This is a genomic window from Nitrobacter sp. MLSD-S21 (genome assembly GCF_058809865.1).
Map to the genome: position 1 here is coordinate 110,377 of NZ_JBXASZ010000008.1, position 48,121 is coordinate 158,497.

Annotated in this window: 36 protein-coding genes and 13 pseudogenes (1 of these 49 cut by a window edge); 27 read left to right on the forward strand and 22 right to left on the reverse strand. The window is 61.8% G+C overall.

All coding sequences use genetic code 11. From position 1 onward, the window contains the following. The 5 genes and pseudogenes from AC1RT6_RS18225 to AC1RT6_RS18245 all read left to right on the forward strand — a co-directional run. A pseudogene (locus AC1RT6_RS18225) lies at positions 1-73 on the forward strand (MBL fold metallo-hydrolase) (it extends 809 nt beyond the left edge of the window). After that, positions 52-2,607 (forward strand): vitamin K epoxide reductase family protein, encoded by a 2,556-nt coding sequence (locus AC1RT6_RS18230; protein WP_472791841.1) that lies wholly within the window; start codon positions 52-54, stop codon positions 2,605-2,607. The pseudogene AC1RT6_RS18225 and the gene AC1RT6_RS18230 overlap by 22 nt, the downstream one beginning before the upstream one ends. Before the next feature lie 2 nt (positions 2,608-2,609). Further along, the gene (locus AC1RT6_RS18235; protein WP_472791840.1) at positions 2,610-2,741 is read left to right on the forward strand and encodes a hypothetical protein; all 132 of its coding nucleotides are present in this window, start codon (positions 2,610-2,612) and stop codon (positions 2,739-2,741) included. Continuing rightward, positions 2,738-3,487: pseudogene (locus tag AC1RT6_RS18240) on the forward strand (SDR family oxidoreductase). The gene AC1RT6_RS18235 and the pseudogene AC1RT6_RS18240 overlap by 4 nt, the downstream one beginning before the upstream one ends. Further along, positions 3,457-5,227: pseudogene (locus tag AC1RT6_RS18245) on the forward strand (glycoside hydrolase family 15 protein). Before AC1RT6_RS18240 ends, AC1RT6_RS18245 begins: the two co-directional pseudogenes overlap by 31 nt. A gap of 98 nt (positions 5,228-5,325) precedes the next feature. On the opposite strand, the gene petA reads toward AC1RT6_RS18245, so the two are convergent. The 3 genes from petA to AC1RT6_RS18260 all read right to left on the reverse strand — a co-directional run bounded on the left by petA (position 5,326) and on the right by AC1RT6_RS18260 (position 7,062). Further along, on the reverse strand, positions 5,326-5,853 hold the full coding sequence (gene petA, locus AC1RT6_RS18250) for a ubiquinol-cytochrome c reductase iron-sulfur subunit (RefSeq protein WP_472791958.1): 528 nt from the start codon (positions 5,851-5,853) through the stop codon (positions 5,326-5,328). A gap of 511 nt (positions 5,854-6,364) precedes the next feature. Further along, the gene (locus tag AC1RT6_RS18255) at positions 6,365-6,718 is read right to left on the reverse strand and encodes a methyltransferase family protein (protein ID WP_472791839.1); all 354 of its coding nucleotides are present in this window, start codon (positions 6,716-6,718) and stop codon (positions 6,365-6,367) included. Beyond that, positions 6,661-7,062, reverse strand: coding sequence for a hypothetical protein (locus AC1RT6_RS18260; protein ID WP_472791838.1), 402 nt, complete (start codon positions 7,060-7,062; stop codon positions 6,661-6,663). Before AC1RT6_RS18260 ends, AC1RT6_RS18255 begins: the two co-directional genes overlap by 58 nt. 676 nt (positions 7,063-7,738) lie before the next feature. On the opposite strand from AC1RT6_RS18260, the gene AC1RT6_RS18265 reads away from it, so the two are divergent. The 6 genes from AC1RT6_RS18265 (at position 7,739) to AC1RT6_RS18290 (ending at position 11,832) form a co-directional block, all read left to right on the forward strand. Continuing rightward, positions 7,739-7,963 carry a hypothetical protein gene (locus AC1RT6_RS18265; protein ID WP_472791837.1) on the forward strand — a complete coding sequence of 75 codons (225 nt, stop codon included), beginning with the start codon at positions 7,739-7,741 and terminating at the stop codon, positions 7,961-7,963. A 574-nt stretch (positions 7,964-8,537) separates the two neighbouring features. Further along, complete coding sequence (locus AC1RT6_RS18270; protein ID WP_472791836.1) at positions 8,538-9,260, forward strand: cytochrome c family protein; 723 nt, start codon at positions 8,538-8,540, stop codon at positions 9,258-9,260. Between the two features lie 505 nt (positions 9,261-9,765). Beyond that, positions 9,766-10,215, forward strand: a complete 450-nt coding sequence (locus AC1RT6_RS18275) for a DUF411 domain-containing protein (protein WP_472791835.1) — start codon at positions 9,766-9,768, stop codon at positions 10,213-10,215. A gap of 91 nt (positions 10,216-10,306) precedes the next feature. After that, complete coding sequence (locus AC1RT6_RS18280; protein WP_472791834.1) at positions 10,307-10,807, forward strand: redoxin domain-containing protein; 501 nt, start codon at positions 10,307-10,309, stop codon at positions 10,805-10,807. A 39-nt stretch (positions 10,808-10,846) separates the two neighbouring features. Continuing rightward, a complete protein-coding gene (locus AC1RT6_RS18285; RefSeq protein ID WP_472791833.1) occupies positions 10,847-11,440 on the forward strand; it encodes a TlpA family protein disulfide reductase in 594 nt (197 codons plus the stop codon). A gap of 17 nt (positions 11,441-11,457) precedes the next feature. Next, positions 11,458-11,832, forward strand: a complete 375-nt coding sequence (locus tag AC1RT6_RS18290; protein ID WP_472791832.1) for a c-type cytochrome — start codon at positions 11,458-11,460, stop codon at positions 11,830-11,832. Positions 11,833-11,916: 84 nt separating this feature from the next. On the opposite strand, the gene AC1RT6_RS18295 is transcribed toward AC1RT6_RS18290, so the two are convergent. From AC1RT6_RS18295 to AC1RT6_RS18315, 5 genes and pseudogenes are all read right to left on the reverse strand, one after another. Continuing rightward, the gene (locus tag AC1RT6_RS18295) at positions 11,917-12,300 is read right to left on the reverse strand and encodes a rhodanese-like domain-containing protein (protein WP_472791831.1); all 384 of its coding nucleotides are present in this window, start codon (positions 12,298-12,300) and stop codon (positions 11,917-11,919) included. A 15-nt stretch (positions 12,301-12,315) separates the two neighbouring features. After that, on the reverse strand, positions 12,316-13,224 hold the full coding sequence (locus tag AC1RT6_RS18300) for an MBL fold metallo-hydrolase (protein ID WP_472791830.1): 909 nt from the start codon (positions 13,222-13,224) through the stop codon (positions 12,316-12,318). A gap of 17 nt (positions 13,225-13,241) precedes the next feature. Beyond that, positions 13,242-14,042: a sulfite exporter TauE/SafE family protein gene (locus AC1RT6_RS18305; protein ID WP_472791829.1), complete on the reverse strand. Its 801-nt coding sequence runs from the start codon at positions 14,040-14,042 to the stop codon at positions 13,242-13,244. Then, positions 14,042-14,496, reverse strand: a pseudogene (locus AC1RT6_RS18310) (DUF6691 family protein). Before AC1RT6_RS18310 ends, AC1RT6_RS18305 begins: the two are co-directional and overlap by 1 nt. A gap of 4 nt (positions 14,497-14,500) precedes the next feature. Then, on the reverse strand, positions 14,501-14,926 hold the full coding sequence (locus tag AC1RT6_RS18315) for a YeeE/YedE family protein (RefSeq protein ID WP_472791957.1): 426 nt from the start codon (positions 14,924-14,926) through the stop codon (positions 14,501-14,503). A gap of 288 nt (positions 14,927-15,214) precedes the next feature. Between AC1RT6_RS18315 and AC1RT6_RS18320 the strand changes: the two genes are divergently transcribed. The 6 genes and pseudogenes from AC1RT6_RS18320 (at position 15,215) to AC1RT6_RS18345 (ending at position 21,199) form a co-directional block, all read left to right on the forward strand. Beyond that, entirely contained in the window at positions 15,215-15,661 is a 447-nt protein-coding gene (locus AC1RT6_RS18320) for a hypothetical protein (RefSeq protein WP_472791828.1), read from the forward strand. A 784-nt stretch (positions 15,662-16,445) separates the two neighbouring features. Then, positions 16,446-18,299, forward strand: a pseudogene (locus tag AC1RT6_RS18325) (helicase-like domain-containing protein); the annotation flags it as partial. A 1-nt stretch (position 18,300) separates the two neighbouring features. Further along, positions 18,301-18,549, forward strand: a pseudogene (locus tag AC1RT6_RS18330) (hypothetical protein); the annotation flags it as partial. Between the two features lie 338 nt (positions 18,550-18,887). Then, positions 18,888-19,811 (forward strand): annotated as a pseudogene (locus AC1RT6_RS18335) (ArdC family protein). 629 nt (positions 19,812-20,440) lie between these two features. After that, positions 20,441-20,755 (forward strand): DUF736 domain-containing protein, encoded by a 315-nt coding sequence (locus AC1RT6_RS18340; RefSeq protein WP_472791827.1) that lies wholly within the window; start codon positions 20,441-20,443, stop codon positions 20,753-20,755. A gap of 66 nt (positions 20,756-20,821) precedes the next feature. After that, positions 20,822-21,199 carry a DUF4326 domain-containing protein gene (locus tag AC1RT6_RS18345; protein WP_472791826.1) on the forward strand — a complete coding sequence of 126 codons (378 nt, stop codon included), beginning with the start codon at positions 20,822-20,824 and terminating at the stop codon, positions 21,197-21,199. Between the two features lie 147 nt (positions 21,200-21,346). On the opposite strand, the gene AC1RT6_RS18350 is transcribed toward AC1RT6_RS18345, so the two are convergent. The 3 genes and pseudogenes from AC1RT6_RS18350 to AC1RT6_RS18360 all read right to left on the reverse strand — a co-directional run. After that, complete coding sequence (locus AC1RT6_RS18350) at positions 21,347-23,686, reverse strand: S8 family peptidase (protein ID WP_472791825.1); 2,340 nt, start codon at positions 23,684-23,686, stop codon at positions 21,347-21,349. Positions 23,687-23,693: 7 nt separating this feature from the next. Continuing rightward, positions 23,694-24,683: an AAA family ATPase gene (locus AC1RT6_RS18355; RefSeq protein WP_493029573.1), complete on the reverse strand. Its 990-nt coding sequence runs from the start codon at positions 24,681-24,683 to the stop codon at positions 23,694-23,696. A 111-nt stretch (positions 24,684-24,794) separates the two neighbouring features. Continuing rightward, positions 24,795-24,916: pseudogene (locus AC1RT6_RS18360) on the reverse strand (helix-turn-helix domain-containing protein); the annotation flags it as partial. Between the two features lies 1 nt (position 24,917). On the opposite strand from AC1RT6_RS18360, the pseudogene AC1RT6_RS18365 reads away from it, so the two are divergent. Together AC1RT6_RS18365 and AC1RT6_RS18370 are read left to right on the forward strand one after the other, a co-directional pair. Beyond that, positions 24,918-25,049, forward strand: a pseudogene (locus AC1RT6_RS18365) (integrase); the annotation flags it as partial. Further along, a pseudogene (locus AC1RT6_RS18370) lies at positions 25,031-25,270 on the forward strand (plasmid partitioning protein RepA); the annotation flags it as partial. The pseudogenes AC1RT6_RS18365 and AC1RT6_RS18370, both read left to right, overlap by 19 nt. Here the strand turns inward: AC1RT6_RS18370 and AC1RT6_RS18375 are convergent. The 9 genes and pseudogenes from AC1RT6_RS18375 to AC1RT6_RS18415 form a co-directional block, all read right to left on the reverse strand. Then, positions 25,160-25,996: an efflux RND transporter periplasmic adaptor subunit gene (locus tag AC1RT6_RS18375; RefSeq protein WP_472791823.1), complete on the reverse strand. Its 837-nt coding sequence runs from the start codon at positions 25,994-25,996 to the stop codon at positions 25,160-25,162. The pseudogene AC1RT6_RS18370 and the gene AC1RT6_RS18375 sit on opposite strands and share 111 nt — an antisense overlap. Positions 25,997-26,325: 329 nt before the next feature. After that, positions 26,326-26,775 (reverse strand): hypothetical protein, encoded by a 450-nt coding sequence (locus tag AC1RT6_RS18380; RefSeq protein WP_472791822.1) that lies wholly within the window; start codon positions 26,773-26,775, stop codon positions 26,326-26,328. A 117-nt stretch (positions 26,776-26,892) separates the two neighbouring features. Then, positions 26,893-27,285, reverse strand: a complete 393-nt coding sequence (locus tag AC1RT6_RS18385) for a hypothetical protein (protein ID WP_472791821.1) — start codon at positions 27,283-27,285, stop codon at positions 26,893-26,895. Between the two features lie 123 nt (positions 27,286-27,408). Next, positions 27,409-28,352: pseudogene (locus AC1RT6_RS18390) on the reverse strand (HoxN/HupN/NixA family nickel/cobalt transporter). A 55-nt stretch (positions 28,353-28,407) separates the two neighbouring features. After that, positions 28,408-28,674: pseudogene (locus AC1RT6_RS18395) on the reverse strand (metal/formaldehyde-sensitive transcriptional repressor); the annotation flags it as partial. Positions 28,675-28,934: 260 nt separating this feature from the next. Then, positions 28,935-29,758: pseudogene (locus tag AC1RT6_RS18400) on the reverse strand (IS5 family transposase). A 745-nt stretch (positions 29,759-30,503) separates the two neighbouring features. Then, positions 30,504-33,794, reverse strand: a complete 3,291-nt coding sequence (locus AC1RT6_RS18405) for an efflux RND transporter permease subunit (RefSeq protein WP_472791820.1) — start codon at positions 33,792-33,794, stop codon at positions 30,504-30,506. Positions 33,795-33,815: 21 nt separating this feature from the next. Next, positions 33,816-35,093, reverse strand: a complete 1,278-nt coding sequence (locus AC1RT6_RS18410; RefSeq protein ID WP_493029582.1) for an efflux RND transporter periplasmic adaptor subunit — start codon at positions 35,091-35,093, stop codon at positions 33,816-33,818. A gap of 754 nt (positions 35,094-35,847) precedes the next feature. Further along, a complete protein-coding gene (locus tag AC1RT6_RS18415) occupies positions 35,848-36,111 on the reverse strand; it encodes a hypothetical protein (RefSeq protein ID WP_472791819.1) in 264 nt (87 codons plus the stop codon). 270 nt (positions 36,112-36,381) lie between these two features. Here AC1RT6_RS18415 and AC1RT6_RS18420 point away from each other — a divergent pair, with 270 nt between their 5' ends. From AC1RT6_RS18420 to AC1RT6_RS18430, 3 genes are all read left to right on the forward strand, one after another. Beyond that, positions 36,382-36,849: a SprB repeat-containing protein gene (locus tag AC1RT6_RS18420; RefSeq protein WP_472791818.1), complete on the forward strand. Its 468-nt coding sequence runs from the start codon at positions 36,382-36,384 to the stop codon at positions 36,847-36,849. A 441-nt stretch (positions 36,850-37,290) separates the two neighbouring features. Then, the gene (locus AC1RT6_RS18425; RefSeq protein ID WP_472791951.1) at positions 37,291-37,494 is read left to right on the forward strand and encodes a hypothetical protein; all 204 of its coding nucleotides are present in this window, start codon (positions 37,291-37,293) and stop codon (positions 37,492-37,494) included. Positions 37,495-37,722: 228 nt separating this feature from the next. Then, positions 37,723-38,622: a cation diffusion facilitator family transporter gene (locus AC1RT6_RS18430; RefSeq protein ID WP_472791950.1), complete on the forward strand. Its 900-nt coding sequence runs from the start codon at positions 37,723-37,725 to the stop codon at positions 38,620-38,622. A 175-nt stretch (positions 38,623-38,797) separates the two neighbouring features. Here AC1RT6_RS18430 and AC1RT6_RS18435 read toward each other — a convergent pair whose 3' ends face one another. Next, positions 38,798-38,989 carry a hypothetical protein gene (locus tag AC1RT6_RS18435; RefSeq protein ID WP_472791949.1) on the reverse strand — a complete coding sequence of 64 codons (192 nt, stop codon included), beginning with the start codon at positions 38,987-38,989 and terminating at the stop codon, positions 38,798-38,800. Between the two features lie 251 nt (positions 38,990-39,240). Next, the gene (locus AC1RT6_RS18440; protein ID WP_472791948.1) at positions 39,241-39,540 is read right to left on the reverse strand and encodes a hypothetical protein; all 300 of its coding nucleotides are present in this window, start codon (positions 39,538-39,540) and stop codon (positions 39,241-39,243) included. Between the two features lie 12 nt (positions 39,541-39,552). Between AC1RT6_RS18440 and AC1RT6_RS18445 the strand changes: the two genes are divergently transcribed. From AC1RT6_RS18445 to AC1RT6_RS18465, 5 genes are all read left to right on the forward strand, one after another. Continuing rightward, on the forward strand, positions 39,553-39,927 hold the full coding sequence (locus AC1RT6_RS18445) for a DNA polymerase Y subunit UmuC family protein (RefSeq protein WP_472791947.1): 375 nt from the start codon (positions 39,553-39,555) through the stop codon (positions 39,925-39,927). Between the two features lie 203 nt (positions 39,928-40,130). Beyond that, a complete protein-coding gene (locus AC1RT6_RS18450; RefSeq protein WP_472791946.1) occupies positions 40,131-40,313 on the forward strand; it encodes a hypothetical protein in 183 nt (60 codons plus the stop codon). A 218-nt stretch (positions 40,314-40,531) separates the two neighbouring features. Beyond that, a complete protein-coding gene (locus tag AC1RT6_RS18455; protein WP_493029574.1) occupies positions 40,532-41,449 on the forward strand; it encodes a DUF3991 and toprim domain-containing protein in 918 nt (305 codons plus the stop codon). A gap of 257 nt (positions 41,450-41,706) precedes the next feature. Continuing rightward, positions 41,707-42,852: a DUF1419 domain-containing protein gene (locus AC1RT6_RS18460; protein WP_472791944.1), complete on the forward strand. Its 1,146-nt coding sequence runs from the start codon at positions 41,707-41,709 to the stop codon at positions 42,850-42,852. A gap of 157 nt (positions 42,853-43,009) precedes the next feature. Next, entirely contained in the window at positions 43,010-48,043 is a 5,034-nt protein-coding gene (locus AC1RT6_RS18465; RefSeq protein ID WP_493029575.1) for a helicase-like domain-containing protein, read from the forward strand. Positions 48,044-48,121 lie beyond the last annotated feature (78 nt).

The window sequence follows — 48,121 nt, forward strand, 5'->3', positions numbered from 1 at the left end:
CTTATGCCTGGGAATTAACGATGCAGGGAAAATTTCTCGCGGGAGATCCGAATGGCTCAACGTGACGTGGTGATTATCACCGGCAGCAGCGGCTTTATTGGCTCCGCCCTGATAAACAGTTTCGCGGGCCAATTTTCGTTGGTCGGCTTCGATCGGATGGCGTCTCACGCGCCGCCGCCTGCTGCGGAATGCGTGTGCATCGACCTCACCTCGGAACCCGGTGCCAAAGGCGCATTCGAGCGCATCCGAATTGCGTACGGAAACCGCATTGCCTCTGTGATCCATCTCGCCGCTTATTACGATCTCTCGGGCGAACCAAGCCCGCTGTACGAACAGATCACTGTGCGCGGCACCGAACGGCTCTTGCAACACCTCCAAGAATTCCAGGTCGAACAATTCATTTTCACCAGTACGATGCTAGTCCATGCGCCGGTCGAGCCGGGGCAACGCATTAATGAGGATTCGCCGATTGATCCGAAATGGCCTTATCCATTGTCGAAGGTCGAAACCGAGTCGCTAATCCGAAAGCAACACGGCGAGATCCCTATTGTTCTGCTTCGTCTCGCCGGCGTGTACGACGACAGATGTCGCAATGCATTTTTGTCGCAGCAGATCGCGCGAATTTATGAACGGCAAATTCTGAGTCACCTCTATCCCGGCGACCTCAAGCGCGGTCAGGCATTCGTGCACCTCGACGATGTAGGCGAGGCGCTTTTCCGCATCATAGAGAAGCGAAACGAATTGCCTCCTGAGCTCTCATTGCTAGTCGGGGAGCCGGAGACGCTGAGCTACGACGAAGTACAACGCACCAGCGGCCGCCTGTTGCATGGTGAGGAATGGGAAACGCACGAAATCCCGAAGGCTGCGGCGAAAACGGGAGCATGGATTCAAGGCGATCTTTTGCAGGAAGAGCCGTTCATCAAGCCATGGATGGTGGATTTTGCGGACGATCACTACGAGCTCGACCTCACTCGGGCGCGAACCTTGGTGGGGTGGGAACCCAAACACTTGCTGCGGGCCACACTGCCCGTCATCATCGATGCCCTAAAGTCAGATCCGGTCGCCTGGTACCGCGACAACAAGCTCAATCCGGCGCTTGTCGCGGGAGAAGCAGCTTCCCCTCCGGAGCACAAGCAGGCCGGCGATTCCCGACAAAGGACCGAGGAGATGCTGGCGGAAAAGCGGATGCTGCGCGGGCACGACGAATTGATGCTTGCCGAACATCGGCAGACCGCCTGGACGCATTTCGCGAACATCGCTCTCGGAGCTTGGCTAGCCACCAGCCCGACAATTTTCGGATTGTTCGAACCTGCTTTCTTCAGCGAAGCGATCCTTCGGGTCACGGCGGAGCGGGGACTTCCCTCGCCGGAATGGCGGAACTGGGCGCTCGGCTGGAGCGACGTCGGCGCGGGCGCGCTGATCATGCTCTTCGGCCTGCTCTCGCTTTCGCGCCGGACCAGCTGGGCTCAATGGGCCAACACGTCCGTCGGGTTGTGGCTGCTGTTCGCACCCCTGCTGTTTTGGGCGCCAAGTGCGGCCTCTTATGCAAACGATACGCTCGTTGGCGCGCTTGTGATTATATTCGCCGTTCTCGTGCCCATGATGCCGGGCATGAGCATGGAGGGAATGATGGGCGGGCCGGATATACCGCCGGGATGGACCTATTGTCCATCGACGTGGGCGCAACGCCTCCCCATCATCGTTATGGGGGCAGTGGGATTTCTGATCGCGCGCTATCTCGCGGCCTATCAGATGGGCCACGTTGACTCAGTTTGGGATCCGTTCTTCGGCGGCACCGGTGACCGCAACGGGACCGAGACGATCATCACCTCGGACGTTTCGAAAGCTTGGCCGATCCCGGACGGCGGCCTCGGTGCCGTCGCCTACATGCTGGAAATCCTGATGGGCGCCATGGGCGACAAGCGCCGCTGGCGGACCATGCCGTGGATGGTGACATTCTTCGGGATCCTGGTCGTGCCGCTGGGCGTAGTGAGCATCTACTTCATCATCATCCAACCGATCGCAATCGGGACCTGGTGCACGCTGTGTCTTCTGGCCGCGCTCGCGATGCTAATCATGATCCCGTTCGCACTCGACGAACTCGTGGCCATGGGCCAGTTCCTGGTCTGGAGCCGGCGCGCCGGCAAGTCCCTATTGCGCATGTTCTTCATGGGAGGAGCTCTCGTCGAGGGCGGGAAGGAAGACAAGGGCGTCGAGATGGATTCGTTCCGATCCGCCCTAACGGCGATGCTGCCAGGCGTGACGCTGCCGTGGACGCTTGTCGTCAGTGTCGTTATGGGCATCTGGCTGATGTTCACGCGCCTGACGTTCGGCACTATCCCGCCGATGGCGGACAGCGATCATCTCGTCGGTGCGCTAATAGTGACGACGGCGGTGATCGCGATGGCGGAGGTTGGGCGACCGCTGCGTTTTGTGAACGTGCTGTTCGGCGCTTGGCTGGTGCTTGCTGCCTGGTTCCTCGATGGCGCGTCGCCCACGGCGCGCTGGTCGGACGCCGCTATCGGGATTGTCTTGATCGGCCTGAGCCTGCCGCGTGGCACCCGCAGCCGGGATCATTACGCGGGCTGGGATCGGTTCGTGGTCTGATCATGGAAGATGCGCTCGCCTTTGATGCCCGCGTTCTTTTGCAAGGACAGAAAGGTCTGATCACCGGCGCGAGTTCTGGTATTGGTGAAGCCATCGCCCGGCGATTCGCCGCTGGGGCGCAGCAGTCGGCGTGAACTATCGCTCCGGTACCGATGCGGCACGGAAAGTTGTCGAAGAGATCCGGGCGACGGGCGCCGAAGCCATACCGCTACAGGCGGATGTGGCGAGCGAGCCGGAAGTGCAGTCTATGTTCCGCATCTTCCATGACGCCTTCGGCCATATTGACATTCTAGTCGCGAATCCTGGAATTCAGATGGACGCCGGCCGCAAGCAATATGACCCTCGAACAATGGCGGCGCGTGATCGATGTGAACCTGACCGGACAGTTTCTCTGCGCGCGGGAGGCGATCCGCTGCTTCTCGGAACAAGAGGCGAGTCCTTATTCCAGGCCGTTGGCAAGATCGTCTGCATGAGCTCGGTGCATCAGGTCATTCCTTGGAAGGGCCACGTCAACCATGCGGCCTCGAAAGGCGGAGTCATGTTGATGATGAAGAGCTTGGCGTAGGAGGTTGCGTAGAAGCGCATCCGCGTCAATGCCATTGCTCCCGGCGCGATCAAAACGCCGATCAATCGTGCCGCCTGGGATACGCCGGAGGCGGAGAGCAAGCTTCTGCGGCTCATTCCCTATGGACGCATTGGAGAGCCGGCGGATGTCGCTGAGGTAGCCCGGACTGGCGTCCGATCAATCCGACTACGTCACCGGAACGACGCTTGTGGTGGATGGAGGCATGACGCTTTATCCGGCCTTCCCGGAAGGCGGATAGCGGTCGGATCTCGCCGGGAGCATGCATGGGCGGTCGTATCGAAGATTATGCGCTGATCGGCGATTGCCGGAGCGCGGCGCTCGTCGGGCGCGACGGCTCGATCGATTGGTTGTGTTGGCCACGGTTCGATTCACAGGCTTGCTTCGCTGCGCTGCTTGGTACGCCCGACCACGGCCGCTGGCTGATCGAGCCCGCAAGCGGCAAGATCGCGACGCGGCGGCGCTATCGCGGCAAGACGTTCATCCTTGAGACCGATTTCGCGAATGGCGCCGTGACGTTGATTGATTTCATGTCCATGGACGGGGAACGCCAGGATCTGATCCGCGTGGTTGTGGGAAGAAGCGGCCGGGTCGCAATGCGATCGGAGCTGGTCATCCGGTTCGGCTACGGCCACGTGATTCCCTGGGTGAATCGGCTGGAAGACGGAACCCTGCGCGCCATCGCAGGACCGGCCCACTGGCGCTGCGGACGACCGCACCTCTTCGCGGAGAGGATTTCAAAACAATTTCCGAATTCACGGTCAGCGACGGCGAGACAGTCCCGTTTGTGTTGAGCTACGCCGCGTCACACCTCCCATTGCCGAAGCCGATTGATACTGATGCGACACTCGCCAAGACTGAGGCGTTCTGGACAGAGTGGGCAGAGCGCTGTCGTTATGAAGGTCCCTGGGCCGACGCGGTCGTCCGCTCGCATCTCGTTCTCAAGGCGTTGACCTATGAGCCGACCGGGGGCATCGTCGCGGCGCCTACGACCTCGTTGCCTGAGCTGCCGGGTGGCCCGCGCAACTGGGATTACCGCTTTTTCTGGTTACGCGACTCCACATTTTCCCTCCTCTCGCTGATGAACGCCGGTTACTTCGATGAGGCGCGGGCTTGGCGCGATTGGCTGCTGCGCGCAGTGCCGGCAGCCCGAGCCGCACCAGATCATATACGGGCTCGCCGGCGAACGTGACCTGACGGAACGGGAGCTCGCCTGGCTACCGGGCTACTAACGCTCGCTGCCGGTGCACATCGGCAATGCGGCGCATCGCCAGCTTCAGCTGGCGTGTATGGTGAGGTCATGGATACCTTCCATCATGCCCGGCGGGGCGGATTGGAACACAGCGAAGCGGTTGGGGGCTACAGCGCGCGCTCGTTTCGCATCTGGAGACGATTTGGCAGCGGCCCGACGAAGGCATCTGGGAAATGCGCAGCGGGAGCCGCCACTTCACGCACTCCAAAGTCATGGCCTGGGTGGCGTTCGACCGCGCCATTCGCAGCGCCGAGCAGTTTCACCTCGAAGCCCCGCTGGAGCGCTGGCGCGCCATACGTAGCCAAATTCACGAGGAGGTTTGTCGAAGAGGATTCAAGGCTAAAATTGGCTCTTTGTGCTACGGCGGGAAAACCCTGGACGCCAGTCTGCTCCTGATCCCTCTCGTCGGGTTTCTTCCCGCCGGTGACCCGCGGAGCCACTGTCGAGACCTTCGAGCGCCAGCTCATGGTCGATGGCTTTGTCCTTCGCTATGATTCTTCGGCTACAGAGGATGGATTGTCACCCGGCGAAGGAGCGTTTCTCGCTTGCAGTTTTTGGCTCGCCGACAATTTAGTCCTGCTTGGGCGCCATGACGATGCCCAAAGACTTTTCGAGCGCTTGCTTGAAGTGCGCAACGATGTCGGTCTCTTGGCCGAAGAATACGATCCGCGTCATCGGCGTCAGTTGGGCAACTTCCCGCACGTGTTCAGTCACGTGGCGCTCGCCGATACCGCTCGGAACTGACAGAAGCAACGAAGCCGGCGCGACAGCGCTCAGCACGATGACGCAACTCGGCTCCCGAACCGAGGCCGTTGATAGCAAATCCCTTTTGGTGAAAAGGTCGGGAAGAGATCCTGCCAGGCGCGTCCATCATTCGGACTCATCAGCCGATTCGGATCTTTGTCTCCGAGAGAAACTCGTACGGCGGCAAATACAAATTGGCTGGCGCCGGCCCGCGGCGTACCCGACCCGCTGTATCATATTGCGAGCCATGGCAGGGGCAGAACCAACCGCCATAGTCGCCTTGATGAGGAAGCGGAATGCAGCCGAGGTGGGTGCAAATACCAATAACCACGAGCCATTGATCACGCCCCTCCTTTACCCGCGCCTGATCGGACTCCGGGTCGATTAGATTGTGCCAGTTGATGGAACGTGCGTCGTCGATCTCCTTCTTGGTGCGGTGGCTGATGAAGATCGGTTTGCTGCGCCAGAACACCTTGATCACTTGGCCTTCGGCGATCGGGGCGAGATCGACATCGATGGGGGCGCCGGCGGCGATGGTCGAGGCGTCGGGATTCATCTGTGAGATCAAGGGCACCGCCGCCGCGGTGACGCCCACCGCACCGACGGCACCCGTGGCAATATAAAGGAAGTCGCGTCTATTGGTATGCGTCCAGGAAACCGCTGTCATTTTGCGCACCCGCTCTTTGTTCTTCGCTACCGCGGGCCAGCTCCCAATTGTTCGCTTGCGATGCTGTCGATCCGCGCCCTGATTTTTGGCGATAGACGGCGGCCGCCCATCTGTTTGGCCGGGCCCTTCTCGTTTCCCGCAGTCTGCTTCGCCGTACAGTTTCATGCAGAAGGGGAGAGCGCACTTGATGGCGCAAGGCAGCAGCAAGACGAGTCTCGGCGCGAGGCCAGCCGCGACTAGCCAGCCCCAGTTGAGTGCAACGCCACCGGTTATGAACGACAATTGCAAGCACCATCCACACACGCCGGTCACTGGGATAATAGCGCTCGGCCTGCAGCAGCTCGCGTAGCAACGATTTCTACTCCTGCTTGCGTTCGGCAGTCGACGAAGTGATCCCAGTCATCATCTACCTCCACTCGCGCGCAGCACTGAGATGGCAGCCGGACTCCGCCGTACGGTGATTCGCCCTAAGATCGGGCATGCCAACGTTGGTTATGTAGTCACGGCAAAGCTAACTAATCGACAGCGCGACAATCCGTCCAGGCCGCTTTCCCGTCGCACAACATGAAATAGTCCGCGCTCGCGCTCTGCGCATGTCGCGCCAACGAGGTAAGAACATCGGCACCCGCTGCATGTATTTTCGGTATGCCTCACCGAACTGCTTGATCAGCCGCGCCTCCTCGCGCCGCGCGAGGCGCACATAGGTCAGGACGATCACTGGTGCGAGCGAGAGTGTCAGAATGGTCGGCCAATGCACAAGCTGGCCAAAGATAACTAGAAATATCCCGGTGTATTGGGGATGACGAACTATGCCGCAGAGACCGCCGGTCTGAAGGCGGTCGCCGTAAAATAGATTCTGGTCCATCCCTTGATGACGAGAAGCAGCCCTATGACGATGGACACTGAGCCGATTGCCATCTCGACGACCGCACCGACCGGCCCATAGCCCAGCAGCGTGGCCCAGAGGTGACCGGTTGAATGCACGAGCGGAATGTTGAGAGGCAGCGCTGACGTCAAAAGATAGATGGTGAGCGGAAATCCATACATCTCCGCGTACGGGGCAATGATGAAGGCCTGCAACAGTCCCGCGCCAGTCCATTCGCGCCAGCTCGCGGGAGCGAGGAAATGATAGAACGCCCACGAAGCGATCACGATCATCAACAGGGCGTAGGGCCATAACCCGAGCCATTCCTGGAAGCCAGTTTCCATTTTAACCCGATCCCACGCTCGGTATTTTTCGATTCATTATTGCGGCGGACCACATCCAAGCAAGCTCTGGTGCGCGCCATTCTCAGATGAGTTGTAGCAATAACAACCAACTCTGCGGCGGCGAGATGACGATGGCCGTCGGGCGGAGGATACCCGACGGCCGGGCGCGTAATCTCGGTGGGGCATACCGAACTGAGTTTACGCGCCGAGAGGTGGACCGAAATCCTGCCGGCCGCCAGCTTCGTTAATTGCCGAGTGCGGCCGGTCCCGTGGTGCCTCGGCAATTCACGCCGTCGGCTTCGTATTCCGCCCGTCGCCCTGACCCATCTTTCCGGATGCAAAGATGCAGGGCGCACATTGCCACGCATGGAGGCGAAGCGAAAAGAATGGGGAGCACTCCCGCAGCGACGAGCCAACTCCAACCCGATCAACGAAACGGCTCTCAAGACCAACCACGGCCAGCGGTTGCGCCAAAGCGAATTGCCGCGGCTGCAAGTGGCTGACTCCGCTATTCGAGAAGCTCCTAATGATAATTTCGTCAGCTGCCCTTCGTGGGTTACATGTTCACGGACACGTGAAAATCGGCGCGACTCCTATACGGTCGCTGCGGGGAAGCGCAAACGTTGACGTTCAGCTTCAGGTAAGCGCGCCAATCGAGAGCGCTTTCAGCCGCGACATGATCGTCGCGCGCAATGAAGTGTCCGGCATCCTCGATCGGAACGTCAGCCATGGAGGCACGTGTGCGGCGCAGATAATCGATGAGCTTTTAGCGTCGCCGAGGCGTCAGTGGTTCGCCCGGATCGTAAGTGTGCCGCTGCATATGGACGGCCATCAACGCTTCATGCACGAGATCCTCGGTTTCGTCGGCTTTGCGGCCGGCACGCACCAGCTGCTCCTGTAGTAGGCCCGCAATGCCCCGGCTAACGCTCCAAGCAGCACCCGGTGCGCCGTAGCGTCGCCCTTGAGCCGGCAATCATCAGCGCTCTAAGTTCAGCCTGCTCATTCATTTGCCTCAACGTTACTTCGCAGGCAGGGCACTCCCGGTTGCACGTTCACGGCTACGTGAACGGCGCCGAATAATTTAAATTAGGGTACCGATAAGGACGCTTGCTCGTAGGCGCCTTCAGTTTCCGCTCGCATCCCGCACGATCGTTCACGTAGCCGTGAACGTGTAACCGGCGTGGCCTCTCCCTCGAACTGACGTTGTGAGACACCGCCAAAGGAGGCTGCCTCGTTAGCTGTGTGCAAGATGATCCGCAGATTAAGTCCCTTGGTCCTTTCGTCGTTCTTGCTCGTATCAGCTGCGGCGGAGAGTTATGCCGGAACCACTTCAAGAGATACTCGCTTGGAAGCTCGAAAGACACGGCCTGCAGGTCAAGCGGTGCCTACGGCGACCGGATGATCCACTGGCACATCACCGATCATCAGGTCTCAGGACTGATGGCCGTCATTCGTATTGCGTGAGCGGGAATCAGATGAAGATAATCTCACAATTCTTTGGACTTGCCGCCGCCGTGATTTTCGTCTCGGCGGCTCTTAGTGCGGCGCATGCGGGCGGCGATCCTCGACGCGGCGCTAAGATCTATGGTGCTTGCGCCGCCTGCCATTCGCTTGAACCCAATATGAATCTGACCGGGCCGAGCCTTGCCGGTCTGTGGGGCAAGAAGGCGGCTTCGGTACCGGACTTCCCTAGATATTCGAGCGCTCTCAAGGCGAAGGATTTTGTCTGGGACGAGAACACGCTTTATGCCTGGCTCGCGGATCCGAGCGCATTCGTTCGCGGCACCTACATGACGTTTCGTGGAATCCGTGACGACAAGGCGCGAGGCGATGTCATCGCGTTTCTAAAAATCGCTTTGGTGCCAGACGGGGCCAAGACGGTCGTTGCGCAGGGATTGGTTCCCGCCGAAGAAGCGCGCGGTCAGGCGCCCGAACCGCTCAAAATTGCCGCACCCGATGAGCGGGTCACGGCGATACGGCACTGCAAGAACACCTTCTTCGTGACAACGGCGGACGGAAAGGAACGGCCTTTCTGGGAGATGAACCTGCGCCTCAAAGTGGATTCCAGCGCGACCGGTCCGCTGGGCGGCAAGCCCGTGCTCTTACCAGCGGGCATGCAAGGAGACCGCGCTTCGCTCGTCTTCTCCACGGTCGCCGAGATCGGAAATTTGATTAAGCAAACGTGCCCGGAGCAATAGGTCAAAACAGAAGGCCGCGTTAATTCGCCGCAAGCCCAACGAAAGGATAACTGCCAATGTCTTTTGTGCGACGACGCAGTGTTCATCGCCGCTCGTTCCTGGTCACGACGGTGGGTCTGGTAGGGGCTCTATCGTTTGCTCGCCGGGCTCAAGCAAGCGAGTTGGCTGCAACACGTTCTCAGCCAGAAGCATCCTTGGGACAAAGAGGCGCCCCATCTTTGAATCTCAAAACGATTGGCCCGATGCACGAAGTGGTATCGATCCGATCATCGAACAACGGATATCGCCTGACGATGGCTTCCGGCGCAACGGTCTCGCTCTCGGAATTCAATCTGCATTTCAAAACCGATTCAAGCGAACGCGGACCCGTTAAAGGCCGGCCGGTGTTGCTGCGGACCGGCATGCAAGGCGACAGAGCAACGATCATTTTTTCCGATCCGTCTGAGATTGGTCCAGCGATGAGCACGTGACAAATGGAACTCACCTATTCAAGTGGAGAATGCACATGAACCGCAGGACGATGATGATCTCGACGGCTTTGCTCACGCTCACAGCGCTGAGTGATCGGGCATTCGCCGACAGCAAACCCGCCGCCACTCTCTACCGGAATCCGAACTGCGATTGCTGCCTGGAATACGCCAAATATCTCCGCAGCAACGGCTTCGACGTGACGGTGGATGCGAAGCAAGATCTCGCTTTGATCAGAAAGCAGATGCACATTTCTGAAAAATACGAAGGCTGCCACGTGATGGTCATCGGCCATTATGCGGTCGAAGGACACGTTCCGGTCCACACGCTCAACAAGCTGCTTACCGAAAAACCGAACATCATCGGCATCTCCTTGCCGGGCATGCCAACGGGCACGCCGGGCATGATAGGTCCGAAAGTGGGACCGTTCACGATTTATGAGATCGCAAGCGGATCTGTTCCGGAGAAGGTCTTTGCAGTCGAATAGGGGCCGGGCGGCATGATGCCGATGCGAGAGTTCAACTATGACGAGTGCCGAACCGGTCGTCGCAAGACCTAGTTCCGTTGTTGGCGAAGCGATGCCGTGGACGCGTCGGTTGATCCTCGTCGTCCCTCTGATTGGGTTCCTGGGCCTCGCGCTCGCGCTTGCCTGGGGCATGTCGCGCAATCCGACGGCGATCCCGTCTGCGCTGATCGGGAAGGCCGTGCCACAGTTCAGCCTGCCGCCGGTCAAGGGACGCACACTGGGACTGTCGAGCGCCGACCTCAACGGCCAAGTCTCGCTCATAAATGTTTTTGCCTCGTGGTGCGTCGCATGCCGCGAGGAACACCCGGTATTGATGCAAATGAAAGCCGATAACGTCGTGCCCATTCGCGGTCTCAACTACAAAGACCTGCCTGATAACGCGGCGCGCTGGCTCAACACGATGGGCGATCCCTACACTCGCACGGGCGCCGATATGAATGGCCGCGTGGCGATCGATTGGGGGTGTCTACGGCGTGCCCGAGACCTTCGTGGTCACCAAGGACGGCCGCATTGCGTACAAGCAAATCTGCGCGGTGATGCCGGGAGCTCTTGATGAAAAAATTCTCCCGTTGATCCGAAAGCTGCAACGTCAATGACACGAACAAAAGAACAAATTTCCCGACGCATCCGGTGCCGGATCGCCATAATCGCGGCGATTGCTGCGGTTTCGACGACGGCCGCTGCGAAGCCTCTGGCAGAGAAGATCATTCTGCGTGACAAGCCGAAGCCCGTTCAAGCGTTCCAGTTTGCGGACGGAGAAGGAAAGTCGCGCGGCCTCTCGGATTCCCGCGGCAAATCCGTTCTCCTCAACATCTGGGCGACCTGTGCGTCCCGTGCCGCAAGGAGATGCCCGGCGCTCGACCATCTGCAGGCCGCCTTGGGCGGGCCCAATTTCCAGGTGGTGCCGCTGTCGGTCGACCGCGGCGGAGCGGATGTGGTGCGCAACTTCTTCGCCGAGATCGGGATCAAGAAGCTTGAAATATATCTCGACGCTTCGGAAGTCGCGACGCGCAAGCTGAGCGTCGTCGGGCTTCCGACCACGCTCATTATCGATCGCGAGGGTCGTGAAATCGGCCGGCTCATCGGACCCGCGGGAGTGGGACGAGCCCGCAAATATAGAGTTCGTCGCCCGATGAGCGGGAAGCAGGCCACCGCCGCCGAAGTGCCGCAGGTCACATTGCAATAGCCCGGGCGGCAGACGATTTGCCGCCGCTCGATCCTCACGTCGTCAACTTCGGCCGCGAGGTTTACCAGCAGTATTGCGCCTCGTGTCATGGCGCCAAAGCAGAGGGGACACCGAACTGGCAAAAGCGTGACGAGCGTGGAGAACTCCCCGCCCCTCCGCACAATGCGGAAGGGCACACGTGGCGGCACTCAGATGCAATGCTCTACGACATGATCAGCAAAGGTCTGCGCGATCCGTTCAACAAGACCACACGGTTGACCATGCCTGCCTTCGCCGACGTGCTCTCGCCCGAGCAAATCCGTGCCGTCATCACGTATCTGAAGACGCTTTGGACTCCGGAACAACGCCAATTTCAAGCAGAGGAAACTATGCAGGATTATGGGTACTGCTGAATGAACGCAGTCCTGCAACCTAAACGCATCTCTTTGTCTCGCATAAAGGTCAAAAATGCGGCAGGACACGATCGGTGTAGAGGCTCACGGCTCGGTAGGACAGCCGGCTTGCTGAAGTGCTGGAAACCCACCGGCGACATGGGCAACATTGGTGATGCCCATATTTTTCAGCGTCTTTGCACCAAGAACCGAGCGGTTGCCGGACCCGCAATAGAGCACCAGCTTCTTGTTACCGCCCAACTGAGGCTTGTGTGTGGGGCTCGTTGGGTCGATCTGGAACTCCAGGAGACCGCGCGGGACGTGCACGGCGCCCTTCAGCTTCCCCGTCTTCTGCAATTCGTCGCCCTCGCGCACGTCGACAAACACCACGCCCGGATCGTCAACGAGCTTCAGGGCATCCTTGCCCGAGAGGGTCTCCACCTCCCGGCTGGCTTCCGCCACCAGGTCCTTCGCGCTCTTTTTCTCCATCGGTATCCTCCTGGTTCAGTCCCAAGGCGCCCCTTCCAGAGCGTCTAACGGGATCTTGAGATAGCGCTTGCCATTGTTCTCAGGTTCGGGAAGTCGGCCACCCCGGATGTTTACTTGCAGTGAATGCAGGATCAGCTTGGGCATAGGCAGCTCGCGGTCCCGTGCTTCGCGGAGCGCAACGAACTCCTCCTCATTCCTTACCTCCGTAAGATGGCTGTTCTCTGCCCTCTGCTGGGCTACGGTGCTTTCCCAAGCGGGCTTCCTGCCGCCGGGGCAGTAATCATGGCCGGTGAACAGGCGCGTCTCGTCAGGCAATGTCATGATATGCTCTATGCTCTTCCAGAGCGCGCGAGCGCTGCCGCCCGGGAAATCGGCGCGTGCCGTTCCGCCGTCTGGCATGAAGATGGTATCGTGGATGAAGGCAGCGTCGCCGACCAGGTAGGCTATGGACGCCAGGGTGTGGCCGGGGGTGAACAGCACCTCCACGTCCATGTTGCCGATCTTGAACCGCTCGCCATCAGTGAAGCGCCGGTCCCATTGCGATCCGTCCGCCGGGCAGCAGTCCAAAACGTTGTAGATGCCCTGCCAGAGCTTCTGGACCTCGACGACCTTTTCACCGATCGCGGTCGGCACGTCTGTCCTGTCCTTCAAATAGCCAGCTGCTGAGAAGTGGTCCGCATGAGGATGGGTGTCGAGGATCCATTGAAGCCTAAAGCCCTGATCATCGACATAGCTCAGCAAGGCATCGGCAGAGTGCGTCGCCGTTGCGCCGGACTTCGGGTCGAAATCGAGCACCGGATCGATGATCGCGCAGCTCTTGGTTTCGGGGTCGGCGACAACGTACTGAACGCTCGAAGTGTGGTTCTCGAAGAACCCTTTGACGAGGGGCCGTCCCGAAAGCCTCGGTAACGCTCGATCAGCCATTTTTTCCGTGCTCCTCCTCACGCGGTAAGCGCGATGACGCCGCGCGATACGATGTAAAGACCGACGGCGATCACCAAGATTGCATAAACGCGGCCCAAGGCTTCCTTCCGCCCCGCCAGCGCATTGCCGAGCGAAACGCCTGCAACTCCGCCCACGATACCACCCAATACGAAGAGCGCCGCGAGAGGCCAATTGACGAGTCCTGAGATCGCGTAGCTCGCCGCCGTCGCCGCGCCGAAGGTCGCAACGGCCACCAGGGATGTGCCTATCGCGAAGATCAAAGGCATGTCCGTCGCGAGAATGAGGCCGGGAACGATGAGGAATCCGCCGCCGATCCCGAAGAACCCCGAGAAGAGGCCGACGCTGAAACCAATTCCGAGCAGCAAGGGCAGTAGCTCTCGGGCCGTTTCGTTGGACAGGCGAACATCCGGATCCTCGGTTGCTTGCCGTTCCCGAAGCATGAGCACCCCGACGATAACCATGACAATTCCAAACAGGGCGAGGAGCTTCTCACCGTCGAGTGCCTTCGCCGCCGTTGAGCCGGCTGCAGCGCCAAGCACGCCAGCCCCGGCGAACACCGCTGCGCAGCGCCACTTTACGTGTCCGGCCCGCCAGTGAGAGCCAAGATTGCTGAGCGCACTCACCGAGACCGCCAGGGCACTCGTGCCAATGGCGACATGAGGGGAGGACACCCCGACGACGTAAACAAGGAGGGGCACCGCGAGGATCGAGCCACCACCGCCGACAAGCCCGAGGACAAGTCCGACAATCGAGCCCGAGCATGCCGCAAGAAGGCTCGTCGTTGAATCCGGCATCATCACTCGACCGACCGCGTTTCGCGCCGGAAGGTGGATTGGGGCCAGTCGTCCGGCACGAACCGGAAAAGCACCATCCCACCAGCATGGCGGCCACGAAGATGAAAGGTTTCGGCAAAGCGAGCGGCAGTAATGTCAGTGCTGGCCCAGGACAAAGGCCAGCCAAACCCCAGCCGAGGCCGAATATGGCCGCACCACTTAGAAGACGGGGATCGAGGTCACGCCTGGTCGGGATCTCAAGCCGGGGCGCGAGAACTGGCCGGCCCCGCTGTCTCGCCACGGCATAGCCGAGGGCCGACACTGCGACAGCCGCACCCATAACCAAGGCGAGCGACGGGTCCCAGGAACCGAAGATATCGAGAAAGGCCAGCACCTTCGCAGGGTTCACCATCTGCGAAATGACGAGGCCGAGGCCAAAAAGGAGTCCCGCCACGAAAGACGAGAGAATGAGGGCCACTGTCTCACGCTCCTATCAGGTGCCGGGTGATGAATACGGTGGCCATGGCGGTCGCGATGAAAGCGAGCGTGGCGGCAATGGAACGCGGCGAGGCGCGCCCTATCCCGCAGACCCCATGGCCGCTCGTGCAACCGGCGCCGAGGCGCGTGCCGAACCCGACAAGGAGACCGGCAATGACAAGCAGCCCGGGCGAGGCGTCGATCTCGACGGCGGGCCAAGCGCCGCCGGCCGCCACGAACAGAAGCGGGGCAAGCAGCATCCCGGACAGAAAAGCCACGCGCCAGCCGACCTCGCTCCTCGAGGGCTGAAGCATCTCGCCAAGAACCCCGCTGATCCCGGCGATACGACCGTTCATAATCAAAAACCACGCAGCCGCTCCGCCAATGAGAGCGCCGCCAATAAGGGACGAAACCGGGGTGAAAACGCTCATTGGGCTCTTCATTTCTGGTGCGCGATCGCCGTCCGCCTTCTGCGGTCGGTAGAACAACTCGTGCAGCATCGCGATAGCTTTCGACACGTGGTCGACGGTCCGGTACCAGAGCATCGGGCCCTCGCCTGTAGGCGATGATCTTGTGGTCGAGTAAGTCACCTTCGCTTCGCTCCGCACTCTGCTCCAATTCTTGCACCTTTAGCCAGGAACAGCCCACGGTCTGCTGCCGTTAGTTTTGCTAATCAGCGAAGCTCTATCGGGTTCCCACACGCAATCAAGGAGCGCACAATGATACTCGGCACCGCAGAACGTGTGACGCGCAGCACTGCTGATGCGGTTAACCGCGCTATCCAAACTGACATCCGCGACAGCATTCGGTGGCATGCAGAGCATCCTGAAGAGATCCCCTCTCGGCTTCGCGAGTTGGATGCCGAATGGGACGTCGAGCGGACGCTTGAGGCGAACGCCTCGGCGCTAGCCTTCACAGGTGTCGTGCTGGGCGCCACGCTGGACCGGCGCTGGATCGCTCTGCCAGCGATCGTCACAGCTTTCCTGTTCCAGCATGCAGTCCAGGGATGGTGTCCGCCGCTCCCGATCCTACGCCGGATGGGTTTCCGCACCGCCCGCGAGATCGACACCGAACGTACGGCGCTTAAGGCTTTGCGCGGCGATTTTGACCGCATAGAGGGCTCCGAGGATAAGGCGATGATGGCCTTAACAGCGGCGCGAACATGAGAGGCAGAGCCGACATCTTAGGGGAGGAGTGTTGTGGGACGGCCGGCGATATATCGCGTCGGTGACACTGACGTTCGCGACGGCAAAGGCACTGCCGGGCGTTGTCCAGATCGCTGAGATGGGAGGAGGGCGTCAAAGCCGTCAGAAAAAGAGTTGGAAGGACCTCAAGGTGTTGGACGCCTTGAAGACGGAAGAGGCTGACATCCCGCAGTCCTACGTCCCGGCATTCAATGCAGCGGCGGCGCCGGCTTCAATTGACTTAAGGCATCGCCTAACAGCTTGCTCTCATGCCAACCCCGCAGAAACGGCTTCTTGCCGTCCCCACTACCAGCGATCAGATGGAAGCCAGCAGAGTACAGCGACGCCATGGTAGCGCCGAGGCCGGCCGCGCAAGGCCCGCCTTTGCCAAAGCGGCCTCAATGCTAGGCGGCGCCTAAGGCTCAACGTGGCCGCGCCGGCAGGCAATCATACGCGAGGCCATTTCTCCCGCATGCCTTGGCCTCCGCGGCGCAACCGAGCGCGACGAGCGCATCGGCGGTGACGCCAGCGGCATCCTTTGGTCCAAGGGTGGTCATTGGCGCGCATTGCATGTGCCATTTCTCGAGCTCTTAACGCTCCCAGTGTAGCAACGGCTCGCGGTGGTCAGTGGACCGCGGTGCAGGTCGGCTCGCGGCCAGAACCGAACGCAAGCTGTGGGGATGATCCGGGCGACATGCACCTGCCGGCACATGCGAGCGGCCGGTGATATTACCGCTAGTCTCGAATCGCCAAATCAGGGCCTTGCGCCATCTTCCGTGATCCGAGCGACGGCTGCTGGCAGATGGCTGACGCCTATCTCTCCGGAGCGGTCCGCTCGAAGCTTGTGGCGGCTGAAGCTGTCGCCGCCCTCGACCCCGCCTATGCGCGCAACGTCACGGCGTTGCAGCGCGTGCAGCCCGCCGACCTGCGGCCATCCGACATCACCGCGCGGCTCGGCGCACCGTGGATTCCCGCCGCCGGCATCGTCGCCTTCGTTCACGAGACGATGGGCGTGGAGATCAAGATCCATCACGTGCCGGAGTTAGCGTTATGGACTGTCGAGGCCCGGCAGCACGGCTGGATGGCCGCGGGCACGTCGGAATGGGGCACCGTGCGGCGGCACGCCGGCCAGCTTCTGTCGGATGCGCTCAATTCCTTGGTGCCGCAGATCTTCGACACCATCAAGGACGGCCAAGCCGAGCGCCGCGTCCTCAACGTGGTCGACACCGAGGCGGCGAAGGAGAAGCTGCAAAAGATCAAGACCGCCTTCCAGAACTGGATCTGGTCCGATCCTGACCGGACCGATCGCCTGGCGCGGGTCTATAACGACCGCTTCAACAACATCGTGCCCCGCGCCTTCGACGGCTCGCATCTGAAACTGCCCGGCGCCTCGGGCGCCTTTGTCCTGTACGGACACCAGAAGCGCGGGATCTGGCGTATCATCGCTTCGGGCGCGACCTACCTCGCCCATGCCGTCGGCGCCGGCAAGACCATGACGATGGCGGCCGCTATCATGGAGCAGCGCCGGCTCGGCCTAATCGCCAAGGCGATGCTCGTCGTGCCCGGTCATTGTCTCGCGCAGGCCGCGCGCGAATTCCTGGCGCTCTATCCGGGCGCCCGCATCCTCGTCGCCGACGAGACCAACTTTACCAAGGACAAGCGGATCGCTTCCTGTCGCGCGCGGCGACCGCCAGCTGGGACGCGATCATCATCACGCACTCGGCGTTCCGTCTCATCGGCGTTCCGTCGGCGTTCGAACAGCAGATGATCCAGGACGAGCTGGAGCTTTATGAGACGTTGCTGACCAAGGTCGAAAGCGACGACCGTGTCTCGCGCAAGCGGCTCGAACGGCTGAAGGAGGGATTGAAGGAGCGGCTAAGCGCTCGCCACTCGCAAGGACGACCTCCTGACCATCTCGGAGATCGGTGTCGACCAGATCATCGTCGACGAGGCGCAGGAGTTCAGAAAACTCTCCTTCGCCACCAACATGCCGACGTTGAAGGGCGTCGATCCCAACGGTTCGCAGCGCGCCTGGGACCTTTATGTAAAGGCCCGCTTCATCGAGACGAAGAACCCGGGCCGCGCACTCGTCCTCGCCTCCGGCACGCCGATCACCAACACGCTCGGCGAGATGTTCTCGGTCCAACGCTACCTCGGCTACGCGGCGCTTCTGGATCGCGGCCTGCACGAGTTCGACGCCTGGGCCTCGACCTTCGGCGACGTCTCGACCGAGCTCGAGCTCCAGCCCAACGGCAAGTACAAGCCGGTCACGCGGTTCGCGACCTTCGTCAACGTCCCTGAATTGATCGCCATGTTCCGGTCGTTCGCCGACGTGGTGATGCCGGAGGACCTGCGCGAGAACGTCAAAATCCCGGCGATCTCGACCGGCAAGCGGCAGATCCTGACCGCGAAGCCGCCGCCCGCCTTCAAGCGCTACCAGCTCGTGCTCGATGCGCGGATCAAGGCGATCGAGGTGCGCGATCGGCCGCCGGAGCCCGGCGACGACATCCTGCTTTCCGTCATCACCGACGACCGCCATGCCGCGATCGACCTGCGTCTGGTCGATCCGGACAACGACAACGAGCCGGCCAACAAGCTGAACCTGCTCGTCGCCAAAGCCCGCCAATGACACGCGCGACGAGGACCTCGACGGACCCGTCGGGTTCGAATCCGCGGCCCAGCGCAAGCGCGAATTCGCCGCAGAGGTCGCCGTTCAGGCGCACGCACTGCGCATGGCGGCCGAAGGCGCCGCCGCAGCCTACGAGCACGTCGTCGGCGAGAGCTGGAAGCCGTTCGAACGCCAGCCCGAACAACCCGGCGAGACCGTCAGCCGCAAGGCGGTCGAGGTTCAGATGGCGGCGTTCGGTTGACGCCGCCGGCGGGGCTTCGGCCCCGCCTCTCGCTCGCGATCCGATATCGGCCGGTCCTTCGGGACCGGCCCTTTTTCATGTCGCACGGCGCGCCGGCAAAAGAGAGCAAACAGAAATGACTCGGAATGGAGCGCCGTCGCGGCCCGTACCGGCTTTCGGTCGATGCTCCGGCCGGCGCGGCAGCGCAACGGCTTTGCCCGTCCTCCACCGCGTTCCGATCCGGCACCTCTGCTGTCACCCCGACCACCAGCGTCACCGGATGCGCGGCCCCGCCGGCCTTCGCAGCGGACCGCCGTGACGGGCCGCGATGGGCGCGGCCTCCTACGGAGGTTAGGATCATGATAGGTAAGGAAACCAAACCCCGCGCCGACGTCTATGCGCGCATCACCGATCGCATCGTCGCGGATCTTGAGCGCGGCGTGCGCCCGTGGGTCAAGCCCTGGAATGGGACCAACGCGGCTGGACGCATCACGCGCCCGTTGCGCCACAACGGCATGCCCTATCAGGGCATCAATGTCGTGCTGCTTTGGTCGGAAGCCGTCGCGCGGCTTCACGTCGCCGATCTGGATGACGTTCAAGCAGTCGCTCGAACTTGGTGGCCACATCCGCAAAGGCGAGAGCGGAACGATGGTGGTCTACGCCAACAAGATCACCAGAACCGAGACGGACGAGCATGGCGACGAAGTCGAACGGGCCGTTCCGTTCCTGCGCGCCTACACGGTGTTTTGCGTCGACCAGATCGACGACTTGCCGGATCACTATTACGGACGCCCGCAGGAGACCATCGCGCCGGCGCAGCGCATCGCGCATGTCGACGCGTTCTTCGCCAACACCGGCGCAACGATCCGGCATGGCGGCGACAAGGCGTTCTTCGCGCCGGCGCTCGACATCATTCAGATGCCGCCGTTTGAGAGCTTCCGTGACGCAGAAAGTTACGCCGCCACGCTGGCGCATGAATGTGTGCATTGGACGGCGCCGGCGCATCGCGTCAATCGCGACCTCAGCCGCTACGCGAAGGATCGCAGCGAACGCGCGCGTGAAGAACTGATCGCCGAGCTTGGCGCGTGTTCCTCAGTGCGGATCTCGGTATCGTGCCCGAACTCGAGCCGAGGCCGGACCATGCCAGCTACCTCGCATCGTGGCTCGAAGTCCTCGCCAACGACAAGCGTTTCATCTTCTCGGCAGCCGCGCACGCGCAGCGCGCGGTAACCTATCTTCATGATCTTCAGCCCAAGCCGGCCGAGATCGATCAAGCGGCATGAGGCCCAGCCACCCGCGGCTCAGAAAGACGAAGGCCTCGCCTCGCGGCGGGGCCTTTCTTGCGTGCGTCATTGTGCATCGTAGCCGGCGACCGGGATGGCCGTGCCGCCCATCGTCTGAGCAAGCCAAATCGGCAAGATGAAGCGGGCGACGCCCCTGCGTGTCCGAGATGCTGGCCTACTCCTGGGAGAGCCTTCCGGCAGCGGCGGAAGACGGGTGTACCACGATGCGATGGCCCGGATCGTGGCCGAAGCCGATGGCCGGAGAAATGCCTACATTGCGTGTGCGAGTCCCTTGCATCAACCGTGCCTTTGCCATTGTCGAGCGGTGCGGTGCCTGTCGCTGACTTGTCTCCTCATCGTTCGGCCTGGCGCGCCCAGTGCGTCCTCGATTTGGCATGTCTAACCGCAGGCCGTCGTCGCTGCGCTCCGCCTCGATCCCAAGACCGCAACGGCCGCTCGGCTTTCTTCCCCTGTTCGCTGCGCGCCCATTCCTCGCGAGACAAGAAAGCCTTGCCTTGGCCGCCCTCTACTGCGTGGCGGCCCTTCGGGTGCGGTCCGATCGCCTCCGGTCAACGACCGCCATCGAGGTCGCGGTGGTCGCGGCCCGAGAAACGAAAGAGGACACGAACATGGCTACCATCGGCAACTTCACCGTCAACGGCAACGGCTTCTTGGGCACCGTCAAGACCCTCGCCCTCGGCACCGTGAAGGCCAAGATCGTCCCGGCCGAGCGGACCTCGGACAAGGCCCCCGACTACCGGATCTTCGCGGGCACCATCGAATTCGGGGCAGCTTGGAAGAAAAAGTCCCAGGAGCAGAACCGCGATTATCTCTCGGTTAAGTTGGACGACCCGAGCTTCCCGGCTCCGATCTACGCCACGCTGGTCGAGGTGGAAGGGGAAGAAGGCCACTCGCTCATCTGGTCTCGTCCGAACCGCGACTGAGACGCCCGCGTAGAAGGTCTCGCCGCAAGGTGGGGCCTTCCCGCGTGAGCGGAAAGGAGAACGATCATGTGCAAGGTCTTGAATGCGGGCGCTGTCGGCAAGCGCACGAGTGCGACGCAGGTTTACATCGGGCGCCCGAGCAAATGGGGCAACCCGTTCGTTATCGGGCGCGACGGTTCTCGCGCCGAGGTCATCGCGAAATATCGTGCGTGGATCGTCGCACAGCCTGGACTGATGGGCGCACTCGACGAACTGCGCGGAACGACATCGTCTGCTGGTGCGCGCCGCTCGCGTGCCATGGCGACGTGCTGGTCGACCTCGCCAACAGGCGCTGATCATTCCTTTGGTCGATCTAATCTCGACAGCCGGTCGGACATGTCCAGCAGCTTCATCGCCGCGGCGGTGATGGCCTCGGCGACGTCGGATAAGTTTCCTCTCTGCTGATCGACACCCCATCGAGAAATATCACGGTCGCTTGATAGCCCTTGCCTTTCGGTGGGGCAGAAAGCTGGATGGTGAGCATATCACGGCGTCTCCTGACGGATTGCATCTTACGAGGAGAGCTGGATGTCGGCCACGCTGCGCGCGGCGCTACGCCTGGACGCGAACCTGCTGGCGCACTCGCTCGTAGAGCTGCACTTCCGCCTTATGAAGGAGTTCGACAACGATCGCGAATTGTTGCCGATCGACATGGGTCGCCCAGCCGCTTTCGCAGCGCACGACAAGATAGTAACTGTCGCCGTATTCTTCGACACCGCGTTTGAACGTGACGGTCGCGCGCTGAACGGTCCCCTTCTCACGCAATTGCGGTCCGGGAACGAGATTGCAATTGTATCGCGCTGCAAGTTCGGGGAACGGACCGTCGTCCTGTTCGCGCTTGCGATAATGATCGAAGATCAAGTCGGGCTCGCATCCGCGAACCAACCGAAAGCTCATGCCGACGCCGGCGTAGTCGTTCCGGGTGTGACGCACCGGCGGATCGAATGCCAGCGTCACGCGGATGCAGCGCTCGCCGTTTCCTGCCTGAAACGCTTCCGGGATCGGAATCCGGTAGACCGCAAAATGATCGAGGGCGAGCTCATCCTCCGCGTAGAGGGTCACGCGCGCGTCGTCCGAGAATGCGGCGCGTTCGAGATCCACCAGGCCATGACCGACAATCGCCCGGGTCGCGTCTCCACCAAGCAGCTGAAGCCGCTCGCTGGCGGGCGGCGGGATTTCCGCAGATCCGACAATGAGCGCCCGGACGAGATTGGCTGAGGCCTTGGGGAAGCGCGTCAGAATCTGAGCGGCGCTAAAGGCGACCCGCGGAGCGGCGTAGGACGTGCCCGAACCCGCGGTGAAGAGCTGGTCGAGATAGCTGTGATGCAGTGTCAGAACGCCGGCGCTGCCAACATCCTCTCCTCCCCGCAGCCGCGCGACGACAGCATCGAAGATCAACGTGCCACCAATCTCCACGACATCCGGTTTCGTTGCGCCGCCCGGTCCTGGCCCGATTCGCGAGAACGGCGCCGGCTCATGCAGGCGCGTGATGGCGCGGACGCGGACGTCGTCGGCGCGATCAGGATCGAGACCTTCGCCGTGCGCGAGCGCGCCAACGGTAATCACGTTCAAGGCGCCGGCGGGCTCGAACAACCGGTTGGCGTCCTCCAGAAGATAGCGCGGATATTCGGTCAGCGCCTGTTCGAGCCGATTCCCGCCGCGCGGACTGCGATTGCCAGACGAGACGACGATGACGATGTCGAGCTCCCGCGCCAATTCGTCAAGCGTGGCCGCCCATGTCCCGACCTTGCCGCCGTCGAAGACGCGACGGCGATCGGCCAGCGCGATCACGAAGACCCGACAGCCAAAGCGCTGGTTCAGGGTCGTGGTCGCCTCGCGCATCTGCGAGGGCACGAGGCGCCGATCGTCGAATCCTCCTTCATCGTTCACCACCTTCGCCGCACAGAGGCGCGCGCCGCGTTGTAGCGCGCCGGCGTCGAGCTGCTCGCGAAGATCGCCGAACACGGCGACGCCGGCCACGCGGGTGCCGTGGCCCCAGACGTCTGCGGTGCCGAGCTCGGCGGGAACGCCAATTGCACCGACGAGAATGTCCGCGAGGAAGGGGTGATCGTTGACTCCGCTATCGATGATGCCGATCAGCGGGGCATCATCGGCGACGGCGTTCAGTGGTGGCGCATCTGCCAGCACCAGGTCGAGCGCCTCTGCCGTCGTCACATCCGGCGCCGGCGGCAGATCGATCGCCGCAATCTCTTCGATCGTCAGCAGCGTGCGCAACAGTTCGCCCGTCAGGCGCATGCGGAACATGCTGATCGAGGGGCCGACATAGCGATCGAAGACATCGCCACCTCGTGCCTCGACGTAGCGGATGACATCCTCGATCTTGCGCTCGCGCAGGCGACGTTCGCCCAGATCCCAAAGCTCGATATCGACCAGATAGGATGTCTGCGCGACGAAATCATCCACATCAGCGAATCCTTCTTCCCGCAAACGTGGACCGATCCGATCGCGCGGCTCGACCGATCCAATGCTTTCGATCCCAGAGACGAAGTTGATGTAAGGCGCGTGCTTCTGCCCGGGGGGCGGGCCGCCCTGATAGGCATCAAGCCGCGCGCGAAAATCCAGCATGTCTTCACTCGATGCGAACAGCACGAGCGTGCGGTCCGCGTCGCTCGACAGCACCGTGAGCCCGAGCCGCTCCCACTCCTCCTCGAGCAGAGCGCCCGTCATCTGCACGCGCAAGATCAGGGAGGGGTCGACGAATTCCGGCTTGCGGCGCCGCCTTTGCTCCTGGGTCGCGGCGTCGAGCTCGTCGCGCAGCTTCGTGCTGTGCTGGTCGCGATCGCGCGCCGGCGGCGGACCGCCGCCGCCGTGCTTGCGGCGCTCGAATTGCTCGGGGAGCCGGACGAGCTTGAGGTGATCGTATCGGGCCAAGGCGCGCCTAGCTCGGCGGCGCGAGGCGAGACTGACCTGCCCGGCGGCGCGCCTCGTCTTCCAAGGCGCGGTTGAAGTCGCGTGCCTGCACCTGCTTACGCCGATCGATGATCATCGCCTTGACCGCCTGGGTGCAGACACGTTCGATCTCGGCGTAGGAATAGCCCTCCAACGCCGGGGCATGCTGCAGCGGATCGAACGCGGTCGCGACGTTCTTGAATTTGAGCCGCAGGAACCGGGCAATCATCGCCCGATCTGGCTTGTCGAACCAGACGACTTCGTCGAAGCGCCGCCAGACCGCCGGATCGAGGGATTGATCGAGGTTGGTCGCGGCGATCAGGAAGCCTTTCGGCTGAATGTGGTCGATGAACAGCAGCAGGCTGTTGACGACCCGGCGCAACTCGTTGTGCTCACTGCTGTCGTCGCGCGAGCGCGCCAGCGCGTCGAACTCGTCAAAGAACAGGACGCAGGGCTGTTTGCGGGCGAACTCGAAAATCTTGCGGACATTGCCCGCCGTCTCGCCGAGGTAGGACGAGATCAGCCGATCGAGTTTGACGAGGAATAGCGGCAGTCCGAGCTCGGCTGCAAAAATCTCCGCGCACAGCGTCTTGCCGCATCCCGGCGGACCGCAGAACAGAAGCTTGGAGCGAACTTTTAGTCCGTGCCGCCGGACGTCCTCGGCGCGGCGAAACTCTTTGACGAGGCCGAGCAGCACCCGCACGTTCGTCGCCCCGAGCACAATATCATTGCGCGTGTGCCGCGGTTCGATCCGCTCGATGAAGTCGGCGGCCGCTTCGGGGAACGGAAGCAGGGGCGCGAGCGCCTTCGGACCGGTCGGGCGGCTCGGGCCAGCCTCGAGGGTCTTACGCAGGCTGCGCGCCAGCACGCGGTTGTTCTTCTTTTCCTCTTCGCCGATGATTTGCTCCGCCACGGCGCGGAACTCATCGTCCCGACCGTAACTGGCCAGCAATTTTTTCATCAACTCCCCGCGGGCCATGGCTGTGCTTTACTTTCTCCTGCTCCGCGAATCATAACCGCAAATGCAGCGTTTCACGATGGGGTTCCTAGCCGATTTAAACAACGCAAATGGCTGTTGGATGGCCATCGGCTATAAAACCCCCCACGCCCGATATCGTCCCTGCCCGTCGCCTCGCGCAAGCCGAGTTCCGCGACCATGTCCTGGGCGGCGCGCGGCGTGATCTCCAGCTCCTCCGCAATCATGCCGGCCGAGGGCGAGAACACGCTGCGGGCGCTCGCCTCCGATCTGGCCTACCTTGAGGGTTGGGCGCAAGCGGCCACCGGGGCGCCGCTGCCGTGGCCGGCGCCGGAAAGCCTGGCCCTGAAATACGTGGCGCATCACCTGCGATCCACGAGCTTATCGCGGCGGACGCACGAGAGCTATCTGCAAAACTGCAGGCTCATCGACTCAAGCTGTTTCCCCCAAAAGCTAGGAAGAAGCTTCGGCCATTCTCCTCAGGAGAGGCAGCCAAGCTCATCGGCGTCAACGACGGCTACCTCCGACAGCTCTCGCTCGAGGGCAAAGGCCCACAGCCAGAGACGAGCGACATAATTCGTCTCACATACTTTTCGGGACTCGACATCATCCCGGGCAACATCGAGCTCATGGATGCTCCTCACGACGGCATCGCGCGGAAAGATCAACCCCTGCTTCGCCGCGCCGCCCTGGACGAGTACGGTGAGCGGCTGGCCGATCCGGAGGTCCGACGAAGGCTCCGGAATGGAGAAGTGAACCACCGTCGCGTGCTGTCTCAAGGCGCGGCTGGTTCCAAGGTAGGATAGCGGAAACGCCGATCCGTCCGAATCCGCCGCGGTTGCCTCGATGGGACCGGTGAGATCAAACCCGTCATAGGCCAGCGCTTCGACCCAGAGACCTTCCGGATCAGCGATCTCAAACAAGACATCCTGCGGCCGAACGACTTGGCCCGGCACGGCCTTGGCCGCCGTGATGACGCCATCGGTCGATGCCCGCAAAAGCTCATATCCAGCGCGCGAGTCACGCACGGTGTCGCGACGCGCGCGCAACCCCGCCAGTTCGCTCTCGAGATCGTTGAGTTGTCCCATCGGGGTCGCGCCACGTTTAGCTAACGGTCGGAGTCGGTTGATCCTGGTTTCCGCCACCGCGATGAGCTGCTCGATTTCCCCCATCTTCTCGGAAATCGTCGTGCGGTCCGCCACGGGCAGATAAGGCTCGATCCGGAGAAGCGTTTCCCCCTTGGTGACCTTTTTTCCCGATCCGAGGCAACGCTCCCTCGCTGGGGACGATGCGTCCCCCGTAAATGCTTTGGACAATGCTGCTGCGGTTTGGATCGCCGATGATGCGGCCGATCAGGCTGAATGCTGGCCGGGCGGTTTGAGGCTCGGCGGTGGCCGTGCGGATATCCAGTAGGCGCTGCGTCGGCTTGGCAGCAAACGCGGTGCCGTCTGGCAGCCGTCGCGGAGCATCGCTTGGACCTGCGGCTGCGGCATCCCCGCCGAAGGAGGGCCTGCGTTTCGCCAGCCGCCGAATGCGGCGGCCGCCAGCAGCACGCAAGCCCCGGACGCCAGGGCCGCCACGTAAGATGCGCTACGACGTCCTCGACGTTTCAGATGCCAGAACAGCAAACCAAGGACCACCCCCGCTAAAACGAGAAACGCTGCGATCCGGCCCGCCGAGGGCCATTCGTGGTTCTGCCGTAACGTCGGCTCAGTCGGCCGGGGAGCGTGAAGGAATCGACCAGCAGGTCGTCGCCCTTTCCCCCGTTGATGGAGAAGATGACCTCGACCGATCCGGCGCGGGTCGGATCGGGGAGGGCCACGGTGTATCCGTTCGAAGCGCGCTTGGCCTCGATAGCGGCCGCGTCACCGATCGTGACCTGCAATTTGGCATCCGTGACCGGTTCGTTGGACACCGCATCGTCGATGAAGACGGAAAGCTCGCCGTTCTTCAGGATGCCGACGACCTCATAGAGATCGGACCGCGCCGTCACCCGTGGAAAGGCGGACGAGGCGACGGCTGATTTCTCATCGTCGCCATGATCATGGCCTTCATGGGCGAGCGAAACGGATAAACCAAGCAGCAGGCCCGCCAAGCAGCCGAAGCCTATGCACCAAGCCTTGCGAGCTGCCCACGCAGGCAGCGTTGACCCACAAACATTAAAAACCCCTCCAGGCACGCGATTAAGCGGCGGCCGAAAGGGCCTCCTGGACTACGCGATGCTGGGGGTACTTGGGGGGCGGATCAGAGCGCCGGGGTCGATTCCGTCGGCTTTCTCTGACCGTGGCAACTGCAACAGGCCGGTGAAATCGGACGGATGAGCCAGGGCAGCGAATTCCGGGATCGCCATGAAGACACCGAATAGCGCGGAGAACGACGGGGCAAAGCCGCCATCGTCATCGTGATCTGGTGCCGACTTGCCGTGAACGTGCCCCTCGACACTGTCACCACCATGATCGTGTACATGACCTGCGAGGTGGCCGTGGTAGTGCATGGAACCGTTCAGGATGACGGCAGGTTCGGGCAATACGCCGGACAGCGCGGCAGCTTGAGACACCGAAATCACCACGTTCTGCAGCAGAAACGCCGAAATCGCCAGGAACATGATCGTTCTGGCGAGGGGTCGGACCCGAAGGTACGGCGGACGCTGCATGAAAACCTAACTATGGGAGTTCAAACGATCTAACAAGGGAGCAGGGAACCCAGGATCAGATGGCCCTCCAACCATTTAACCCGTATAGAGCCCGACGAAAACGATCAAAACCGCGGAGGCGGCGCCTTGCGGACGAAATTGCTAAACCCCGCCAACGACGTTCGATGTGCCGCATGCTTAGTGCCGCAAGGACGCCTGCCGACACCATCGTGATCGCAAGTCCGATACCGAAGCAGAGCACAAGCGTGAATCCGAGGCCAAACTGCTTGATTTGGATGCACAACAGAAGAACGGTGATGGCGGCAGGGCATAAGACCGCCCGTCAGGCCAAACAGGACGATCTGCCAAGTCGTGACACTGCGTCCTTCGAAACGTTTGCGGATATCCGCTGCATGCGCTCGAGCGTGAGCGTCGTCTTCGTCCCCCAAGTTCATGTGCGAATGGTCGTGTTCCTCCAACATAGTCTCGACCGTCCCTTGCCCTCGCAGTGACAGGCAAACCTTGAAGGCGTGAGGCTCCGGCATTTCTTCGACGCTTTCGAGGAAGCCGGACCTGGCGACGAAGCCAAATGATTGCTCGGTCCCGCCGGAACGAATGGTCGTCAGATGGATTTCGGATGCACCATCGTGGAAGTGCGCCGTCTTCGAAAATCTCCTGCGTGAACGATCTTCCGCCGATCTCTATTTCGCGTCGCTCATCGTGGTGATGATGTTCATCCGCATTCTGTTCTCGCCAGGTTCGCCAGGCCATCCAGACGGCGAGGCCGATGATGACTGCGGCTGAAGCGATCTAGAGATAGGCTTCGCTCTGTTCTCCATTCCACTGGCCTCCAAATTAGAGTCCGCTTAGTGCCACCGCCCAGACGACCGCGGTATGCGAAACGGTAGCTGACAAACCGAGGAAGGTGGCCTGAAGAACTGTCCCCCGAATGGCTGTGATGAACGCCGCCATCATCGTTTTGGAATGACCCGGTTCTAGTCCATGCAGGCTCCAAGCAGGATTGCGCTGGGCACGAACAGCTACGCATGGGCGGTGCTTTGCTGAAGCAGTTGGGAAAGCTCGGTCATTTGAGGTACTGCGGACCACGTCAATGAGGTCCGCCGCGCCTTTGGCCTTTTCGGTATCCTTCTCGTGCGCCGGATCGACGACGTGGTGGCGGATGTGTTCCTCGAGCAATTCTGTGGTGAGTCCTGTGACTGCACCACGCACCGAAGCCACCAGCATCAGGACGTCTGCACAGCCGATCTCCGCTTCCAAGGCGCGCTCGATTGCACCGAGGTGTTCTTTGATGCGGCGAACCCTGCCGAGCAGCTTAGATTTCTGCTTAGTCGTGTGCGACATAATCGACGCATAGGGGGTACCCTATGCGTGTCAATCGCATTTTCGCGCCCGAGCCAGTGTTCCGCGGTGCGCGGGAACTATCCGATGCCCCAGTCATAACAAGGCAAACCACAGCTCTCTTGCCATCATTGCGCCGCGCGCGTTACTGGTGAGCAGCAAGTTCGAGCAACATAAAGCGCCGAACAAATACGGGTGCATGAAGGCGATATGGTGCGCGCCGGAGATAGGCCTTGCCGCCTTCTTAGAGCCTGTTTGAAAAATCAGGGATGAGCGTTTCTGCGGATGAGAACGCCGCCCTGGCGACGTGGATCATTGCGGTTGAGACGTCGATGCGACGTTCGTAGTCACGGACGAGCCTGCGCCAGCGGATCATCCAGCCGAAAGTCCGTTCGACGACCCAGCGGCGTGGCAGGACTTCGAAGCCCTTCTGTCCCTCTCGGCGTCGGATGATTTCGAGTACGAACTTCAAATAGGCGGCCTTGTCCATCAGTTTCAGCCGGTCGTAGGCGGCGTCGGCGAACAGATGTTTTATCCACGGCCAGCGTTTGCGGATCGCATCGAGGATCGCTTGCACGCCGGCGCTGTCGGAGAGGTCGGCGGTCGTCAGATTGACCATCAACAGCCGCCCGTCCGTGTCGACCGCGATATGACGCTTTCGGCCGACGATTTTCTTGCCAGCGTCATAGCCGCGCGCTCCGCTATGCGGGGCTTTGACCGACTGGCTGTCGATCACGGCAGCCGACGGGCTCGCTTCACGCCCTTGCCGTTCCCGATCGAGCATCAGTTCGACATCATGGATTGTCTGAAACAGGAAACGCCGCGCCAACTCGCGGAACCAGCCGTAGACCGTCCGCCAGTGACCGAAATGCACAGGTAGCATCCGCCAGCCGCAGCCCGAGCGCACGAGATAGCGCACCGCGTTGATAACTTCGCGAAATTCGACTTCACGGGGCCGGCCTCGGCGTCCGGGTTTCGGCATCAGCGGCGCGATCCGCTCCCATTCCTCGTTCGTCAGGTCAGACCGATAGCGCTTGGTCTTTCGGGCGATCCTGGCCATCCGGCTCCGCTGCTTGCGTGTCCACATCCCAAGTGTGAATCATATTCGCAGCCAGACCGGAATCCCAAACTATCCCAATTCTCAAACAGGCTCTTAGCGCAGCTCGGCTCAAGGCCCTCCGCTTCAAGAGCCCGCTCGAAGCTATCAAACAAATCAGCGCCGAAAAGCCTCAGTTGTGCACCCGTCAGCCAAGCCATGACATGCTGGGACTAAACACCTAGCGCCTGTGATGGTGGTCCCGGTATTGCTGGAGTGGGTTTGCTGCGGGGAAGGCAGGAAGGCGTATCGGGAGCGGTGACAGAACACCAGGGGCCGGGTCACGAACATCGGAGCTCGCGCCACGCGGAAGTCCGGCTCGGCCGTCGTCCGGCAACACCGAGTCTCGACCGGCCATTCAGAAGCTGGTCGAGGCGGTGGCGCCGGAGGCCAGGCGGATTTGCGGAGTTACACAGCACGTCGCTGAGGTTTGGCGTCTTCGGGCATATGCTGTTCCTAAAGCGTGCTCTTGGGTTGGCATCGGCGTAGCTCCTCGGTTTGCAGAGATGCTGATTGATATCGTGGCTTTGCCCGATACTCTCAGAGGCCATCTGCGATCCGTACTCCCGCCCAAGCAGCGCGGATTTGCCATAGCGTACGCCATGATCGTAGGCGGCGTTCATAGCTTGTCCGCGCCTCAACTCCTCCGCCCACGGGCGGGGCTGCTGGCGTCCGTCCGCACGCTGCGGATCTTTCTGCTCTCCATGGTTGTGACTTCTGCTGGTGTAAGCTCATCTCAATCAGTGACATCACGCAGGAACGTGGCCGTACGCACCTCATTCGGCTTACCACCCCGACCAGGAGCGTTGACCGGATCGAAGCTGGAGCTTGGGGCATCCCGACGCGACGCGAACCTCGCATAGAGCGCAGGCAAAACAAGAAGCGTCAGCAGAGTCGCGCTGATCAAGCCGCCGATGACGACAGTCGCCAAAGGCTTCTGCACCTCAGCTCCTGTTCCGGTCGCGAGTGCCATGGGCACAAAGCCGAGCGATGCGACGAGCGCGGTCATCGCGACAGGTCGCAACCTCGTAAGAGCCCCTTCCATGATGGCGTCGCGCTTCGATCGACCCTCATCCATTAGCTGCTTCACAAACGAGAGCATCACCAAGCCATTGAGAACGGCGACGCCTGAGAGAGCGATGAAGCCCACGGCGGCTGAGACGGAGAACGGCATGTCGCGAAGCCACAGCGCCGCAATACCTCCCGTTAAAGCCAAGGGCACCGCGCTGAATACGAGCACCGCGTCACGCGGGCTTCCCAGTGCCGAGTAGAGCAGTAAGAAAATGAGAAAGAAGCACCCTGGTACTACGATCAACAATCGCTGACGCGCGGCGGCAAGATTCTCGAATTGTCCGCCCCAAGTGATCCAGTATCCGGCCGGAAGCTGGACCTCACTCCTCACCTTTGCTTGCGCTTCGGCCACGACAGACGCGATGTCGCGTCCTCGCACGTTTGCCGTTACGACGACGCGTCGCTTGCCATTTTCGCGAGAGATCTGGTTCGGCCCCTCCGAGAAAGAGAAGCTCGCGACCTGTTCCAGAAGCACCGATGGTATTCGGCCAGACGAGCCGGAGCCCGGCATCGGCACGGGTAGGTGCTTAAGGGCCTCGATGTCATCGCGCACCGCATCCGGCAGTCGGATCAAGACGGGGAAGCGCCGGTCGCCCTCGAATAGAACTCCCGCCTCCCGGCCACCGATGGCGGCTCCGATGACGTCTTGGACCGCCGATAGGCTCAAGCCAACTCGCGCGATCTCGGCTTTGTCGACCTTGATCTCAAGAAACGGAAGACCGGTCGCTTGCTCGACCTTCACGTCCTGCGCGCCTTCAACGCTACGCAGAATGCTGGCGATCCGGTTTGCGACCGGCAGCATGGTCTCGAACTCCTCACCGAAGACCTTCACGGCAAGATCGCCCCGGGTCCCAGCGAGAAGTTCGTTGAAGCGCATCTGGATTGGCTGCGTGAACGCGTAATTGTTCCCGGGAAGAACTTCGACGACCTTCTGGATCTGCTTGATCAGCTGGTCCTTCGGGAGGCTCGGATCGGGCCACTCCTCTTGCGGCTTCAGCATGATAAACGTATCCGACGCGTTGGGCGGCATCGGATCGGCCGCGACTTCAGCGGTTCCGGTTTTGGAGAAGACGTGAGCCACCTGCGGGAAACGGCTCACCGCGTGTTCGACCTGGAGCTGCATGTGTTGTGATTGCGACAACGCCGTCGAGGGAATCCGCAGCGCGTGCATTGCGATATTCTTTTCGTCCAGCGTCGGGATGAACTCCTGCCCAAGGCCGCCGAAGAGAATGGCCGCACCGACGAAAAGAAGCACCGAGCCCAGAATGAAGGGCATGGGGCGTCGAATCGCCGAGGCAAGCGCCGGGCGATAAACCGCCTTCAAGCTCCGGACGAAGATGTTTTCCTTCTCTTGCACGCGGCCCGTGATTGCGATCGCGATCAGCGCCGGCACGAATGTCAATGAGAGCACAAAGGCCGCGGCCAGAGCGATGATGACGGTCAGCGCCATCGGCTCGAACATCTTGCCTTCCACGCCCGTGAAGGTCAGAAGGGGCACGTAGACCAAAATGATGATGGCCTGCCCATAGACGGAAGGCTTGATCATCTCCTCGGCAGAGCGATGAACCGTGGTGAGACGCTCCTCTAAGTTGAGCTGGCGCCCGAGTTCGTTCTGTCTCTCCGCCAAGTGCCGCAAGCTGTTCTCGGCGATAATAACAGCCCCGTCCACGATGAGACCGAAGTCGAGCGCCCCTAAGCTCATCAGGTTGGCGCTGATCTTCCCCTGCACCATGCCGGTTATGGTGAGGAGCATGGCGATCGGAATCACGAGAGCGGTGATGATCGCCGCCCGTATATTGCCGAGCAGCAGGAAGAGGACCAGGATCACCAGCGCGGCACCCTCGATCAGGTTCTTCGAGACGGTTTTCACGGTTGCATCGACGAGCAGCGTGCGATTAAGAACCGTCTTCGCTTCGACGCTGGGCGGCAGCGATTTGTTGATGACCTGCATCTTGGCATCGACTGCTGCCGAGACAGTGCGGCTGTTCCCGCCGATCAACATCAGCGCAGTTCCGACCACAACCTCCTGTCCGTTCTCGCTCGCGCTGCCGGTCCGGAGCTCGCGCCCGATCTTGACCTCGGCGACATCATTCACGCGCACCGGGACGCCGCCGCGGGTGGTGACCACGATGTTTCCGATCTCCTCCATGCTTTCGAGGCGACCCGCCGAGCGAACCACGTAACGTTCGCCGTTACGCTCGAGATAACCCGCGCCGCGGTTCGTGTTGTTACGCTCCAGCGCTTCGCCAAGATCAGCGAAGGAGATCCCGAGCCCAATGAGCTTCGCCGGGTCCGGCTGGACGTGATACTGTTTTTCGAAGCCGCCGATGACGTCGACCCCGGCGACCCCCGGCACGGTCTTGAGCTGCGGACGAATGATCCAGTCTTGAACTGTCCGCAGATAGGCGGCCCGCTCCATTTCCGTACTGAGGCGCTGACCTTCGGGCGTCAGGTAACTTCCGTCGCTCTGCCAACCGGCTTGCCCGTTCCGAACAGGTACAACCTCCCCAGCAGGCTTGTAGTGAACGGTCCACATGTAGATCTCGCCGAGGCCGGTTGAGATCGGCCCCATACGAGTCTCAGTGCCCGGCGGCAGATTCGCTTTGGCCTCGCTCAGACGCTCATTCACTTGCTGTCGGGCGAAATAGATGTCGAGCCTCTCGTTGAAAACAGCGGTGACCTGTGAGAAGCCGTTCCGGGACAGAGAGCGCGTGTATTCCAGACCCGGAATGCCCGCCAACGCTGTTTCCAAAGGATATGTGACCTGCTTTTCGACGTCGTAGGGCGAGAGCGACGGCGCCACCGTGTTGATTTGAACCTGGTTATTGGTGATGTCCGGAACAGCGTCGATCGGCAGCTTGGAAAGAGACCACACACCGAACGCGGCGGCAGCGAGGGTCAAGAGAACGACCAGCCAACGCTGGCGAACCGAGAACCCGAGAACACGATTGATCATAAGCGTTGTCTTCTGTCTGGATTAGTGTGCGTGCTCGGCTTCCGCCTTGCCCAGCTCGGCCTTGAGGACGAACGTGTTCGTGACCGCGACGGTTTCTCCGGGATCCAGCCCGAACACGACCTCGATGCCCTCTTCATCGCTTTTACCGAGCGCGACCTCGCGCTTCTCGAAGCCCTCAGGCGTCCGAACGAAAACAACCTGCTTGCCCCCGATCGTCTGGAGTGCTTTGCGGGGCAGGCGCAAATCGACCGGCTGCTCGTCAACGAGGATTTGCGCGCTGACGTAGGAACCTGGTCGCCAAGTGAGATCCTTGTTGTCAACGCTTGCGATGACTCGCGCCGACCGTGTCTCCTGGTTCAGCATAGGACTGATGAAAACCACCTGACCTTCCGACGATTTTCCGGCTCCAGCTGCCGAGATGCGAAGATTTTGGCCCTCCTTGATCTGGTTGAGATCCACTGTGGAGATGGTGAGCTCGATCCAGACGCTGGACAGGTCGGCGATTACGTAGAGTTCCTTCGCCTGCCCTTCGCCCCCCACCGGGGCTCCGAGGTCGACAAGGCGCTCGACCACGCGACCGGCGATAGGAGTTCGGATTTCGTACCGCTGTAGTCCTGTTGACTGCCGTGACAGGCCTGTTTCGTCGACGTTGAGCGCCGACAGCTTTTGTCGTGCGAGATCGAAGCGAAGCTGCGCCTCGGCGAACGTCATGCGAGCACGCAGGAATTGATTTTCCGCCTTGATCTTCTTCTCGAAAAGCGCCTGCTCGCGTTCGAACAGCGTGCTTTGCAGATCGAAGTTGACCTTCGCTGAAATGTACTCGCTCTTCGCTTCTGCAACCTCGCGGCTTTCCAAAATCGCTACCACCTCTCCTTTGGAAACGGTGTCTCCGAGCTGCTTCTTGAGCTCGGAGACCGTGCCCACGACCTTGGCGGCAATGCGCGCAATGCGATTCGTATCCGGTCCGATCGTCCCTGGAACGGTCAGCCTTTGAGTGAGCACGCCCTTTCCGACCGGCGCGACCTCGATCTTAGCGGCCTCGATCTGCTCGGGGCGCATCTTGATGACGCCTTCTGGCGCTTCTTTTCCATCGTCATGGCGTCCTTCAGTCCTGTCGTGACCTTGCTTGCTCGCGGCCGGCTTTACGGCACTGTTGCCGGGATCCTGCGCCTGAAGCTGCCCGAAATTCGCAAAGGAGATGTAGCTCGCGATAGAGCGGACCGCGTTCGCGACCGTGAGCACAAGGCTGCCCAGGGCGATCCCGAAAGCCACAATGGCAGCAATGATAATGACGCGGATACCCATCCACCTTCTCCAATGCGACGCAGACTGGCGTCGCTCCGGACAGAGCTCGCCACCATTTCGGTGGCGCGCGCTAAAGCTCCGACTCCTGGTCCCCTTTCGGAGGAACGGGTTTACCGAGGTCGTTCCTACGAACGCCTCAAGCCGGCATCTCAGGCGCGTGGTGGTTCAAACGGGAGTAGGTGGAGGGCGGTCGGCGTCTCTGACGTCGTAAGAACTAGATAGCTTTTGCCGCGAGCTGGAGCGTCCGGTAGAGCAAGCTGTGATGACAAGCACGCCGCGCCGTGGCACGGGCAATGCGCGTGATGAACAACCCCGCTTTCTCCCGGCTCGGACGAGGCCGTGCCTGTCTCGCTCGTTACAACGGTGACGGCAGCCAAAAAGGGTGAGCGAGCCGCCGCGCCCGCAAACACAGGAAGCGGAACGGCAGCCGTTAGCAGGATCACGAGCGCAAGAGCGCGCGCCAACGCTGCCCGCCAAAGGCAGCCGTGAGCGAGCGTCTGCAAATCCGAACGCCTCATGACTATCTGACGTGGGCTTTCCGCCCGGGGAAGTCAAGGCTGTACCGAGCCTTCCCGAGCTCGCCTGAGGCGTTCCTCAGTGTCGCCGTGGCGCTTCCCTTCGGCCGGGCAGTCTGCCTTCCCGCATGCTTGTTCCCTCGCCCGCGGGCTTTGAACGTTTCCTGCTCGTTTGCAAGCACAACAATGGTTGCTGAAAAACCGGGCGTTTCGTGGGATTTGATGTCGCTTGTTCAGTTGACGCAGGGTCGGCGTTCGGGCTCTTCTGTCAGGCCTGCGAACTTCGCCGTCGAAGCTTTAATGAAGGCTAATGCGGTCGCCGCGGCACCTGAGGAGTTCATGCCGAGATATCCAGCGGAACCGGCGCGGCGGGCGACGATAACCAGTTGTTTTCGGCGTCCGAGTCCCACGTCCGGATTTTCGCAGGAGCATCCGTCGCCAAGTCTGGAATCCCAGACCAATTGGCTCACATCGGCATCTTTGTAGAATGACCTCATTACATCTCGCGAGAAAGCATGCGACCGGGGCAGTCTCCTATGATGCCAGCCGAAGGATAACCCGCACGGCTCATTTAAGCGCGATTACCATTACTTGACTGATTTGCTACGATCATGCGGCGCCGGCAATAGTTAATGTTCGCAACCCGTAGCGAACTCGCTAGCGGCCTTCGAGCCGACAAAGTACCTGATGTCGCGCGTATTCGAACGTCCGCGCGATGCAAGTGAGGCACTATCGGGAAAGGCACCGCGATGTTCCGATTTATGCCGATGACGAGCGCGCTGTTGTTTGCTTGGCCGTTGTCCGCGACCTCGGCGGCTTATGCACGAGGCGGTTTTGCATCGGAGAATCCATTTGCGGCCGAGCATATTGAAGCCCTTCCTCCTGAGATCCAACACAAATTGTCGGCGCGCGCCAGCGCATGCGGAAACAGGGCGGCGGCGGCGCACTACTTCTCGGTCATCATCGGAACAAACGGGGAGCAATTCCTCTCGCTTCATTTTGAGGAGTTTTCCTGCCGCGTGCGAACAACCCTCTGCAAGGGTGATTTTTGCCTTCACGAAGTATACCTGAGGTCACGAGGCAGGCACCGGCTCGTCTTCAGCGTCCATGCACGAGATCTAAGGATGGTCGAGGTTGATGGTACCATTGGCTTGGACGTCACCGGGGGCTCGGCACACGGTCGATACCAATGGAGCGGCGGACGTTTCGTAAGAATATCAACAAGGAAAGAATGACGGACAGATGGTGCCATCGATCATAAAACACTTTCATTTCGACGGAGCGGATATCAGTTTCCGAAAGAAGTTTCGACTGTTCTTTACTGTCGGTGTCGTGGTGCTGCTCCTTGGGTGCATCAAGACGGCAATCCATTATTATGGTTTTGAGTTCCTTGAACTCAACCGATTGCTGACGAGTGGCATTGGCGGCGCCATCTTCATCATCGGCTGTCGAGTATCCTGGCGGACTACAAGGAGGCGGAGCTCATTCCGGCCGATATCCGGACCGCAATTGAGGCGACTGACGGAGACTTAGCGTCGTTTGCCGTCGATAATCCAGACTTCAACCTCGGAGAATGCCGCGGGATTCTTATTGGAATTATCGATAAGCTTCGCCGAGGTTTGGACCACACCAAGGACCATCGGGATATCCCGCTCGCTTTGGACGAGGTTACTCGATTGACGCCAATCTTCGGACGTCTGGAGAAAATGGGCATGGCTGCAAACTTCATCGTGCGACTGCGCACCACACAAGATGTCATTCGACGCGCCATGCTGCGCATCTATCATATCCAGCGCGTCGAATTCGTCCCGTCGGTGCACGTGCTGGTCCAGACTCTGGTGCTGTCAATCGTGGGGATGTGGAGATGCTGCTCCTACTGAAGACTGAGGGCGATCCCGCCTCCGCGATCATGTTCGGCTTCATCACCTACATGTTCGTCTATGCGCTGTATCTGGTTCGCCTGCTCGAATAGCCCTTTGCAAAGGGCCATGGCTCCGTCGATGATGTGAGCTTCTTTCTGTTAAATGAACTCGAAACCAAGCTGCGAGGCGCGGTAGGGCAGAATGCCGAGGCCGATCCGGGTCCGGCTCGCCTTTCGGAGGCTTGAGATGCACGGTGGAGAGAGCACGGGAACCGCGACCGCACAATATGCGAAAAAATTGGGCTGGGCTTTGGCCTTGACGGCCACCTACGTGATCGCGGAGGTCGTTGGTGGTCTGATCACAGGTAGCTTGGCCCTTTTGGCCGACGCCGCCCATATGTTGACCGATGTCGGCGGATTGGCCCTTGCGCTGTTGGCGATCCGCTTCGCGGCGCGTGAGGCCACGCCGCAGCGGACATACGGCTATTTACGGATGGAGGTGCTGTCGGCTTTGACCAATGCCGTCGTCCTGCTGCTGTTGACTGTCTATATTCTGTACGAAGCTTATCAGCGATTCCTGTCGCCGCCGGAAATCCTGAGCGGCCCAATGCTGGTGGTTGCCGCGATCGGACTGATTGTCAATCTCGTCAGCATGCGCCTGTTGGTTGGAGGGTCCTCAGAAAGCGTCAACGTCAAGGGCGCCTATTTCGAAGTCCTCAGCGACATGCTCGGCTCGATCGGGGTCATCGTTGCGGCGCTTCTCATGATGTGGAAGGGATGGCGGCTCGCCGACCCGATCATCGGGGCCGGCATTGGCCTGTTCATCGTACCCCGGACGTGGCTGTTGCTGAAGCAGATCACGCATATCCTCATGGAAGGCGTGCCGCCGAACGTCGATGTCGGTATGCTCGAGCGGAAACTAGCGAGCATTTTGGGTGTCACGGCGATCCATGATCTGCACATCTGGACGATCACGTCGGGATTCGATGCCATGAGCTGCCATCTCGTGGTGGCAGACCTTTCGATGGATCGCAAGGTGCTGCAGGAAGCCCGCCAAATTATGAAGGAAGAATTTGGAATTGACCACGTCACGATCCAGATCGAGGATGAAGCGTTGCGATCCGGAGAGGCCGTACTTCATGTCTGACATCAGGATCACTGTGTATGCTGCAATCCTTAACTGACAGATGGTCGTAGCAACGAATCCGGGAAGGACGGTCCACGCGACGAAGCACAGCTCTACGCGGATGGTCGCCTGGTTACCGGGCTGGCCGGCGCCGAGGTGATCCGCGACATGGTTAGCGCCGATTGCAAGAGCCGGGTTATGGCCGCGAAGACATCCTGAAAAAACGCACCTCGCGCGGCGCGAAATCGAAGTAGTTGGGCTGCAAGTCAAGAAACGGTGTCCGCGTGCCATCGGAGCCGACCCAGACGTGCCGCTCCAAGTCCGGTCGCCGCGCCTCCCGCTTGTCACGTTCGAGCCGCGCGCACCGCGCAACGGAAAGTGCGAACATGCACGACACTGCTGCCTACTGGCTTCAACAAACGATAAAGCGGACCCGCGAGCACTTTGTCGTCAGCCATATCGTCGTGCGTTATCCATGACGGGTCGAGCAGTTCTCCTTTGCCCAAGGACGGTGTGATGGGTTGACGATCGGACCTGCGCGCCACTTGGTCTTGCGACCAAGTGAAATCTGCACGTAGTCCGCCGCGCCCGTTCCTGTCGGCGCGAAGGCATAAACGCTACTGCCGTGCCATTCGGAGATCAGGTGTCCTGCAACCGCCGCCAAACCGTCGGGATGTCTCCATTGTCCTTCGCGAGGTCGGCTTCCATCCACGGCCGATACTCAGCGATCCGCGTCCCGTCAGCGGCCAGCACCGAGCGCGTGTCGCGCCAATACTGATCGTCGAGGTTCGCCGCCGAAAAAGCGAAGCCAGGGAATGCTTGAGTTAATGCCGCCGCCAAAACGGTCTCGCCAGCTCCCGCCGGCAGGCGCGACAGGACGGCCTCGACCGAGGCATGGTCAGGCAGTTTGGTGGAAGCATTTTCCGAAATCTCAGCCATGTGATCACTTATATGTCATGCCGGCCGGGTTCTGCCCGGTTTTGGCGACGGACCCGCGGCGCTGCCCTGACGGGCTTTGGTGAGCGCCATATTCAGATGGTGTTCGAGCGCTTCGATGCTTGCGATCACGTCGCGAAAGCCGATCGTCTCGCGTTGTGGGCACTCAAGCGTTACGCGCCGATCGTCGCCGCCGATCCACCGGATGGACTTGTCATCGACGTGAGCGGCGCGGCGCATCTTCATGGCGGAGAGGCCGCCATCCTCGACGACGAGACACGGCGCAACGCGGACGCGCGTGATCGTGGCGCGGCAACCATGCGGGCCCTGTATGCGCGAGGACGATGCGAAAAGTCCGCGATCGGGAAAAAGAGCGTGCGGGGGAGCTGACCATCTCAGCGCAAGTCCGATCCCGCTCTCCTTGGATGGCTTTCCTACTCCTCCGCCCGGCCTTCCACGTTCAACCCATAAAGGGTCGGCTATGCGAGCATGCCGCCGCTGCGCCTTCGGCTTCGCGGTGATCGCGGCCGGTTGAGGAGACCAACGGACGCCATGGAGCGGGGATCGGCCTCGCTCAACGATGGAGCCCACTTATGTCGCACAATCTTGCCCTCGCCCAGTCCAACGCATTCGAGCTCGCCCGCACCCTGATGGTCCCGGTCACGCTCTTCGAAATCGATGGCGAATACGGCATCATGCCCAGCGATGAACTCGACGATGCCGATGTCCTCGTCGTTTACGAATACGACCCGTACCTGGTCGGCCCGGCTCACTGAGCCGGGTTCACCTCCTTTGCCGCTTGCGAGCGGGCGGCGGCAAGGGAGGCTGCGCCGCGTCAGGCGGCGATGGCGCTACGCGCCCCCGTTGATTCACCAATTGCCAGCCGCGCCCTTGCCCCCTTCGCTCTTCGCGGCAGCCGCGTGTGTCTCCCGCAAGGCGTGGGAAAGGAACCGCAAACTGGAAAGGTCCGGCGCGGGAGCGCCGGGATACGGAAATGGAAAAGAAGGACATCGAGGAGCTGAAAAATCGCGTGCCCTGTGCCGCCGTGCTGGAGCCGGCCGGATTTGCGATCGATATAAAGGAGAGCACCCGCAAGGCCGTCAAATATCGGCGCGGCAACGACGTCATCATTGTCATTCACGACGGCAAGGGTTGGTTTGACGCGCTCTCCGACGCCAAGGGCGACGTGTTTTCGCTTGTCAAGCATCTCGACGGTATTGGTTTCGCTGACGTTCTCCAACGGGTCTCCGATCTCGTTGGCTTCGCGCCGAGTGAGCCGGTCTGGACGCGAGCCTCGCGCGCGAATAATCCCGACCTTTGCATTGCCGACCGTTGGCGGGCACGGCGCAAGCCGTGGCGTGAGTCTCTGACCTGGCGCTATCTTCGCGACGAACGCGCAATCCCCGACTCCGTGATGCGTGCTGCGATCTCGCAGGATCGCCTTTGCGAAGGACCTCACGGCAGCATGTGGGCGGTCCATCTAAGTGATGACGGCGCGGTCACTGGCTGGGAGGAGCGCGGACCGCAATGGCGCGGCTTTTCGACCGGAGGCGCGAAGGTTCTGTTCCGTCTCGGGTCGGCAAAGGCCGATCGCGTGTGCGTCACTGAAGCCGCGATCGACGCCATGAGTCTCGCGGCGATCGAAGATTTGAGACGTGACAGTCTCTATCTCAGCACCGGCGGCGGCTGGGCGCCGTTAACGGTCGCGGCGATTTACCGTCTGAGCGCGCGTCCTGGCGCGAGGCTCATCGCCGCGACCGACAATAACAGACAGGGCGAGATATACGCGCGCCGCCTCGCGGCGATTGCGCTCGAGGCGGGTTGCGCGTTCGAGCGACTTCGGCCCTCGGCCGATGATTGGAATGAGTGGCTGCGCAACGAGGCTTGCGTCGAGCGTGGATCCGCTCATTGAAATGCAGGGACGCGATCGTCAGCGAAACGCCGACGAAGAGGAAGAAAAGACGGGAGAAAGGAGAGGAAAATGAATGAGCGCGCGCTGCCGCATGCTCGGCCGGCGCGTCAAGGGTGAAGCTTCGCCCGCGTGCCGCGGCCCCTGACCCGCCGGACCGGAGAGGCGGCCGCCGGGAAGGTGTGATGAAGGACTGAAGTGATGAGGTGCTCGAGTGGATCGCCCGCGCTTCCGTCCAACCAGGCCGAGAGGAGCCGCCGATGCACACCCAGCCCACCATCCGTAAAGTCTTCGAAGGCGTCGCGACGCGCCATGAGATGTACCGCATGTTCAACCGACATCGCGGCGAGCCCGCCTATTTCGCAGGCGAGGCCTCGCACTTGTTTGCTGGCGAGTGGTTCGAGATTGCCGAGCGCGAGCACGATTATATGCTCGAACTCCTGCCGCCGCTGTGGATGCGTGCCGAGATGTTCGCGTTGCGCGAATTCATGACGGACGATGTCACCAGCATCTTTTTCTCGTTGTTCATCGATGGCCGCAAGCGCTTCTTCCACGGTTATTGCGACCTCTCGGAGAAGGGTTCGGCCGAGCGTATGAGGGATGCGATTATCGCACGTGAATCGCGGCCGAAGAAAACGATGACGCGCGAAGAGCGCATCGATCATATCTGGTCGAGCACGCTTGAGGACTATCGCGGCTACGCCGGTGAGCGCTGGGGCGAGCATTTGCGCGGCCAGCGCGGGCCGGTGCTGAAGCTCCTCGACCAGCTTACCGACGCGGAGATTCTGGCCCAGCTGCCCGTGCATCTGCGCTACCCCCCGACGCAATCGCGGCGTGAGGAGGATGTCATGACAGACTATCACTTCCCCCCGGTCGTGCAGCCTAGTATCCCGGCAGCGGACATGACGCCGCTGGAGCGGCTGGTCCTCGGCCTCGCTTTCGACGCCGAGGGCGAGAACGAGGGCATCTACTTTCATTCATGGTGCGGCCCGAGCGACATCGTCACTTTGTCGGTCGACGATCTGCGTGCGGCGCTCGAGGCCTCGCGTGAATACAGTGAAAGCGGCATCGTCAAGCATGTGTCGGCGCTGCTGGCGCGACACGACGCCGAAGCCGGCGACGACCCGCCTGATGACATCGGCGTCGACCTCACCGACTCTGATGCCGGGTTCGACCGGATGTTTCAGGACATCGTGCGCCGGTCGGCCACGATCGACGAAATCGTTGTCACGACGTCGTTTACCTGCACGAAGATGCGGCCCGATGGCTTCGGCGGGAGCGTGATGCTCGTCACCGACAAGGCCATCCGCTACCGCTCCACGGCCAACGTGCTCGAGGAGTTTTGGAACGAAACAGCGAAGGAATCATCCGCTTCGCAGCCTTCTTCGTCTCAAGAGACGTCATAGGCGGCAAGACCGCGCGACCTCTGCGACAAGCCCGGCCACGCACCGGGCTTTGCGTTTTCTGCGCCGGACCGTCCGGCTTCTCTTCCCTCACTGCGACTGCCAGAGCCTGCCCGTCGGCGGGACGATGGCGCGCGCCTTCATCACAAGGAGACTTCCAATGGCGCACGACGATCCCTTCACCCTCGACCTCTTCGGCAATACGGCGCTGTCGTCTGGCCTTGGCCTCGGCGTGACCGCTTTCGCGGGCGGCATGTCGGTCGGGCCGGACGATGATGACGATCCCGACCCGTCGACGCCAGCCCCCGCGATTCCCTTCCCGGCGGTCAGCCGTTCGCCGTCGCCCGCGCACCGCGAACGCGGAACGAACTTCCATCTCGCGAAAGACCGCATGCTGGCAAACGGCTGGAAGGATCGCGCGCGCGACAACATCGCTGCAATCCGGCTCGCCGCCGCCATCGAAGCCGATGAGCGCGCGGCGACCGCCGAGGAGCAGGAGCAGTTGATCCGCTTCACCGGCTTCGGCGCCTCCGAGCTCGCAAACTCCGTCTTCCAGAGGCCGGGCGAGACAGAATTCCGCGAGGGCTGGGAAGCGATCGGCGAAGACCTGCAGGACGCCGTCGGCGATCTCGACCACGCCTCGCTGGCGCGCTGCACCCAGTATGCGCACTTCACGCCGGAGTTCATCGTCCGCGCCATCTGGGCAGGCTTGCAGCGCCTCGGCTGGCGCGGCGGCCGCGTGCTCGAGCCCGGCATCGGCACGGGACTGTTTCCGGCGCTGATGCCGGAAGGATTGCGCGAGACGTCTCACCTCACCGGCATCGAGCTCGATCCGGTCACGGCGCGGATCGCGCGCCTGTTGCAGCCGCGGGCGCGGATCGTCACCGGCGACTTCGCCCGCACCGAATTGCCGGCGAGCTTCGACCTCGCCGTCGGCAACCCGCCGTTCTCCGACCGCACCGTGCGATCGGACCGCGCGTATCGGTCGATGGGGCTCCGCCTGCATGACTACTTCATCGCGCGAGCGATCGACCTCTTGAAGCCGGGTGCGCTCGCCGCATTCGTCACGAGCTCTGGCACGATGGACAAGGCGGGCGCGTCGGCGCGCGAGTACGTCGCCGAGTCGGCCGATCTGATCGCGGCGATCCGCCTGCCCGAGGGCAGCTTCCGCGCCAGCGCCGGCACCGACGTCGTCGTCGACCTCTTGTTCTTCCGCAAGCGCAAGATCGGCGATCCGGAAGGCGACCTGTCGTGGCTCGACCTTGATGAGGTGCGTCCTGCGAGTGAGGATGAGGGCGCCATTCGCGTCAATCGATGGTTCGCGCGCCATCCCGATTTTGTGCTCGGCGCCCACGACCTGACCTTCGGGCCGTTCGGCGAGGCTTATACCTGTCTGCCGCATCCAAGCATAGACCTCGGACAGGCGCTGTCCGCGGCGATCTCTCTCTTTCCGGCAGCGATCTACGACGGCGAGCCCGAAACGATTGATCCCGACCTCGATGATGCAGTCGATCGCGGTGACGTCGACCTTCCTCCGGACCGACATGTGCGCGAGGGCAGCTACTACTTCGACAAGGCGCAGGGCCTGATGCAGGTCCTCGACGGGGAGGCCATTGCAGTGAGAGAGCGCAAGGGCCGCAGTGCCGAGGGCATCCCGGAGAAGCACGTCCGCATCATCCGCAAGCTGATCCCGATCCGCGACGCAGTGCGCGAGGTGTTGAAGGCCCAAGAGCTCGACCGGCCGTGGAAGGACGCGCAGGTCAGGCTGCGCATCGCCTGGTCGAGCTTCGTCCGCGACTTCGGGCCGATCAATTTCACGACCGTCTCGATGACGGAGGACGAAGAGACGGGAGAAGTTCGCGAGACGCACCGCCGGCCGAACATCCAGCCCTTCCTCGACGACCCCGACTGCTGGCTCGTCGCCTCGATCGAGGACTACGACCTCGAAACCAACACCGCGAGGCCCGGTCCGCTGTTCACCGAGCGCGTCATCGCGCCGCCGGCGGCGCCGGCGATCACCAACGCGGCGGACGCGCTCGCCGTCGTGCTCAACGAGCGCGGCCACGTCGATGTCGACCACATCGCAGAACTCTTGCATCGTCCCGTGGAAGACGTGATCGCCGAGCTCGGCAGCGCCGTCTTCCGCGACCCGGCGGACGGCTCGTGGCAGTCGGCCGACGCCTACCTGTCCGGCTCCGTCCGCGAGAAACTGAAAGCGGCGGAGGGCGCGGCCGCGCTCGACCCGGGGTATGAGCGCAACGTCGCGGCGCTGCAGGCGGTCCAGCCTGCCGACCTCAAGCCGTCCGATATCACGGCGCGCCTCGGCGCGCCGTGGATTCCGGCCGCCGACGTCGTCGCCTTCGTCAAGGAGACGATGGGCGCCGAGATCAGGATCCACCACATGCCCGAGCTCGCGTCGTGGACCGTCGAGGCGCGCCAGCTCGGCTGGACCGCGGCCGGCACGTCGGAATGGGGCACGGACCGCCGACACGCGGGCGAGCTTCTCGCCGACGCGCTGAACAGCCGGGTGCCGCAGATCTTCGACACCCTCAAGGACAGCGACGGCGAGCGGCGCGTCCTCAACGTCGTCGACACCGAGGCGGCGAAGACGAAGCTCTCGAAGATAAAGGACGCATTCCAGCGCTGGATCTGGTCCGATCCCGATCGCACCGACCGGCTGGCGCGCGTCTACAACGAGCGCTTCAACAACATCGCGCCACGAGCCTTCGACGGCACCCATCTGAAGCTTCCGGGCGCCTCTGGCGCCTTTTCTCTTTATGGGCACCAGAAGCGCGGCATCTGGCGTATCGTGTCGGTCGGCTCGACCTACCTGGCGCACGCCGTCGGCGCCGGCAAAACCATGACGATGGCGGCGGCCGTCATGGAGCAGCGCCGGCTCGGCCTGATAGCCAAGGCGATGCTGGTCGTACCTGGCCATTGTTTGGCGCAGGCCGCACGCGAGTTCCTGGCGCTCTACCCGAACGCACGCATCCTGGTCGCCGACGAAACGAACTTCACCAAGGACAAACGCCATCGCTTCCTGTCGCGCGCGGCGACCGCGACCTGGGACGCGATCATCATCACGCACAGTGCGTTCCGCTTCATCGCCGTGCCGTCCGCGTTCGAGCAGCAGATGATCCAGGATGAGCTGGAGCTCTACGAGACGCTGCTCACCAAAGTGGAGAGCGACGACCGCGTCTCGCGCAAGCGCCTCGAGCGCATGAAGGAGGGCTTGCAGGAACGGCTGGAGTCGCTGTCGACGCGCAAGGACGACCTGCTGACCGTCTCGGAGATCGGCGTCGACCAGATCATCGTCGACGAGGCGCAGGAGTTCAGGAAGCTATCCTTCGCCACCAACATGTCCACTTTGAAGGGCGTCGACCCGAACGGCTCGCAGCGCGCCTGGGACCTCTACGTGAAGTCCCGCTTCGTCGAGACGAAGAACCCAGGGCGCGCGCTCGTGCTCGCCTCGGGCACGCCGATCACCAACACGCTCGGCGAGATGTTCTCGGTGCAGCGCTACCTCGGCTACGCGGCGCTCAGCGAGCGCGGCCTGCACGAGTTCGACGCGTGGGCATCGACCTTCGGCGACGTCTCGACCGAGCTCGAACTGCAGCCCTCCGGCAAGTACAAGCCGGTGACGCGCTTCGCCACCTTCGTCAACGTGCCCGAACTCATCGCCATGTTCCGCTCCTTCGCGGACGTGGTGATGCCGGAAGACCTGCGTCGATACGTCAAGGTGCCGGCGATCTCGACCGGCAAGCGCCAGATCTTCACCGCAAAGCCGTCCGCCGCGTTCAAGCGTTACCAAGCCCTGCTCGGGGAGCGGATCAAGGCGATCGAGGAGCGCGACCGCGCACCGGAGCCCGGCGACGACATCCTCTTGTCGGTCATCACCGACGGGCGGCACGCCGCGATCGACCTTCGCCTCGTCGACCCGGACAACGACAACGAAGCCGAGAACAAGCTGAACCAGCTCGTCGGCAACGCCTTCCGCATCTGGAGCGATACGACCGGGAACACCTATGTCCGCTCCGACGGCGAGCCGTTCGAACTGCCCGGCGCGGCGCAGATGATCTTCTCGGACCTCGGCACCATCAGCGTCGAGAAATCGCGCAGCTTTTCTGCCTATCGCTGGATCCGCGACGAGCTCGTCAGCATGGGCGTGCCCGCTTCGGAAATCGCCTTCATGCAGGACTACAAGAAGTCGGAAGCGAAGCAGCGGCTGTTCGGCGATATGCGCGCCGGCAAGATCCGTTTCCTGATCGGCTCGTCCGACACGATGGGGACCGGCGTGAATGCGCAGTTGCGCCTAAAGGCCTTGCATCACCTCGATGTCCCGTGGCTTCCGTCACAGATCGAACAGCGCGAGGGCCGCATCGTGCGGCAGGGCAACCAGCACGACGAGGTCGATATCTACGCCTACGCCACCGAAGGCAGCCTCGATGCGCAGATGTGGCAGAACAACGAGCGCAAGGCCCGCTTCATCGCCGCAGCACTTTCGGGCGACACCTCGATCCGCCGGCTCGAAGACATGGGCGAGAGCCAGGCCAACCAGTTCGCCATGGCCAAGGCGATTGCATCGGGCGATCCACGTCTAATGCAGAAGGCCGGTCTCGAAGCCTACATCGCCCGGCTCGAACGGCTGCGTGCCGCGTACATCGACGATCAGCATGCCGTTCGGCGGCAGATCCGCGATGCCGAGCGTGACATCGAATTCTCGACCCGCCGGATCGCTGAGATCGCCAAGGACATCGCGCGGCGAACCCCAACTTCGGGCGACGCTTTCGCAATGACGGTGATGGGCGAATCCCACGCCGAGCGAAAGCTCGCCGGCCGCGCGCTTCTGAAGGAGATCCTGACGCTGGTGCAGCTCCAGCAGGAGGGCGAGATGGTGATCGCCTCGATCGGCGGCTTCGACGTCGAGTACAGTGGCGAGCGCTTCGGGCGCGACGGCTACCGCTACACCACGATGCTGCAGCGAACCGGTGCGGAATACGAGATCGAGCTTCCGGTGACGGTGACGCCGCTCGGCGCGATCGTCCGCCTCGAGCACGCGCTCGACGACCTCGAGGGCGAGCGTGAGCGCTTCAGCCGGCGGCTAGTGGACGCTCGCAGACGGCTCGCCTCCTACGAGTGTCATTCGGCCTGCAATATTGACCCCCTGAGCCGGGGGATCGGCGTCCAAAATTGACCCCCCGTATTGCCTCAGGAAGGAATGTTACCCGGGATGAAGGTCTAGGGATTGGTCGCCGGATCGACACTGGTGTGG

Coding starts and splice junctions, on each gene's coding strand:
- AC1RT6_RS18420 (WP_472791818.1), top strand. CDS start 36,382: ATGACGAGCGCGCTGTTGTTTGCTTGGCCGTTGTCCGCGACCTCGGCG.
- AC1RT6_RS18430 (WP_472791950.1), top strand. CDS start 37,723: ATGCACGGTGGAGAGAGCACGGGAACCGCGACCGCACAATATGCGAAA.
- AC1RT6_RS18465 (WP_493029575.1), top strand. CDS start 43,010: ATGGCGCACGACGATCCCTTCACCCTCGACCTCTTCGGCAATACGGCG.
- AC1RT6_RS18385 (WP_472791821.1), bottom strand. CDS start 27,285: ATGTTCCTGGCGATTTCGGCGTTTCTGCTGCAGAACGTGGTGATTTCG.
- AC1RT6_RS18255 (WP_472791839.1), bottom strand. CDS start 6,718: ATGGACCAGAATCTATTTTACGGCGACCGCCTTCAGACCGGCGGTCTC.
- AC1RT6_RS18265 (WP_472791837.1), top strand. CDS start 7,739: ATGATCGTCGCGCGCAATGAAGTGTCCGGCATCCTCGATCGGAACGTC.
- AC1RT6_RS18405 (WP_472791820.1), bottom strand. CDS start 33,794: ATGATCAATCGTGTTCTCGGGTTCTCGGTTCGCCAGCGTTGGCTGGTC.
- AC1RT6_RS18275 (WP_472791835.1), top strand. CDS start 9,766: ATGAACCGCAGGACGATGATGATCTCGACGGCTTTGCTCACGCTCACA.
- AC1RT6_RS18460 (WP_472791944.1), top strand. CDS start 41,707: ATGCACACCCAGCCCACCATCCGTAAAGTCTTCGAAGGCGTCGCGACG.
- AC1RT6_RS18300 (WP_472791830.1), bottom strand. CDS start 13,224: ATGGCTGATCGAGCGTTACCGAGGCTTTCGGGACGGCCCCTCGTCAAA.
- AC1RT6_RS18345 (WP_472791826.1), top strand. CDS start 20,822: ATGTGCAAGGTCTTGAATGCGGGCGCTGTCGGCAAGCGCACGAGTGCG.
- AC1RT6_RS18435 (WP_472791949.1), bottom strand. CDS start 38,989: ATGTTCGCACTTTCCGTTGCGCGGTGCGCGCGGCTCGAACGTGACAAG.
- AC1RT6_RS18415 (WP_472791819.1), bottom strand. CDS start 36,111: ATGAGGTCATTCTACAAAGATGCCGATGTGAGCCAATTGGTCTGGGAT.
- AC1RT6_RS18440 (WP_472791948.1), bottom strand. CDS start 39,540: ATGGCTGAGATTTCGGAAAATGCTTCCACCAAACTGCCTGACCATGCC.
- AC1RT6_RS18260 (WP_472791838.1), bottom strand. CDS start 7,062: ATGGAAACTGGCTTCCAGGAATGGCTCGGGTTATGGCCCTACGCCCTG.
- AC1RT6_RS18280 (WP_472791834.1), top strand. CDS start 10,307: ATGCCGTGGACGCGTCGGTTGATCCTCGTCGTCCCTCTGATTGGGTTC.
- AC1RT6_RS18235 (WP_472791840.1), top strand. CDS start 2,610: ATGGAAGATGCGCTCGCCTTTGATGCCCGCGTTCTTTTGCAAGGACAG.
- AC1RT6_RS18320 (WP_472791828.1), top strand. CDS start 15,215: ATGATACTCGGCACCGCAGAACGTGTGACGCGCAGCACTGCTGATGCG.
- AC1RT6_RS18450 (WP_472791946.1), top strand. CDS start 40,131: ATGTCGCACAATCTTGCCCTCGCCCAGTCCAACGCATTCGAGCTCGCC.
- AC1RT6_RS18455 (WP_493029574.1), top strand. CDS start 40,532: ATGGAAAAGAAGGACATCGAGGAGCTGAAAAATCGCGTGCCCTGTGCC.
- AC1RT6_RS18230 (WP_472791841.1), top strand. CDS start 52: ATGGCTCAACGTGACGTGGTGATTATCACCGGCAGCAGCGGCTTTATT.
- AC1RT6_RS18315 (WP_472791957.1), bottom strand. CDS start 14,926: ATGAGCGTTTTCACCCCGGTTTCGTCCCTTATTGGCGGCGCTCTCATT.
- AC1RT6_RS18305 (WP_472791829.1), bottom strand. CDS start 14,042: ATGATGCCGGATTCAACGACGAGCCTTCTTGCGGCATGCTCGGGCTCG.
- AC1RT6_RS18270 (WP_472791836.1), top strand. CDS start 8,538: ATGAAGATAATCTCACAATTCTTTGGACTTGCCGCCGCCGTGATTTTC.
- AC1RT6_RS18285 (WP_472791833.1), top strand. CDS start 10,847: ATGACACGAACAAAAGAACAAATTTCCCGACGCATCCGGTGCCGGATC.
- AC1RT6_RS18340 (WP_472791827.1), top strand. CDS start 20,441: ATGGCTACCATCGGCAACTTCACCGTCAACGGCAACGGCTTCTTGGGC.
- AC1RT6_RS18445 (WP_472791947.1), top strand. CDS start 39,553: ATGTCATGCCGGCCGGGTTCTGCCCGGTTTTGGCGACGGACCCGCGGC.
- AC1RT6_RS18295 (WP_472791831.1), bottom strand. CDS start 12,300: ATGGAGAAAAAGAGCGCGAAGGACCTGGTGGCGGAAGCCAGCCGGGAG.
- AC1RT6_RS18355 (WP_493029573.1), bottom strand. CDS start 24,683: ATGGCCCGCGGGGAGTTGATGAAAAAATTGCTGGCCAGTTACGGTCGG.
- petA (WP_472791958.1), bottom strand. CDS start 5,853: ATGACAGCGGTTTCCTGGACGCATACCAATAGACGCGACTTCCTTTAT.